The organism is Rheinheimera marina (assembly GCF_042654345.1).
GTDB lineage: Bacteria > Pseudomonadota > Gammaproteobacteria > Enterobacterales > Alteromonadaceae > Pararheinheimera > Pararheinheimera marina.
Genome location: NZ_JBHSGB010000016.1, coordinates 1 through 56,794 on the forward strand (window position 1 = coordinate 1; position 56,794 = coordinate 56,794).

A 56,794-nucleotide genomic window follows, 5' to 3' on the forward strand; every position below is an offset into this window, starting at 1 on the left:
CAAGCATCATTTTACGATGTTTTTCACTTCATTTTTTATCACCACCAGAGTCGCTTTCGCTTCACCCCGTCGGCATGGCGCGCATTATAGGGAGTTTTTGGAACCGCGCAACAGGGAAAACAAGAAAACTTATAAATTCGGGTTTGTTCGGATGACTTTTGAACGAAAGGTGCTTTTTTTGAACATTTCTAGCATACTCAAGCCAAATTCAGGAGGTTTTTATGTCCCTACGCACTTATAAAGGTATATCCCCAACTCTTGCCGAAGCCGTCTATATAGATGAATCAGCAGTAGTGATGGGCGATATTGAAATTGGCAAAGACAGCAGTATCTGGCCTTTGGTCGCCGCGCGCGGTGATGTGAACAAAATCCGCATTGGTGCACGCAGCAATATACAAGACGGTTCAGTCCTGCATGTATCCCGGCCTACCAGTAAAAATCCGCAAGGCTCTCCTCTTATTATTGGTGATGAAGTCACTGTGGGACATAAAGTCATGCTGCATGGTTGCCAGTTGGGAAATAAGATTCTGGTGGGCATGGGCGCCATCGTGATGGATGAAGCCATAGTCGAAGACAATGTGATTATTGGTGCAGGTTCATTGGTGCCACCAGGCAAACGACTGGCATCCGGCTACCTCTATGTCGGTAGCCCGGTGAAGCAGGCCCGGCCACTCACAGAAGCAGAATTGAAGTTTTTACCTCAGTCGGCTGAAAATTATGTTGTGTTGAAAGATGACTATTTGGCGGAAGCTTAAGCTGAACCATCCAGCCTTAAAATAGCGTCCTCACCCAAAGGCTGAGCATCCAGCGCAGCCTCAATTTCCTCTTCCCAGAAAAAGTAATCTTCTTTTACCTGAACCAGCCAGGCATCGGCTATCCAGCCTTCAGGCTTCTTTATATAGATGATCACTTTCAGACCTGCCTGAAGACAACTGCATTGCGCAGCCTGTTCATGCTCGTTCCAGACAAAATCGTGATTAAAGATCAGTTGCTGATTCATAAGCCAAGCTCCTGACGCAGCCTCTTTAATACAGGTTCTACCTGCGGCTTTACGCCCCGCCAAATAGCGAAAGCTTCTGCCGCCTGACCCACCAACATACCTAAACCGTCGGCACAAACTATCTGATGTTCCGCGCACCAGGCCAAAAAAGCCGTTGGTTCTTTGCCATACAGCATGTCATATGCCAACTGCGTAGCTGCCAAATGGGCTTCATCCAGTGGTGGTCGCTCCGCCGATAAACCGCTGGAGGTAGCGTTGATCACCAGATGCCAGGGCTCATGCGGAATATTCCCATAACCCGACGCACTGACGTGATGCTGAAATAGCGCAGCTATTTGCTCAGCCTTGCTGGCGGTCCTATTGGCGATATGGACTTTGCTCACTCCGGAGTCAAGCAGAGGCCCGACAACCCCGCGGGCAGCGCCTCCTGCCCCTAACACCAGCACGCTCGCATTTATCAGCGGAGCCGCCAGTCGCTGTAGGTCGGCCACCAAACCCAAACCATCGGTATTGTCGCCACACAAGACACCTGCACTATCTATGTATAAGGTGTTTACCGCTCCCGCCTGCTTTGCTCGCGCGCTTAGTTGACCGGCCAGCGCAAATGCCTGCTCTTTAAATGGAACAGTGACGTTACCACCGCGCCCACCTGTGCGGACAAACTCAGCCCAGGATTCGGCAAAGCCATCCTGCGGTGCTAGAATGGCCTCGTAACTTAAAGATTGCCCTGTTTGTTCGGCAAACCAGCTATGGATCAGCGGTGATTTTGAATGTGCAATCGGATGCCCAAATACTGCGTAACGGTCCACGATAATCCTATGTTGAAGTTGCTGAAAAAAATGCTTAAACCCGACGATAACAAGCGTCACCCCACGCCACAAGTCACCCCTTATGAATTAATTGGTGGCGAGGCGCCAACGCGGCGTCTGGCCAATCGATTCTACGATATTATGGCGTCAGCTCCAGAATGCGCCGAGCTTTATGCCATACATCCGTTACCACTGGACACTATCCGGCAAAAGTTCTTCGAATTTTTATCTGGTTGGTTAGGTGGGCCTTCGTTATTCGAACAGAAATACGGTCACCCACGGCTACGGATGCGGCATATGCCTTTTACTGTGACCCCCCAGCTACGCGACCAGTGGATGTTCTGCATGAATAAAGCATTGGATGAAGTGGTGGAAGACAAACTGCTGCGCGGCGGTTTAAAAGAAGCCCTGAACCAACTGGCCAGTCATATGATCAACAGCGATAACTAAAGAGGCGGCCCTTGCCGCCTTTTCACCTTTAGAGATTCAGCCAGTTTTGCGGTTTGAGGTAGCGCTCATATAACTTAGCTTCCGGCGAGCCCGCTTCAGGCTGATAGCCATATTCCCAGCGAACCAATGGCGGCATCGACATCAGAATAGATTCGGTGCGTCCACCACTTTGCAAACCGAACAAAGTGCCTCGGTCAAATACCAGATTGAATTCAACATAGCGGCCACGGCGGTATAACTGGAATTGCCGCTGCGCTTCACCGTAAGCAGTGGTTTTGCGCTTTTGCACAATAGGGATGTAGGCCTTGCAATAGGCTTCGCCCACTGCCCGCATAAAGGCAAAGCTTTGTTCAAAGCCGGCTTCGTTCAGATCGTCAAAAAACAAACCACCAACCCCACGGGTTTCCCCGCGGTGTTTTAAATAGAAATACTCGTCACACCAGGCTTTGTATTTCAGGTAATAACCAGGGTCAAAAGCGTCACAGCTGTCTTTAGCAACCTGGTGCCAATGCAGCACATCTTCTTCAAAAGGGTAATAAGGCGTCAGGTCAAAACCACCACCGAACCACCACACCGGCGCTTCACCTTCCTTTTCTGCGATAAAAAACCGCACATTGGCGTGGCTGGTCGGTACATAAGGGTTGGACGGGTGGATCACCAAGGACACGCCCATGGCTTCAAACTTACGACCGGCCAACTCGGGTCGGTGGGCCGTCGCCGACGCAGGCATCTTGTCGCCAAACACATGAGAGAAATTCACGCCAGCCTGCTCAAACACTGCGCCTTGCGTCAGCACCCGTGAACGGCCACCGCCGCCTTCGGCTCTGTCCCAGCTATCTTCGACAAAGTATGCCTGGCCATCGACCGCAGTGAGTTGGTCACAAATTTGTTCCTGCAACTGCAGCAGAAACTGTTTTACCTGTTGTTTGTCTACCTGTTGCATCATTTATCCTGCTCTGAAAATCTGCCCACTGGCTAAATCACGAATTTCTGAAGGCGCAGTCCGGCCACCTGTCGGTGCATCAACAATCACAGCCAATTGATCTGCCAATTGCTCCGCAACTTCGTCAGTGCTGCGGCCTGGCTCCAGACCAGACAAATTAGCGCTGGTGGATGTCAGCGGCTTGCCATAAGCCAGACACAATTGTTGCACCAACGGATGATCACTGACACGCACAGCAATAGTGCTGAACTGACCGGTCAGCCAGTCGCTGCAGCGTGATGACGCCGGTACCACCCAAGTCACGGGGCCTGGCCAACTGCCGAGCATTAGCTGACGTTGTTCATCCGTGATCTGATCGGCGGCAATATAAGGCAGTAATTGCGCAAAGTCTGCCGCAATCAGGATTAAACCTTTGCTTTTTGGCCGCTGTTTGATCTGCAACAACAAAGCAATGGCGTCAGTATTATCAGGGTCGCAACCTACGCCAAATACGGCTTCTGTCGGATAAGCAATAACTTTGCCTTGCTGCAACGCAGCCACAGCGTCATTCAATTGGGGGTGTTTACTCATAAAGTCCACGTCTTAAGTTGGCCGCTACAGGTGAGCTGGCTATAATAGCGCCTTTAATTATGCCAGTTCTGCAATGCTTTGAGGAAACGACAATGAAAGTAGGTATTATCATGGGGTCTAAATCGGATTGGCCGACGATGAAAAACGCCGCCGATATGCTCGACAGATTTCAAATTCCCTATGAAACAACGGTAGTTTCCGCTCACAGAACCCCGCAGTTATTGGCTGATTATGCCGGTGCTGCAGCCAGCCGTGGTTTAAAAGTAATTATTGCAGGTGCCGGTGGTGCTGCTCACTTACCAGGTATGGCAGCTGCCTTTACCAGTCTGCCGGTTTTAGGCGTTCCAGTTCAGTCCAAAGCCCTGAAAGGCCTGGATTCGTTATTGTCTATTGTGCAAATGCCGAAAGGTGTTGCTGTGGGTACTTTGGCCATTGGTGACGCCGGAGCCGCCAACGCCGGATTATTAGCAGCTCAGATCCTCGCGACATCAGACGACACGTTGATGGCAAAAATTGATGCCTTCCGCAAAGAACAGACGGACTCTGTGCTGGCACACCCTAACCCAGCAGAGGACTAACAGATGAATGTGTTAGTAATGGGCGCCGGGCAACTGGCACGGATGATGGCGTTGGCAGGCGCTCCACTGAATCTGAAAGTCACCGCTTATGACGTAAATTCAGCCAAGGTGCAGCATCCTGTTACAGGAGAAATTTATCCGTTAACGCTGGAGCAAGCCGTCGCCGCCGCAGACGTGGTCAGTTCTGAATTCGAACATATTCCTTACCCGGTGCAAGCGGTCTGCGAAGCCAGCGGGAAATTTCGACCCAACAGCACTGCAATTAAAGCAGGCGGCGACCGTCGTCAGGAAAAAGCCTTATTGGATCAGGCGGGCGTTGCCAATGCCGCTTATCGTGTTGTGCAAACCGAAAGCGAATTTTATGCTGCGCTCGAGCAACTGGGTTTGCCATTAGTGCTGAAAAGCGCCTTAGCTGGTTATGATGGCAAAGGCCAATGGCGTTTAAAGCAGCAAGCTGACGCCGCCGCCGTGTGGGCGGATATTGCCGCCTTTATGGCCGGCGCCGAACATAGTCTGCCGCAGGCCATAGTGGCTGAGCAGTTTGTTCGTTTTGACCGCGAAGTCAGCCTGGTGGGTGCTCGCAATGCCCAAGGTGAAACCGTGGTTTACCCCTTGACCGAAAACCATCATGTCAATGGCGTGCTGACAGTATCACAAGCATTGCCTAGCAATGAGGCGTTACAAGCGCAGGCGAAACAGATGTTCGACGCCGTGGCCAACCAGCTGAGTTATGTCGGCGTACTGGCGCTGGAGTTTTTTCAGGTAGGCGATCAACTACTGGTCAACGAAATTGCACCGCGGGTGCATAACTCTGGGCACTGGACGCAACAAGGTGCAGACACTTGTCAATTTGAAAACCACTTACGTGCAGTCTGTGGCCTGCCACTGGGTAGCACCGCGTTAGTTCGTCCGACCGTGATGGTCAACATTCTGGGGGAAGATTACGTTGACCCGGCTGTGTTAAGTCTGCCAAGTTGCCATCTGCACTGGTACGGCAAAGGCAAAAGGCCAGGACGTAAAATGGGCCACATTAATCTTTGTGGTGACACGCCAGCCCAACTGGCGGAACGCTTTTTGGCGCTAAGTACGTTATTGCCTGAAGCTGGGTTCCCAGAAGTGGCTGACGTCGCCAAAACTCTGGCCAGCAAGGTCTGAGCCAAAGCGATAAGCGATTAAAAAGGGCCTGGATGGCCTTTTTTATTGGCCGCTCTGCAGCTGCTGGCATTTTTTATCCGCACAAATAAGTTTCAGTCCTGCTGCTGAGGGTTTTTCCAGTAACAGCGGAAAATGGCAGTGTTCACACTGCCCTGCAACAGGCTTGAAGTTCACCAGAAACGTGCAATCCGGATAGCGGTTGCAACCATAAAAACTTTTGCCATATTTGCTGGTCCGCTCTACCAGCTCACCCTGATGGCAAGACGGGCAAGCAACCCCGCTGGCCTGGTTTTCGTCCTGCTGATGAACCACAAAGTGGCAGGAAGGGTAATTGCTACAGCCAATGAACATGCCGTAACGGCCATTTTTAACAGCCAACGGCTGCTGACAATCCGGACAAAGTTCATTGTCCAACACTTTGACTACTGTATTTTCATGAGGATGCAACGCTTTCAGGTAATTACAGCCTGGATAGGCCGAACATCCTAAAAAGGGGCCATTTTTACCACTTTTGATCTGTAAAGGGCTGGAGCAGAGCGGACAAAGTTCTACAGCTTTTTCATGGGAAAAAAGCGCTTCTGTGGGCATAGTTCTTCTCCGGCATACTGAGCTGCGCGGAGTATAACCGAAAGCCTGAAGCCGGTGCAGATCCGGTCAGGCTTTCAGTCAGAAAAGCCGTCGCTAATGCAGAGGGCCTGTTGGTTCTTCAAAAATAAGATCTTCCATTTGAGCATAAGCATTTTCATGCCCTGGAACATTAAACAGTACCATCAGCACAACCCATTTCAGGTCATCGAGACTGACATGGTTCTGGTCAAGATCCATCACCCGGTCGAGCACCATTTCCCTGGTTGGAGCATCCAACACATTGATTTGCTCCAAAAATAACAAAAAACCCCTACATTCGGTGTCCAGCCGGCGTTGTTCATCTACGGTGAAAATACGCACCGCATTACTGGGAGTTTTGGTCAGATAAGGTTTGACATGGCTTTCCTGCAGCTCAGACAGGCTTTCCAGCCAGCGCAGTGCCTTGAATATATCGTCATTATGAAAACCGGCGTTACTGAGTTCTTTGGTCAGGTCGGCGTGGTTAACATAAATCTCTGATTCGTTATGGATGTAGTTTTCGAACAGGTATATGAGGATATCAAACATAGTCAGGCCCTCCTCACTCTGATGTAACCACCAGGTACTGCTGCCACTTCGCCGGCCAATTCCAGCTGAAGTAATTCAATAGAGACTTGCGCAACCGGTAAACCACAACGCTCGGCTATGGTATCGATAGCGGTGGCCTCATCTCCTACGTTAGCCAACATGGCGGAGTCAAACAAGCCTATTTGGGCATTTTTTTTACTGTCCTTTTGCAGAGTTAGACCAGGTTTTTGCAAAAAGCTCCACTCTTCCAGAATATCTTTCACGCAAGTGGTTAATTTAGCACCTTGCTGGATCAGTTGATGGCAGCCGGCAGCCTGCGGATTGTAGATAGAACCGGGCACGGCAAACAGCTCCCGTCCTTCATCGGCCGCCAGCTTGGCGCTGATCAACGAACCACTTTTCTCTGCTGCTTCCACCACCAGAGTGCCTAAACTCATGCCCACGACGATGCGGTTGCGCAGTGGGAAGTGCTCCGCTTTGGGTGGTGTGTCTGGCCAGTACTCACTGATTAACGCCCCCTGCGCGGCAATTTGCTCAGCCAACGCCTGGTGGTGCTTGGGATAAATGTGCTGCAAACCACTGCCGAGCACCGCCAAGGTTTTTCCTCCGCCAGCCAGAGCGCCCTGATGACTGCAGCCATCAATGCCCTGAGCCATGCCACTGGTCACGATCAGACCCAGTGCTGCCAACTCAGCGCCAAACTGACGGGCAATTTGTTTCGCGGTGGCTGACGGGTGACGACTGCCCACAATGGCAATCTGCGCCTGATCCAATAAGGCTTTGTCGCCCTGGACAAATAACAGGTAAGGTGGATTTTTAGTTTGGCGCAGTAGTTCTGGGTAGTCCGGGTCTGAATACAGCACCAAATGATGCGCATCACTTTGCGCCAGCCAGGATTCAGCCAGCTGCAACCTGGCCGGTTTGATCGACGAAAGCACAGCAATTTGTCCGGGAGTCCAGCCAAGCGCCAGCAATTGCGCGGCAGGTAACTGCACCAGCTCATCCCTGTCATAGAGTTCTAACCAGCGACCAACTTCAGGGCCGGTCAGCCCCGGTACTGCCATTAGTTTGCAAATAGTGTTGGCCGGCATCCTGCCCTCCTACCCAGTCGCCCAGATGCAATGGCATCAGGGCATCCAGAACAATTACATAGCTGGCTTTGGCTTGTGGTTCCAAAACCATCACCTTGCCAACCACTTCGGTTGGCATTTCCCTGTCACTGAACCAAGCTCCCGTTAATCGCTGCCAGGCATCGCTGTCTTGCGGGTAACTGGGGGGAGTTCCGTCCAACACCCGGGGAGAAGGCCGCAATACCGACAGCAATTGACCTGGCATCAGGCCTTGCTCTGCCCCTAAATTCACCAGCAACACTTCCCAGTTGGCAAACTCGCGGAATCCGGATGCGCTGCTGAGAATTAGACCTTTGGTACTGGCAGGAAGCGCCACCCGATTGAACCTGGCAGGCACAGCTGCGCTTTGGCGCAGTGCCATCACCCAATCGCCTTGTCTGACTTCTTGTCGGCTGTCGAACAACTCGGCCCTATGTAACCCTTCTTGTTGACCTGAGACTGGCGGCAGCAATTTAAGGCGGGCAAGCGGCACAAGTTCAATGCCCAACTCGTCACCGGTGAGGGGGTCTGCCACAGCATCGGCTTGCCGATATACGCCATAGGCCTGACCGGTATCCAGATTCCCTTGTACATAAATCAGATGGCCACTGACAGCATTTTTAACCGCAACCGTGGCACCGACCACATAAGCGGATTGCTCCAGCTCAGCAGGCGCCACCAAGCGATGGCCGACAAGGAAAGATTGAATGAGGGACCCAGGCAACAGATCAAGTGCCGATCCCCGCTGCAAGGTACGAACCCGGGGTTTTAATTTAATTACCCGGTCCGAGGTGGCGCTGACAGACTCAGACGCAAAGCTAAGTAGGGGCTCACTTTCTTCCCTTTGCAGAGTTGGCCGACCCTGCGCGTCAAATCTGAGCGTTAGCAGGTCACCAGGGTAAATCAGATCCGGATTTTTCACCCCAGGGTTAACTTCCCATAGTTCGGGCCACAACCAGGGTTTTGCCAGGTAAAGACCGGCAATACCCCACAGAGTATCGCCAGTCTTTACCTGGTACTGGGCTGGGGCATCTGCTTTTAACGTCAGCTGCTGAGCTGAGCTTGGAGCCGTAGAAAGAACGCCGAAAATTAACGCAATAAGTTGAAGTTTCATCCGATCCCCGCCCGCGGACGGGCCTTTTCAGCCCGCTAAGCTATCCATCCGCCAGAGAAATGGCTAAAATTAGACCATAGCACAGCCTTAACAACAGACAGGATTTTTCTCCCGGCTATGACAGTACTGACCGTTTTACATTACCCAGATGAACGTTTGCGCACCGTGGCTAAGCCCGTTGCCGAAGTAAATGACGAGATCCGCCAGCTTTGCAAAGACATGCTGGAAACCATGTATGCCGAAAATGGCATTGGTCTGGCAGCAACCCAGGTGAACGTACATCAGCGGGTGGTCGTGATTGACCTGTCAGAAGAGCGTAATCAGCCTCAGGTCTTTATTAACCCTGAAATCATCGCGAAAAGTGGCGATACCTGCTACGAAGAAGGCTGCCTGTCGGTCCCTCAAAGCTACGCCAAAGTGGAGCGTGCTGCCGAAGTTCGGGTGAAGGCTCAAAATGAACAAGGCGAGTGGTTCGAATTTGACGCCGATGGTCTTTTGGCCATTTGCCTGCAACACGAGCTGGACCATTTGGTTGGCAAACTCTTTATTGATTACCTGTCGCCGTTAAAACGTGACCGCATCAAAAAGAAACTGGAAAAAGAAGCCCGGCTCGCCAAAGCAATCTGACAGGATATCCCTTGACCACTCCACTGCGTATCATTTTTGCGGGTACCCCTGATTTTGCGGCCCGCCACTTACAGGCATTACTGGACTCCGAACATCAGGTAATTGCTGTGTACAGCCAACCCGATCGTCCAGCTGGCCGCGGCCACCAGTTGCAACAAAGCCCGGTGAAACAACTTGCTCTGGCGCATAAGATCCCGGTCTACCAGCCTAAGTCACTGAAGAAAGCTCCAGCTCAGCAAGAGTTGGCCGCCTTGAATGCAGACCTGATGGTGGTGGTTGCTTATGGTCTGATCCTGCCGTTAGCCGTATTGCAAGCGCCTAAGTTAGGTTGCATTAACGTGCATGGTTCCTTGTTACCGCGCTGGCGTGGTGCTGCCCCGATCCAGCGGGCCATTTGGGCCGGTGATGAGCAATCCGGTGTCACTATTATGCAAATGGATGAAGGTCTGGATACGGGTGCCATGCTCAGCAAAGCGGCCTGCCCTATCGCATCGGATGAAACCAGCACCAGCCTCTATAACAAACTGGCAGAAGTTGGCCCGGCCGCTTTGCTGGACGCGTTAACGGATTTACCGGCCCTGCAGGCCAAAGCAGAAGTGCAGCAGGACCAGCTGGCTAATTACGCTGAGAAACTGGATAAAACCGAAGCTGTGCTGAATTTTGCCAAAACAGCAGCGGCACTGGAACGCGAAATCCGCGCTTTTAACCCCTGGCCAATCAGTATTTTGCAGCTGGAAAGCCAACAACTGAAAATCTGGAAAGCTGAAGTGCGCCCCAGCCAGCACAAAGCGGTCGGCACTGTAGTACAGGTGGATAAAACAGGCATTGCCATTCAATGTGCCGACAGTGTGCTCGCCATCACCGAGCTGCAACCTGCCGGCAAAAAACCGATGAAAGTGACTGATTTTCTCAATGGCCGCGCTGACTGGCTGGTGGTTGGACAGCAACTGAGTATGCCTGATGCTGACTAACCTGCGAGCGCTGGCGGCGCAAAGTTGTTATGAAGTGGTCGATTTGGGCCATTCGCTTTCCGATGTCTTGCCAAAAGCTCAGCAACAATTGGGAAACCCGGCCGACAAAGCGCTGTTGCAGGAAATATGTTTTGGCCTGATGCGTCAGTTGCCTCAGCTGGAGTTTGTCTGTCAGAAACTGATGGACAAACCGCTGGTGAAACAACTGCGCCCTTTGCAGTTTCTGATTTATGTTGGTTTGTATCAGCTGAAATTCCTGCGCATCCCTGACCATGCCGCCATAGGTGAAACCGTAGAAGCCGCGCGACTGCTCAAAGGCCAAAAGCTGACAGGCCTTATCAATGCAGTGCTGCGCAGTGCACAGCGCCAGCCCGAGCTATTCGACTTCAGTCAGGCGCCAGCCGCAGTGCAGACCAATCACCCAGGCTGGATAGTCAATAGCTTACAGCAAGCCTATCCAGAGCAATGGCAACAAGTGATCGACGCCAACCAGCAAAAGGCACCATTGTGGTTGCGGGTTAATCAGCGGCGGATCCGGCCTGACGCCTTTATGGCCGCACTGGCAGCCGAAGGACTGAACGCCAGCCAGCCGTTTAGTTATCTGCCAACCACCATCCTGCTGGAGCAAGCCCAGGAAGTGATCTTATTGCCTGGGTACGATGACGGTTGGTTTTCAGTGCAGGATGCCGCCGCCCAGCACGCCGCCCATTTTCTGCAACCGCAAAGCGGCGAGGCGATTCTCGATGCCTGCTGCGCGCCCGGCGGAAAAACCAGCCATATTCTGGAGTTGGCGCCACAAGCTCAGCTGTTAGCACTGGACAAAGATCCGCGCCGGTTACAACGCGTGCATGCCAATCTGGAACGATTGCAACTACAGGCTGAAGTCGTTGCCGCCGATGCCGCCACCCCGGAACTATGGGCGCAGGGCCGCAGTTTCGACCGCATCTTATTGGACGTACCCTGCTCAGCGACCGGCGTGATCCGACGTCACCCGGATATCCGCTGGCTGCGCAAAAAAACAGATATCGCAGCACTTGCCAGCTTGCAGCAGCAGATTCTGCAAAAAATCTGGCCGTTGCTGAAACCAGGCGGCGTTTTACTTTATGCCACCTGCAGTGTATTGCCGGACGAAAATCAGCAGCAAATCAGCGATTTTCTGCAAGCGCAGCCAGATGCAGAGTTGGTTCCTCTGTCTGCGGAACACAGCGACAGCCAGTGGCAAATTCTGCCAGGGCAGCAGCAAATGGACGGTTTTTATTACGCTAAGCTCAGAAAAACAACGCGGTAATACCGCAGAGGTCGTATGAAGATCATTATCCTCGGTGCAGGTCAGGTTGGAGCCACATTGGCGGAAAACCTGGTAGGGGAACAAAACGATATTACCGTGGTGGATATCAATCTGGATAAACTGCGTGCGTTGCAGGACAGGTTTGACTTGCAGGTGGTGCATGGCCACAGTGCCCACCCGGATATCTTAAAACGCGCCGGTGCCGAAGACGCCGATATGATCATTGCGGTGACCAGCAGCGACGAAGTGAATATTGTCGCTTGCCAGGTGGCTTACAGTATCTTCTCAACGCCGCTGAAAATAGCACGGATCCGCACCAACCAGTATCTGAAATACCGCGACCAGCTGTTTCACAAAGACGATATGCCGGTTGACCACTTTATTTCACCGGAAACCCTGGTCACCGACTATATCAAACGCCTGATTGACTACCCGGGTGCGTTGCAGGTGGTGGAGTTTGCGGAAGGCCAGGTTAGCCTGGTGGCAGTTAAAGCCTATTACGGCGGCCTGCTGGTTGGCCACGCGCTGTCAACGCTGAAACAGCACATGCCGCATATTGATGCCCGGGTTGCTGCCATTTACCGGCGCGGCCATGCCATTAAGCCATTGGGCACTACCGTCATTGAGGCTGATGATGAAGTGTTTTTCGTCGCCGCAACACGCCATATCCGTGCCGTGATGAGTGAACTACAGAAGCTGGAGAAAAGTTATCACCGCATTATGATCGCCGGTGGCGGTAATGTCGGTTTTGGTCTGGCGCGCGCGCTGGAGAAAAACCACAGCGTGAAGCTGATTGAACGCAGCAGAGAACGGGCTGAGTTTCTGTCCAGTGCGCTGGATAACACTGTGGTTTATGTCGGTGATGCCTCAGACCCAGAGCTGCTGGAAGAAGAAAACATCGAACAAGTGGATGTGTTTCTCGCCGTCACCAACGACGATGAAGCCAACATTATGTCTGCCATGCTGGCCAAACGTATGGGCGCACAGAAGACCATGGTGCTGATTAAACGTGGTGCTTATGTCGACCTGCTGCAAGGTGGCGAAGTGGATATTGCGGTATCCCCCCAACAAGCCACTATTTCTGCCTTGCTGACCCATATTCGCCGCGGTGACATCGTCAACGTTTATTCACTGCGCCGTGGCGCTGCAGAAGCGATTGAAGCCGTCGCCCATGGCGATAAAACCACCTCCAAAGTGGTAGGCCAGGCCATTGGCAAAATAAAGTTGCCACCAGGCGCAACCATCGGCGCCATAGTGCGGGGCGATGAAGTGCTGATAGCCCATGACAATGTGGTGATCGAAAGCAACGACCATGTGATTCTGTTTCTGGTCGACAAAAAGTACATCACCGAAGTGGAACGCCTGTTCCAGGTCAGCGCCATCTTTATCTAACCCTTCAGCCCCATCTCAGAGCCAGCTCTGGGACTGGGTGACGAAAAGTGTGCAACGACGTCACAGCCGTTCTGGCCACCCCATTTTTCAGGTGATGCAGCTGCGTTGGCTGCAGAAGCCAGAACGAGCGAGGCAAGGCGCAAGCTTTTCGACAGCCCCTGAACATAGATCACGATGTGATGAGGTGGTGAAAAGTGAGCAACGAAGTCGCAGCCGTTCTGGCGACGGGAAAATTAATCTTTCCAGAAGGCGGGGATAAAAAGTACCAACAACGTAAATATCTCCAACCGGCCAAAAATCATCGCTACCACCAACACCCATTTGCCGGCGTCCGGTACAGAAGCAAAATTGGCAGCCACCTCACCCAAACCCGGACCCAGGTTGTTTAAGCAAGCGGCAGTCGCGGTAAAAGCACTGATATTGTCCAGGCCAATCAGCAGAAGCAACAACATAATCACCACAAACACAAAGGCGTATGCAGCAAAAAAGCCCCATACCGCTTCAACAATGCGGTCATCGACAGGGCGGCGGCCCAATTTGATGGAATAAATCGCCCGCGGATGCACCAGCCGGTTGAGCTCTCGTTTGCCCTGTAAAAACAGCAACAATACCCGCACCACCTTTAGGCCACCCGCAGTAGAGCCAGCGCAGCCGCCGATAAAGCTGGCAAAAATCAGCAGTATTGGCAAAAACAGCGGCCAAGCCACAAAGCTGGCAGTAGAAAAGCCTGCTGTGGTTGACATCGACACCGCCTGAAATACGCCATGGTTCAGCGCGCTGCGCCAGTCCGGGTAGATTTGCTCTTCCAGCAAGACCAAAAAGCACACCAGCACCAGCAGGAACTGGATCCACAAAAAGGCTTTGAACTCGGGGTCACGCAAATAGGTTTTCACGCTTTTGCCGCGGATAGCCGCAAAGTGCAGCGGGAAATTCACTGAACTGAGCAGCAAAAATACCACGCAGATCATATTGATACTGACACTGTTGAAGTAGCCAATACTGGCGTCGTAGGTTGAAAATCCGCCGATGGCGACCGTAGAAAAAGCGTGACAGATAGCGTCAAACCAGTCCATGCCTGCAACATAAAATGCCAGGGAACAAGCGACCGTAATGGCGAGGTAGATAAACCATAAATGCTTGGCGGTATCGGCGATCCGCGGGGTCATTTTATTATCTTTAACCGGTCCCGGTGTTTCGGCCCGGTACAACTGCATGCCACCAACACCCAGCATCGGCAGTATCGCCACCGCCAGCACGATAATCCCCATGCCGCCAAACCATTGCAGTTGCTGGCGGTAAAACAAAATGGCTTTAGGCAGGGTCTCCAGCCCGGTCAGCACAGTAGCGCCTGTGGTAGTAAGTCCGGAGAAGGCTTCAAACATCGCCGCGGCCAGGTTCATTTCCGGTTTGTCTGACAACCAGAATGGCAAGGCTCCCACAGCCCCAAGCACAGTCCAGAACAACACCACAATTAAAAAGCCTTCGCGCACTTTCAGCTCAGACTTTTCATGCCGGTTCGGGTACCAGATCAATAAACCGATACCAATAGACAAGATAAACGACAGCAAAAAAGGCACGCCGGCACCATCCTGGTACCAATAGGCGACCAATGCAGGCGGGATCATCGTGATACTGAAAATGGCCACCAACAGGCCCAAAATGCGGATTATGGAGCGGTATTGCATCGGGCTTATTGTCCCTGCAGCCAGCGCAGGCTGGCTTGTCTGTCGGAATAACGCATCAAATCATCCTCAAATTCTGCCTGTTGCGGCTTAGGTAACGCCAATTTTAGCTGCACCACAGCCTGAAATTGTTGCGATTCCAGTTGCCAGACATTGCCCCATTGCCGTTGCATGGCTTCAAAAGCCGGGTAAGACAACTCCAGTTCAGCCCCGATCAATTCCGGCTGAAAACGCCGTTCAGCCACCAGCAATGCCTGTCGCACAGCATCACTGTAGGCCCGAACCAGACCACCAGTCCCCAATTGAATACCGCCGTAGTAGCGCACCACCGTGGCACAGACCCCCGCCAGTCCTGAGCCTTGCAGCACCGCCAGCATAGGCCGGCCTGCTGTACCCGAGGGCTCGCCATCATCGCTGCTCGCAGCAGGCTGACCTGTAGGCCCAGGCGCTAACAGCATAGCACTGCAAACATGGGCTGCCGAGCTATGTAGTTGTTTTTGCTGTTGAATAATAACCTGGCCTTGCTCCAGGCTACTGACAGGCCATAAGGTGCATAAAAAACGGCTTCGTTTGATTTCCTGTTCAGACGAAGCCGTTGCAGCAAGTAACCAACAACCAGACATCAGTTCAGCTGCTGATCGCGGGTCATATTTTCATTACGGTCTTTGTGCACAATCACATTGTCTTCAATGCGAATGCCACCAAACTTGCGGAATTGTTCCACCTTGTCCCAATGCACCGCCTGGCCCGCTTTGGTGTTGCGCGCATCAGCCAGCAATGAATCGATAAAATACAGACCGGGCTCAATGGTAAACACCATATTGGCTTCCACAGTGCGCGTGGTGCGCAGGAAAGGATGGGCGTCAGGTGCAGCCACATGTGTGCCCCGCTCGTCCGCCATAAAGCCACCCACATCATGCACTTGCAGCCCCAGGTGATGGCCCAGGCCATGCGGGAAAAACACCTGGCTCAAACCGGATTCGACAATATCAGCGGCAGGCATACGGACAAAATCAAAGTCTGTTAACACTTGGGCAATACGCTGATGCGCTTCCACATGCAAATCCGGGTATTTCAGGCCAGGTTTCAGGCCAGCCACCAGCTCCAGCTGCACTTTATCCATCGCGGTAATCAGCTCAGCAAACTCATCCTGCAAATAACTATAACTGCGGGTAATGTCAGCCGCATAACCGTGGAACTGGGCGCCGGCATCAATTAAAAATGAATGGCGCTTTTGCGGGGGCTGCGACTCCAGCACAGTGTAATGCAGAATGGCCGCATTCTGATTAAGCGCAATAATATTGCCATACGGCACTTCATTTTCGCCCTGGCGCACCGCAGCCAGATAAGCCAGCTGAATATCAAACTCACTGCCGCCGGCAAAAAAGGCGGTTTTGGCGGCCTGGTGCCCTGCTACCGCCATCCGGCTGGCTTCCCGCATACAGGCTTGTTCATAGTCGGTTTTGTATGCTCTGTGGTAATGCAGGTAACTCAACACTGCATCCGGGTTAATTTCCGTGAACCCCAGCGCCTGCGCGACTTCGATGTGTTCGCCAATATAGGCATAACGGGCCTTGTCATAGGGCAGTAACTTGTCGACTTGATTGGCTTTATCCAACAACTGAATGTCAAAAAAACCGGACCAAAAGTTGTCAGGCGCTTGCGGCACCTTGTGCCAGAAGTCTTTTGGTAAATAGAACACCAGTTTGGGTTTATTCTCGCCATCGACAATCAACCAGCAATTCGGGTTATCCAACACCGGCACCCAGGCTTTGAATTGCGGATTCACTTTAAAGGGGTAGTCCATATCATCGAGGAACTGGCGTTTCGCCTGCCCGGAGTGGATCACCAGACCATCCAGATTTTGTCTGGCCAGCACAGCTTTGGTACGCTGCTGGAGTTGAAACAAATGAGCGGCGTAAAGTTCTTGGTAAGCCGGACGCATGAAATACTCTCTCCCCTTTATTCAAACAGTGCCGAGTCTATCACAGAACCCTGTTGCCAGAGCCTACCTGCATACGGGCGAGCGGAGCAAAAACCTGCTGATTCGTCTGTAATTTCAGGCTATAGACTTGATAGTACATCAGCACGTTTTTTACATAATCGCGGGTTTCTTTAAATGGAATGGTTTCGATCCAGATATCCAGTGGCACCTGGCCATCTTTCGGTACCCAGGCATTCACCCGGCTCGGGCCCGCATTATAAGCCGCAGTGGCAAACACCACATTGCCATGCTTTTTCAGCAAGTAGTTCAGGTAATAGGTGCCGTAATTAATATTGGTGACCGGATTATACAATTGTTGTTCGGTCACCCGTTTTCCTGTGATGTGGCGCGCGGTATTCGGCATAATTTGCATCAGGCCTAAAGCGCCAACCGCTGATTTGGCCGTCGGGATAAAGGTACTCTCCCGCCGTGCAATCGCCATGGCCCAGGCTGGGTCGACATTCACTTTTTTGGCCTGAGCCTGAATTTCCTTTTTATACAAAGTCGGGAAACGCAGCTCGACGTCATCGTAATAACCTGCCTGGGCCAGCGCAGTAATGGCATTGTCGTGCCAGCCTAATTCAGATGCGTATTTGGCGGCGCTGAAGCGCTGTAAGTCGGAGCCATAACGCTGCAGACTGGTCAGTTCACGTTTGGCTGCATTGGGTCTGTCCAGTGCCTGCCATTCTTTAATGCGGCGAACCGGGCCACTGCTTTTAAAGGCCAGATAATCAGTTTCAGACACAGGCACCGCTTTGTGCGCCAACGAAGGCTCAGCACCAATGCGGGCAGCAGCCATATAGCCGTAATAGCTGCGTTTTTTTGCCAGATCCTGATACAGCAGCTGTGCTGCTTGAGTTTGCTTCAACTCATCCTGAGCCCGGGCCAGCCAGTACAGGCTGCCTTCTTCAGTGGCATAGGGTTCAGGCAGCGCTTTAATAGCGTCAACCAGACCGGCCCAATCGTGTTTGCGCAGCAGGTGAGTTAATTGCCATTGCACAAAGAGCCGGTCTTTGTGTTCGTTTTGCACCACGGCAAAAAAAGGTTTGGCGGCCGGGTCGTCTTTACTGGCTAACGCAATGGCCAGCTGGCGTGCGGTTTTCGAGCGGTTCTCGTTACTAAAAGCTGGGTCGCTGCGGTATTTTTTCCAAACCTCAACGGCCGCGTCCGGCTTTTTCCAAACTAGCTTCTGAATACCGTAAGCAGCCAGGTCACGTTCTTTCGCCTGCTTACCGGTTAAAAAGCTTTTGCGTTGAACCAACGCCGGGTTGTCCATCACCTGGATCCATTTGTCGGCCAGATACTGCTGCTCACGAGGCAATAACGAGCGCAAGTAAGGCAACATACGCTGATTGTCGGCCTCGACCGCCGCCATCACTCGTTTCCACACCGCATCGGCATTGCGTTGCCCAGCTTTGCGCCAACGCTCAAAAATGGGGTCACATTCGTCGGGTTGAGATTTGCCTACGGCCCATAAATCACGCACTGCTGGCCAGACATCCACAGGTTTTTCCCGCACCAGCCGCATTTCCAGTGCATAACAATCAAGCACAGTGTCAGAACCAAACTCATAGTTTTTCAGGAATAACTCGGCCTGGCGCTTTTGCTTCAATTCAATCAGCCAACGTTTGCGGATGGTACGCTCCAGCGGTGTACCCTGATGCTCACGCATAAAATTCACCACAGCAGCAGTGTCGTCGAGGTTTTTACTCAGGTATTCGAGTTCTAAATAGGGGGTGAGCGGATAAGTCTGCATCTCATTCAGCAGCTTTTTTGCCTGAGTGTCTGACAGCTTATGTATGTTGTTTTCCGCCTGCACAAAGCGCTTACGCATCACATCGTTCATTGCATGCGCAGGTAAAGTGCAAGCTGCAGCTGTCAGCAACCAGCACAAAGGACGAAAAACCAGAGCAGAGCGCCACATAAAACCATTACCACCTATAGTTACTGGGACTTCTATCGCAAATTCAAACGCGCGTTTAAATAACGGTTGAAATTTTTGCTAAAGCACGACACACTGAAACTGCGAAAGAACTCATCTTACCAGTTGCGATAACAAGCAATCATCCGCCCTGCCGGACGAAGGAGAACATGCATGATCTACCAGAGTAACAGCATCACCGTGGCTTATCTGGCCGACGGTATTGCCGAGTTTAGCTTTAACGCCGCCGGGTCCGTGAATAAATTCGACCAGCAAACCTTATCAGATTGTCGGGCCGCTTTGAATCTGCTGCACGCAGATAAAAACTTAAAAGGCGTGGTTTACACCACGGGCAAAGACGCTTTTATCGTCGGTGCCGACATCACCGAATTCTTAAGTACATTCCAGCAGCCTGAAGCCGAACTGATCCCCTGGATTAAAAACGCCTCTGACGTGTTCGACCTGGCCGAAGACCTGCCAGTTCCGACTATTGCGGCCATTCGTGGTTTCGCTCTGGGGGGCGGCTTCGAGTGGACCTTAACGGCCGACTACCGTATTGCCGACACCACCGCCAAAGTGGGCCTGCCAGAGGTGAAATTAGGCCTGATGCCAGGCTTCGGTGGCACCGTACGTCTGCCACGTGTGATTGGTGCCGATGGCGCTATGGAGTGGATCACTACAGGTAAAGAACGCGGAGGCGAAGCCGCCTTAAAAGAAGGTGCTGTTGACGCTGTAGTCGCACCAGAGAAATTAAAAGACGCCGCCATAAGCATGCTGAAAGACGCTATTGCCGGCAAACTGAACTGGCAGAAAAAACGCAGGGCTAAACTGCAGCCACTGAAACTGAATAAGACCGAAGCGCTGATGAGTTTCAGCGCTGCCAAAGGCATGGTATTCGCTAATGCAGGCAAGCATTACCCTGCTCCAATGGTTGCTGTTGAAACCATCGAAGCCGCGGCGCGCTTAGACCGTGCCGGCGCCATTGTGTTGGAAAATCAGGGTTTTGCCAAACTGGCCAAAACGACGGCAGCTGCAGCCCAGATTGGGCTGTTCCTGAACGACCAGCTGATTAAAGGCAAAGCGAAAAAAGCCGCCAAAACAGCAACTAAAGACGTGAAAAAAGCCGCCGTATTGGGCGCAGGCATTATGGGTGGTGGTATCGCTTACCAGTCAGCGCTGAAAGGCGTGCCTGTGGTGATGAAAGATATTGCCGATAAAGCGCTGGATTTAGGCATGGGCGAAGCCACTAAACTGTTGAACAAACAAGTGGAACGCAAAAAGCTCGACGCCGTTGGGATGGCCAAAGTCATTGCCAGCATCCAGCCGACGCTGAGCATGGAGCCAGTAAAAGCCGTCGATATCGTGGTGGAAGCCGTGGTAGAAAACCCGAAAATCAAAGGCGCGGTGCTTAAAGAAGTGGAAGAACTGGTGGCTGCTGATGCCATCATTACCTCCAACACCTCAACCATTTCCATCGATTCTCTGGCAGCTAACCTGAAAGACCCAAGTCGGTTCTGCGGTATGCACTTCTTTAACCCAGTGCACCAGATGCCATTGGTTGAGGTGATTCGGGGCAAAGACACCAGCGAAGAGACCATCGCCGCCGTAGTGGCTTATGCCGCCAAAATGGGCAAATCGCCTATTGTGGTCAACGACTGCCCAGGCTTTTATGTAAACCGCGTGCTGTTCCCTTACTTTGCCGGTTTCAGCAAATTGCTGCTGGACGGTGCCGATTTCGCCCAAGTCGACAAGGTGATGGAGAAATCTTTCGGCTGGCCTATGGGCCCGGCCTACCTGTTGGACGTAGTCGGCCTGGACACCGCTTACCATTGCACAGATGTGATGGCGGCAGGCTTCCCGACCCGGATGGCCAAATTGGACAAAGACCCTGTGGCTCTGATGTATCAGGCGCAGCGTTTCGGCCAGAAAAACGGTGTCGGTTTCTATGCCTACAGCAAAGACGCCAAAGGCAAACCAAAGAAAGCCACAGACGAAGTCACATATGGCCTGCTGAGCGGTGCTGGCGTCACCAAACAGGACTTCAGTGCTGACGACATTATTGCCCGTTGTATGGTGCCGATGATTAACGAAGTGATTCGCTGCCTGGAAGAAGGCATTGTGGCTAGCGCTGCAGAAGCTGATATGGGCCTGATTTACGGTTTAGGTTTCCCTCCGTTCCGTGGTGGTCCGCTGCGTTATGCCGACACCATTGGTCTGGCGAACTTTGTTGCTTTGGCTGACAAGTATGCTCATTTAGGTGAAATCTATCAGGTCACCGAAAAAACCCGCGCCATGGCAGCTGCCGGCGACCTGTTTTATCCAGTTTAAGGCGGAGAAATTACACCATGAAACAAGCAGTGATTGTTGATTGTATCCGGACCCCGATGGGCCGTTCTAAAGCCGGTATTTTCCGTAACGTTCGGGCTGAAGAATTATCTGCCGCTGTAATGGCTGGCCTGCTGGAACGTAACCCGGCATTAAACCCAAGCGAAATTGATGACGTGATCTGGGGCTGTGTGCAGCAGACGCTGGAGCAAGGCTTTAACGTGGCCCGTAATGCGGCATTGATGGCCGGCATTCCGCATTCAGTGCCGGCTGTGACCGTCAACCGCCTCTGTGGTTCATCGATGCAGGCGCTGCATGATGCCGTACGTGCTATTCAAACCGGCATGGGAGAGGTTTACCTGATTGGTGGTGTGGAACATATGGGCCATGTGCCTATGACACACGGCGTCGATTTCCACCCGAAACTTGGCACTTCAGTGGCGAAAGCCGCCGGTATGATGGGCTTAACCGCAGAGTTGCTGGGCAAGATGCACGGCATTAGCCGTCAGCAGCAGGATGAGTTTGGTGCCCGGTCACACCGTCTGGCGCACGAAGCCACGCTTGAAGGCCGTTTTAAAAATGAAATTCTGCCCGTGGAAGGCCACGACGCCGATGGCGCTTTACGGGTATTTGATACTGACGAAGTGATCCGCCCGGAAACTACAGTGGAAGCGCTGGCCGCGCTGCGTCCGGTATTTGACCCAGCCAATGGCACCGTTACTGCTGGCACTTCTTCTGCGTTGTCTGACGGTGCCTCTGGCATGCTGGTAATGAGCGAAGACAAAGCCAAAGCTCTGGGCTTGCCTATTCGTGCCCGGGTGATTGGTATGGGTGTGGCCGGTTGTGACCCGTCAATCATGGGTTATGGCCCGGTTCCAGCCTCACAAAAAGCCTTAAAAGCAGCCGGTATCAGCATTGAGCAAATTGACTATGCCGAACTGAATGAAGCCTTTGCAGCCCAGGCGTTGCCGGTGATGAAAGACTTAGGCTTACTGCCTGTGATGGAACAAAAAGTGAACCTGAATGGCGGTGCTATCGCCTTAGGTCACCCGCTGGGTTGCTCAGGTTCACGTATCAGTACTACGCTGATCAACGTGATGGAAAACAAAGGCGGTAAATATGGCCTGGCCACTATGTGTATTGGTTTAGGTCAGGGTATTGCCACAGTGTTCGAGCGCGTGGAATAATGCGCGCGCTCCAATAACCTGTGGAGCACAAAGGGTAAACCCAAAGGGCAGCGCAAGCTGCCCTTTGTTTTTGTGGCATAGACTAAACACCGCAGCAAAGCTACCATAGCAGCCTTTTTAGCGAAGCAGGACATATAGCATGACCAACCCAACAGCTGAGTTATTTGCCAGCGCCAGCGAGCACCTGGATGCGCTGGGTTTGCGTTGCCCTGAACCTGTGATGATGACCCGACTGGCCATTCGTAAACTGCAGGCCGGCGATACCTTGCTGATTACCGCGGACGACCCGGCGACTACACGCGACATTCCTGCCTTTTGTCGTTTTATGGACCATGAATTGCTGGCCAGTGACACCAGCGAACTACCTTACCGCTATCTGATTAAAAAGGGTTAAACCGCTTATTGGTCAATTTCCGCTGTCGATTGACGCTTTTCGGCGATTGACAGGAAACGGCACGCCTTCTTTGCCGGTAATTTTTAGGATAAACGCATCAACTCAAGGAGAATGACGATGCGTTTATTACCCAAACAACAGCACCTGAATGTACTGATGCTAAGTGGCCTGATTGCCCTGACAATCAAAACCCAATGGCTGCCCAGCGACCAGAGCACTGTACGGGAACTCAATGTGCAACGTATTAATGTGATGGAACCCAGCGGCCATCCGCGGCTGGTCATCGCCAACACCAGCCACGCGCCAAAAGCCATCAAAGAAGGCAAAGAGTTTTTCGACCCAGGCCCGCGACCAGGCATGATTTTTTACAATGATGAAGGCACAGAAAACGGTGGTTTTGTGTTTCGGGGTTTTCAGAAAGACGGCAAAGTTGAACATGGCCTGCATTTATCGTTCGACCGTTACAATCAGGATCAGACCCTGGCTTTACAACACATAGAACAAGATGGACGGCTGATTACAGGGCTGAATTTGGTGGACAGACCGCAGTACCCTATTGATCAATACATGACGCTGATGCTGGCGGTGCAGCAAGGTGACACTGAAGCGCAGAGCAAGCTGCGGCAGTTAGAACAACAACAGCCGGATATTCATGGCCACAGACGGGCCTTTTATGGCACAGTAGACCGAAAAGCGATGCTTCAACTCAATGATCCTCAAGGAAAAAAACGGATAGAAATGGCAGTAGGTAAAGACGGACAACCTCAACTGATATTTTATGCAGCCGACGGCAGCGAGCTGCTGCGCTTACCTGAAGCCAGCCAGGTAACCCGATGAACAGGGTTAAGACTCTGGCCCTGCTGGCTGGCGCTTCCTTGCTGTTCAGCCTCTATCTGGCCTTATTGCAGACAGCGCCGGGCCAGAGCCTGCAGTGGCATCCGGATGCGCCAGTCTGGCTGACGTTGCAAGCGGCTCTGGCGCTTTGGTTGAACCGGACTACCGACAGACTGCTCTGGGCAAAGCATCGGACTACCAGCCTGTTGCGGCGTTTTAGCCTGAGTTTGGCTTGTAGCGCACTGCTATTTGTTGGCTTGATGACGCTGCTACAGCTGTTACTCGACCTGGCCTGGCAACAAAGCGCCGAACTGCAGCAGTATCTACGTGTCGCCTTAATGTATCTGTTACTGCATAGCCTGATAGCAGGTGTCGACAGCTTCTGGCGTAGCCTTAAGCAGCAACAGCAACAACAGCTGGCACTGATTGACGCAGAACAAAGTGCGCAGCGGTACAAGCTGCAAACCCTGCAGCAGCAGCTCGACCCGCATTTTTTGTTTAACAACATGAACCTTTTATCGGTACTCATTCATAAAGATGCCGACAAGGCCGAGGAATTTCTGCAGCAATTTGCAGACTTCTATCGCCTGATGTTGCAGCACAGCAGTCAGCCGTTGGTCAGCTTACGGGACGAGCTGGAATTGGCGCAGCTATATATGGCATTGCAGCAACAACGTTTTGGTCAGGCTTATCAGTTAACTATTCAGCCTGAATTGAAAGGGGTAGATGCCATGCTGGTGCCGGCCAGTCTGCAGTTGTTGCTTGAAAATGCGCTGAAACATAATCAGGCGAGTGCAGAACAACCACTGCAGATCAACATCAGCTACAAGCAACAGTGGCTAAATGTTTCACACCAGCGCCAGCCAAAAGCTCATGCACTACCAGGCACAGGTACCGGACTGGCTAATCTGCAGCAACGCTGCCAACAGATTCTGGGCCAGCCGTTGATTGTTCAGGCTGGCGACTATCAGTTCGAAGTGAAACTGCCGTTGCAAAGAAAGGACATCACGGATGCGTTATTTGCTGATTGAAGACGAAGCATTAGCCGCAGAAAAGCTGCAGGCATTTATGAGTCGTTACCACCCCGAAGCTCAGCTGGTGGCCCAGCTAAGCTCGGTGGCACAAGTGCTGGCGTTTTTCGATGCCCCTGAGCCGCTGGATTTAATAGTGGCTGATGTGGAACTGACAGATGGTCAGGTGTTTCACGCTTTAGAGCGGCTGCAACTGCCCTGTCCTGTGCTGTTCAGCACGGCCTATGATCAGTACTGGATGCAGGTGTTTCAGTACCAGGCGGTTGATTACCTGCTAAAACCCTATGCCTACAGCAGGTTTAGCGAAGCCATGGCGAACCTGCAGCAGCGTCGTATGCAGCAAACAAACCAGAACAAAGGCGGCTTTAAGAAACGTTTTTTGGTCCGTCAAAACCAAGAGCTGGTGGTGCTGCCGGTCGCGCAAGTCTGCCTGATCCAAGCCGCCGGAGGCGCCTTGGTCGCCACAGATTCACAAGCACAGCAGCATGTGCTGCAGGAAACTAACTTGTCGGAGTTGGAAGCTCAGCTCGATCCACAACAGTTTTTCCGGTTAAACCGCAGTGACCTGATCCACATTGACGCGGTGCTGCGCATCGAGTCTTACACTAAAGACAGCCTGGCAGTGTATTGTGCCGGCAGTAAAGAAGCCTTGCTGACCAGCAAAACCCGCACTGCGGCCTTTCGGCGCTGGCTGAACCAATAACTCATCAACCAGTGGTCAGTTCAGCAACCAATGCCTGCAAATGCAATAACTGCGTTTGGGCAGATCTCTTCTTTTGCGCTAACCAAAGCCAAACCGCCAGACAAAAGGGCGCAACCAGCAGGCTATAGGCGTCCAGCAGCGACTCGGACACCTGGTCAGGCTGCCACCAGGCCAAGCCCCACATCAGCAGGATAAAAAACAACAAGGCAACACAGCTATGCTGGTTGTAACTTAAATAGCGAATGGAGGCCTGCTGGTTACGTAACCTGAACTCCAGTAAACCTGTACTGCTCCAGTCCGCATAAGCCAATAGCGGTAAGTGCAGCTTCCAGCTCAGCACCGCCTGAACCAGTGCACCACCAGCCAGAAATAACGCTGACAAAGCGCCTAACCAGGTGGGTAACAGCAGCCAGGCAGCAACGGCGCATGCCAGCATCACGCTACAGGCTATCAGTTCGGCTGCAGCCAGCCAACGCCGCTTTTTCTGCTTCTGCAAAACGCCTGCAAGGTCTGGTTCCATTAGCGGTTGCTGCTGTTGCCAGCTTTTAGTTAATTCAGTGAAATCAAAGGCTTGAGGCATGATCTAACAACTCCTGTAATTCGGCTTTTGCTCTGCTTAATCGAACCCGGACAGCGCCATGACTAAGCCCAAGGATGTCTGCGATCTGCTGTGGGTCAGTGTCTTCCATCGCCAGCAAAACCACCTGACGGTGCGCCGGCGATAACTGCTGTACAGCCTGCAGGAGCAGGCTGCTTTGTTGTTCGGCCGACTTCTGCTCTGAAGGGCAAGCGGCGGTCAACTCTTCCGGTAACTCTTGTTCCTCCAGTGGCTGCCAGCGCTGACGGCTGGCTCGGGCGATATGATCAACCGCCACATTGTGCATCACACGAAACAGGTAAGCGCGCTGATTTTCAGCGGCAGCCAGCCGCTCTGCCGAATGATACAGGGCCAGGTACAACTCCTGCATCAAGTCTTGCCTTAATGAATAGTCCGCTTCATAACCCAGCAAGGTCCGGCTGATCGCTGCTTTGTATTGCTGCCATAATGCCAGCACCTGCTGATGGGCTGCTTTGCTCATAGGTTTATCGCTTTCTTCCCTGTGTCTGTTTCGACCATACCTTGCCCTAGTCTGCCCTAACCACGAATTTGTTACAAAAAAATAAATAATATTTTCTGTAACAGTTCGAGGTGATTCAACGACTTAAGTTACGAACCCCAAAAAAAGCGGCAAACATCGCTAGCGCCTTGGATGAGTTAGCTGCTTGTCCAAGGGCATAAAACTAATCAACAAATTGAAATCAACTTACGGAGTGACATATGGATTTTATCAACGAATTTACCGCGAAACTGATGGCGATGAACGGCTTTACATTGGCTGGCTTTATCCTGTTGTTTTTACTGGTGTGGTTTTTGCCAACTCTGCTCGCCAGTCTGTTTAACCGCAAGCATCTGGGCAAAATTGCCCTGCTTAATGTCCCAGCCGGCTTTTCCTGGATTGCCTGGATAGCATTGATCGGCTGGGCAGCCACAGGAAAACTGAGCGACGCCATGGCACGTAAGGCCAAGTTGGCAGCCAATGAGCATGCAGCCCATTAAGCCAGTCACACCATTCGCCTTGTGCAGAAAATAAAAAAGGAGCAACAGCTCCTTTTTTATTTAGCGATTAGCCCAACTTATTGCAGTACAGAAATATCCGCAACACGCAGGAATAAGTCGCGTAACCGGGCCAACAAGGCCTGACGGTTTAACCGCACAGCGGCGTCGTCCGCATTGACCATCACCTGGTCAAAGAATTGGTCAACAACCTCACGCAGAGCAGCTAAATGGGCAAGCGCTTCTGTGTAGTTGTCCACCTTGGTCTGATAAGACAGTTCAGCCGTGATGGCGCTATGCAAGGCTTTTTCAGCAGCTTCCGCCAACAAGGCTTCATTAACCATTTCCGGGATGGCTTCAGTCACTTTGGCCAGAATGTTCCCCACCCGCTTATTGGCAGCAGCCAAGGCTAGCGCTGCATCCAGTTTACGGAACTCAGCCACAGCTTTAACCCGGCGGTCAAAATCAGCTGGGTTTGTTGGGCGACGCGCCAATACAGCCTGGATTACATCAACACCAAAACCTTCGGCTTCATACCAGGCGCGGAAGCGGCCTAGCATAAAGTCCAGTACTTCATCAGACACAGTGGCCTGAGTCAGTTTGTCACCAAAGGTGGTTTTGCTAAATTCAATCAGCTCAACCAGGTCCAGTGGCAATTGTTTCTCGACCATAATACGCAGCGCACCAATGGCGGCTCGACGCAGCGCAAAGGGGTCTTTATCGCCTTTAGGCGCCTGACCTATACCAAAGATACCTACCAGTGAATCCAGTTTGTCGGCAATAGCGACTGCACAGGCTTCCAGTTGGCTTGGCAGGCTGTCACCGGCAAAACGCGGTTTGTACTGCTCATTCAGCGCTACAGCCACTGCTTCGGCTTCGCCGTCCAGACGCGCATAGTGCATACCCATTACGCCCTGCACTTCCGGGAATTCACCCACCATATCGGTCATCAAGTCAGTTTTGGACAACAGACCAGCACGCTCTGCGTGCTGTACATCGGCACCAATTTTAGCGGCGATAAAGGCCGCCACTTTGGCAATGCGTTCTGATTTTTCCAGTAAGGTACCGAGCTTTTGCTGGAACAACACTGTGCCCAATGATGGCAGACGGTCTGCCAGTTTGGTTTTGCGGTCAGTCTGGAAGAAGAACTGCGCGTCAGTCAGGCGCGGGCGCACGACTTTCTCATTACCACTGATGATCTGGCTTGGGTCTTTGCTGGCAATGTTGGCCACAAAGATAAACTTGTTCAGCAGATTTCCGTCTTTGCCCAGCAGCGGGAAGTACTTCTGATTGTCCTTCATGGTGGAAATCAGCGGCTCGGGAGGCACTTGCAGGAAACGCTCTTCAAAGCTGCCTACCAGCACAACTGGCCATTCAACGAGAGAGGCTACTTCGTCCAGCAGGTCTTCATCCATAGGCACCACACCATTCAGACTGACGGCAGTTTTCTCCACTTCGGCACGAATAAAGGCTTTGCGCTTATCGTAGTCGGCGACCACGTAGGCTTGTTCCAGCGTGGGCAGGTAAGAGTCTGCGTCAGCAATTTCAACCAGTGCCGGTGCATGGAAACGGTGCCCCGGAGTCACACGACCAGCAACTTTGCCAAGCACAGTCGCCGGAACCACGTTTTTACCAAACAGCATAATAATGGTGTGTACCGGACGGATAAACTCAGCGTCATTGGCACCCCAGCGCATTGGCTTGGCAATTGGCAGTTTGGCCAGCGCAGTGTTTACCACTTGCTCTAACAAGGTCACTGTCGCAGCGCCTACCACTTTGGCGGTGTGAACTAACCAGGCACCTTTATCGGTTTCCAGCTTTTGTGCCTGCTCAACAGTAATGCCATTGGCTTGTGCCCAGGCCTGAGCCGCTTTGGTTGGCTTGCCTTCTGCATCAAAGGCGCCAGCCAATGAAGGACCGCGCTTTTCAACTTCTTTATCGGCTTGCTGTTCAGCCAGGCCATTAATACGTACAGCAAGACGGCGTGGGGCGGCATACCATTGGCTGCTGCTGAAGACTAAATCCAGCTTGGTCAGTTCATCACTAATGTTTTGTTGCAGCGATGTCGCTAAGGTTTTCAGCGCTTTTGGTGGCAATTCTTCGGTGCCAATTTCTACAAAAAAATCTTGTGCCACGGTCAGGCCTCCTGGCTTTGTTTACTGCTACGGCATAACGGGAAACCCAGCTTTTCACGTGCGGCGTAATAAGCTTCAGCACAGGCTTTGGCCAGGGTGCGTACCCGCAGAATGTAGCGCTGCCGCTCTGTCACAGAAATAGCGTGGCGGGCATCCAGCAGGTTAAATGCGTGAGATGCTTTCATCACTTTTTCATAGGCTGGTAATGCCAGGCCGGCTTCAATCAGCTTTTGGCTTTCCGCTTCACATTGGTCGAAGTAGGCAAACAACGCTGGTACATCGGCGTATTCAAAGTTATAGGTCGACTGTTCAATCTCGTTTTGCAGGAACACGTCACCGTAAGTGACACGACCTAACGGGCCATCCGTCCACACCAGGTCATAAATGGAATCTACGCCCTGGATGTACATCGCCAGACGCTCTAAACCATAGGTAATTTCGCCTGTCACAGGACGGCACTCTAAGCCCCCTACCTGCTGGAAATAAGTGAACTGAGTCACTTCCATACCGTTTAGCCAGACTTCCCAACCCAAGCCCCAGGCGCCCAGTGTTGGCGATTCCCAGTTGTCTTCAACGAAACGGATGTCGTGTACCAAGGTATCAATGCCCAACTCTCGCAGAGAGCCCAGGTACAGCTCCTGAATATTGTCCGGTGATGGCTTTAAGATCACCTGGAACTGGTAATAGTGCTGCAGACGGTTTGGGTTTTCACCGTAGCGGCCATCGGTCGGACGGCGACATGGTTGCACATAGGCGACGTTGGTTGGCTCTGGGCCTAAACTGCGCAGGAAGGTCATAGGGTGGAAAGTACCAGCCCCTACTTCTAAATCCAGTGGCTGCACAATGACGCAGCCCTGACGCGCCCAATAATCTTGTAATGCCAGGATTAACCCCTGGAAGGTCTTGATGTCGTACTTTTGCATTCGCCTGACCTGTGACTTCAAAAAATGACTGAAAAGTATACCCATTTGCGGCCTTGAACTGTAGCCGAGGACCGCTATTTTTATGGGTTTTTACTGGTTTTATAAAACAGAAAAGGCCCCGTCTCCGGAGCCCTTTCACAGACCGAACTGTTACACGTCCAGATTCGCGACTTTCAGCGCGTTTTCTTCAATGAAGTTACGGCGCGGTTCTACCTCATCACCCATCAGCGTATTAAACAGCTGGTCTGCAGCGATAGCGTCTTCAATAGTGACACGTAGCATACGGCGGGTATTCGGGTCCATCGTAGTTTCCCACAGCTGCTCTGGGTTCATCTCTCCCAGACCTTTATAACGCTGGATATAAAGGCCTCGCTTGGATTCCGCCATCAGCCATTCCAACGCCTCTGCGAAGCTCAGCACTGCTTTGGTTTTTTCACCACGGCGGATAAAGCCACCTTCTTCCATCAGGTCACGGATCGCGTTACCCAGCTCAACAATACGGCCATAATCAACTGAATTGATAAAGTCATAATGCAGCGCATATTCGTTGTCGATGCCATGCTGCCGGATGATCACTTTAGGTACCGACAGCTGGCGCTCACGGTCTTCTACCACAGAGTAGCTATAGCTGGAACCATCACCTTCACGTTCTTGCAGGCGGCCGACCAGGTTCTTCACCCAAGCTTCCGTCGCGGCGGCATCCTTACAGATATCAACAGTCACTGCAGGCACATAGACCAACTCAGTTAACAGATTCGTTGGAATCTTACGGCTTAAACGGCCAATGATGCTCTGAACCTTGTGGTATTGCTGAACCAGGCTTTCCAGTGCGGCGCCACCGATGCCCGGTGCATCAGCATTCACATGCAGGCTGGCTTCATCCAGTGCCAGCGTGGTCAGGAATTCGGTCAAGGCAGAATCGTCTTTAATGTATTGTTCTTGCTTGCCCTTTTTCACTTTATACAGTGGTGGCTGTGCAATGTAGATGTAGCCACGCTCAATCAGCTCAGGGGTCTGACGATAGAAGAAGGTCAGCAACAAAGTTCGGATGTGAGAACCGTCGACGTCGGCGTCCGTCATCAGAATGATGCTGTGATAACGGGTTTTATCCGGATTGTACTCTTCACGGCCAATACCACAGCCTAATGCGGTGATCAGCGTGCCCACTTCCTGCGATGAAATCATCTTGTCGAAACGGGCTTTTTCTACGTTCAGGATCTTACCTTTCAGTGGCAGAATTGCCTGATTTTTGCGGTTACGGCCCTGCTTGGCAGAACCACCCGCAGAGTCACCCTCCACCAGGTACAGTTCTGAAAATGCTGGGTCTTTTTCCTGACAATCGGCCAGCTTACCTGGCAAACCTGCGATATCCAACGCACCTTTGCGGCGGGTCATTTCACGGGCTTTACGCGCCGCTTCACGGGCACGGGCTGCATCGACAATTTTGCTGACGATGATTTTCGCTTCGCCCGGGTTTTCCAGCAGGTATTCGTTCAGCTTTTCGTGCATCGCGCTTTCTACCGCGGATTTCACTTCGCTGGAAACCAATTTATCTTTGGTCTGCGAGCTAAACTTCGGATCCGGCACTTTGACAGAGATAACCGCAGTTAAACCTTCACGCGCGTCATCACCCGTGGTCGCCACTTTCATTTTCTTGGCAAAACCTTCAGCTTCCATGTAGGTGTTCAGCACCCGAGTCAGGGCCGAACGGAAACCTGCTAAGTGAGTCCCGCCGTCACGCTGTGGAATATTGTTGGTGAAGCAGTAGATGTTTTCCTGGAACGAGTCGTTCCATTGCATCGACACTTCCACCGAAATACCATCTTCTTCACGTTGAGAAGTGAAGTAAAAGGCCTTTTGGTGCACCGGAGTTTTGGTGCGGTTCAGGTACTGCACGAAGGCTTCGATACCGCCTTCGTATTTAAAGTGGTCACGTTTGTCTTCGCGCTCATCGCTCAGAATGATGCTGACGCCCGAGTTCAGGAACGACAGTTCACGCAAGCGTTTAGCCAGAATATCGTAGTGGAAGTTAATATCACTGAAGATTGTTGGGCTAGGCCAAAAACGAATTTCCGTACCGGTGGAGTCGGTTTCACCCACCACAGCCAAAGGTGCGTCTGGCACACCTAAGCGGTAGATCTGTGAATGCACCTGGTTTTTACGGCGAATGGTCAGTTCAAGTTTATCTGACAAGGCGTTCACAACCGACACACCCACGCCGTGCAATCCGCCCGACACTTTATAGGAATTGTCGTCAAACTTACCGCCGGCATGCAGTACCGTCATAATAACTTCGGCGGCAGACACCCCTTCTTCGTGCATATCTGTAGGAATACCGCGGCCGTTATCGCGTACCGAGACAGATCCATCCGAGTGGATAGTGACAAATACATCGGAACAATAGCCTGCTAACGCTTCGTCGATGGAGTTATCCACCACCTCAAACACCATATGGTGTAAACCTGAGCCATCATCCGTGTCACCGATATACATACCGGGTCTTTTGCGTACTGCATCAAGGCCTTTTAATACTTTGATACTCGACGAGTCGTAATTATGTTCTTCGGCCATCTCATTCTGTCCGTTTTGTTATCTGCCCTTGTTCCACGTGAAACAATGCCGGATTCTTCTCCGGTACTGATGGTAAAACCTGGTCAGCATTAATCGCAGTGATAAACACCTGCGAGTTAATGGTGTTTAAAAAACTAAAAATATGACGCTTGGAATTATCATCTAATTCCGACGCCAAATCATCTATTAATAACACTGGCCGCTTCTGGCCGTAGTTATAAATTAAGTTATTTTGCGCTACTTTCAACGCAAACAATAAAACCTTTAATTGGCCGCGCGACAGCAGTTCTTCAACCGCTTGTTGCTGCGCTTTCAGCTTCAAATCAGCTTTTTGCGGGCCATACTGGCTGTGACCTAAACGTAAATCCTGGCCGAAATTTTGTTGCATCAGCAACTGCAGTTCATCGGCGCTTTGCACGCGCTCAGGCCAACCCGCATAAAGTTGCAGCTCAAGACTTTCTGCCCAATGGACGTCAGCCAACAGCGGTTGCAATGCCTGCGCCAGGGCTTCGACGTAGCGCAGTCGTAAACTATGTAACTCGAAAGAAAGCACGGCCAGATTCTGGTCCCAGTACGCATATTCGTCGTTGTAACGCTTTTGAGTTTTCAGCAGCGCATTGCGGTGTTTCAGAATGCGTTGCAATTTACTCCACAGTGGAAAGAACTGATGTTCCACGTGAAACAAACCCATATCAAAAAATTGTCGCCGCTCTTTCGGCCCACCTAACAGCAGTTTAAACGTCTCGGGCGTTACCAGCTGCACTGGCAACAACAGCGCCAGGTCGGACAATCGTTGCAGATTATCGCCATTCAACCGAATCAACACGTCCTGTTCGCGTTGACGCTGAATACCCAAGCTGGCCGCTTGCCCGGCTAAATCAATACTGGCGTTCAGGATAAAATCATCGCAGTCATGCTGAATGATTTTGTCCAGCCGGTTGCTACGGAATGACCGGCCATGAGCAAGCAGATAAATAGCTTCAAGCAGGCTGGTTTTGCCACTGCCATTGGCGCCACAGACCAGGTTGATGCCTGGCTGCGGCGTTAATTCCGCCTGGTCAATATTGCGGAACCGGTGCAACCGCAGCGAGCGTAACGCCATAGACTACAGACGCATTGGCATCACAACGTACATAGCGCCGGTGTGATTCCCCACACCTTCGACAAGCGCACTGGAGTTGGCGTCGCTTAAATTCATAATTACCAAATCAGTCGACAGCGTATTCAACACATCGAGCAGATATCCCACGTTGAAACCGATCTCCAGCGTTTCGCCGACATACTCAACTTCAATTACTTCTTCGGCTTGCTCATGCTCGGGGTTATTCGCGACGATTTGCAGCTCGTTCTGACCCGACAAGGTAAAACGAACCCCACGATATTTTTCATTCGACAAAATAGAGGCACGCACGCACGCATCTTTTAATACATCACGGTGTGCAGTCACCTTCTTGGTGCTGTTGCGTGGCAAGACCCGGCGGTAATCAGGAAAACGGCCGTCGATCAATTTACAGCTGAAGCTGAACTGACTGTCGGTCAGACGGATATGATTTTGTCCCAGGCTCAGCTGCACCAGTTGTTCATCGGCACTCAGTAAGCGCATGATTTCCAGTACGCCTTTGCGGGGAATAATGATTTGTTTCTGGTGCCCGGCCGTTGCAGCCACATCCAAAGTACTTAATGCCAAACGATGACCGTCAGTCGCGACCGCGCGCAACACACCGTTATCTACTTCAAACAACAAACCATTCAGGTAATAACGCACATCCTGATTCGCCATTGAAAACGCGGTGTCGTCCAGCAAATGCCGTAACTGCTGACGTTCCAGTTGTAATTCAACTTCGCCGGCCCAGCTTTCCAGGTTAGGGTAATCCGTCGCGCTCAGGGTCGACAGGGTGAACTTACTTTTGCCTGTGCTCACCACACAGTTGTCGCCCTGCACCACAACATCAAGCAAGCTGGAATCCGGCAAACTGCGGCAGATGTCCAACAGTTTTTTGGCCGGTACGGTAATACGGCCGGCCACCTGTACTTGCTGTACTGGCGCGTGGGCGACCAATTCGATTTCCAAATCTGTACCCGTTAAGATCAACTGACCTTCGGCTGTGACTTCAATTAAGACATTCGACAAAATAGGCAAAGTGTGACGACGCTCAATGGCACCAGATACCATTTGCAATGGTTTCAGCAGAGCATCACGGTCAAGAGTAAATTGCATCATCAGTCCCTAGTGTTATGAAGACAAAGTCCGAATTAAATTCTGGAAATCTTCTTTTATTTCATGGGTTTCTTCTTTGAGCGACTCTATCTTACGGCAGGCGTGCAATACAGTGGTATGGTCACGGCCACCAAAAGCATCGCCAATTTCCGGCAAGCTGTGGTTGGTCAGCTCCTTTGCAAGCGCCATAGCCATCTGCCTTGGTCTCGCGACAGAACGACTACGACGTTTCGATAATAAGTCAGCCACCCGGATCTTGTAATACTCGGCCACGGTTTTCTGAATATTTTCTATAGTGACGAGTTTGTCCTGCAAAGCCAGCATATCGCGAAGCGCTTCACGAACAAAATCAATGGTAATAGGACGGCCAGTAAAGTTTGCATTGGCAGAAATACGGTTTAACGCCCCCTCCAACTCCCGAACATTGGAACGAAGCCGTTTAGCGACAAAAAACGCCACTTCTTCCGGCAAACGAATATTGATCTCCTGCGCTTTGCGCATCAGGATCGCCACCCGGGTTTCCAGTTCCGGCGGTTCGATCGCAATGGTCAAACCCCAACCGAACCGGCTTTTTAAACGTTCTTCGACACCATCGATCTCTTTGGGATAACGATCGCTGGTCAAAATGATCTGCTGATTGCCTTCTAACAGCGCGTTAAAGGTGTGAAAAAATTCTTCCTGCGAGCGGTCTTTTTTGGCAAAAAACTGAATATCGTCAATCAGTAAGGCGTCGACAGAACGGTAATAGCGCTTAAATTCTTCAATGGCGTTATTTTGCAGTGCCTTCACCATATCCTGCACAAAACGCTCCGAGTGCATATAGATCACTTTAGCGTCGGGCTTTTTCGCCAAAATGCCATTCCCAACAGCGTGCAATAAGTGAGTTTTACCAAGACCAGTACCGCCATACAGGAACAGCGGGTTATAAGCAGATCCAGGATTATCAGCCACCTGCCGGGCGGCTGCACGCGCCAGCTGGTTCGATTTACCTTCGACGAAGTTATCAAAATTATGTTTGGCATTTACATTGCTGTTGACGATGGTCTTGGGTGCAGGTTCCACCACAGCGGCCACAGGGTTTGCGGCTGCCACTTTTGGCATCGCCACCACAGGAGCTGGGCTGGCTTTTTGCGAAGAGCCGACATCAAACCGTAAGCGAGGGGCATGATCGCCACAATAACCCTGGATCAACTCATTGATCCTATTCAGGTATTTGTCACGAACCCAATCCAGAACAAAACGGTTAGGAGCATATAAGGTTAAGGCATCGTCAGAACTATCGGCTTGCAGCGGACGGATCCAGGTACCAAAATCGCGGGCAGGTAACTCGGCCTGCAAAGCTTCAAGGCAGTTTTTCCAAACGGATTGATACACCTTTATCTCCAGAAAGCCCCTATTTATTCTGATGAAGTCGGGCCGGCGTCATTGAAACGAGCAGCATTATGAACCGACTTTATCCACAACTTCAATATTGACTTTTGTAAAATCCCCCCCTGAAGCAGCCCCGCGTGAAAAATACCAGGTAAGCACCTAATTTAATTGAATATTAATTAGTTATATCAATTCGAAATAGCCCGTTCCCTGCTTAAGCAGAGCAGACCTCCAACGGCATTTAGTCACATTTTATTCAATCTTGAAGCTCCTGCTTGTGGACAACTTTTGGCTGATTGAAAAAAACACAAGGATCAGTCGATGGAAAGGTGAGGATCTTCGTTGACAAGGCGGCAATGCTCACTTAAAATTCGCGCTCTTTTTTAATCGCTGCGTTTTGGTACTTACTAAAACACAGACCCTTAGTAAATATCGACCGGACGGACGAAGTTATGAAAAGAACCTTTCAACCTAGCGTTTTAAAACGTAAACGCAACCACGGCTTCCGTGCTCGCATGGCTACCAAAAATGGTCGTCAAGTATTAGCGCGTCGTCGTGCCAAAGGCCGCAAACGCCTGACTCAAGTTTAAGCTTGGTCGCTGCGTGGTCAGCTACACATTCAGCAGGGAGTTACGGCTGTTAACTCCCCGCGAATTCAACAACGTCTTCCAGGAACCCTTCCGGGTATCTTCTCCTCTCTTCACCATACTTTGTAAACCCAATCAAAGGCCTGCGCCTCGATTAGGTCTGACCATTGCAAAAAAACGTGTTAAATTAGCCACGCAACGCAACCGGATAAAACGCTGCTGCCGCAATAGCTTTCGCTTGCATCAGCACGGATTACCGCCGGTCGATTTGGTGCTTTTGGTCAAAGGCGATATCAGCACAACGCCTAATGCAGAATTGCATAAGCAACTGGAAAAGTTATGGAGCAAGATCAAGCGCCAATATCTGGCCCTGCAGCAAAGCTGCTGATTAAAGCCATTCGTGGTTATCAGCTAGTGCTTAGCCCTATGCTGGGTGCAAATTGTCGCTTCTATCCAACCTGCTCACATTATTCCATTGAAGCCATAGATCGTTTTGGCGCAATAAAAGGCAGTTGGTTAACCGCCAAACGTCTATTAAAATGTCACCCTTTACATCCCGGTGGTGAAGACCCGGTTCCACAACAGCAGAAAGAGACTAACTAACAGATGGATTCTCAACGCAGTTTATTAGTGATCGCCCTGGCTTTTGTCAGCTTATTATTATGGCAAGCCTGGCAGGCCGACCACGCGCCAAAACCAGCAACCCCGGCGGTAACAGAAACGAGCCAGGCGCAAAACAATTCAGCCGAATTGCAACTGGGAAATACCAGCAGCAGCGCTCAGCCAACATCAGCTCCAGCTGTTGCGCAGCAGGTGAAAGTCCGTACTGATGTACTGGAACTGGTGATCGACACTAAAGGTGGCGACATTGTTGACCTGAAGTTACCAGCCTTCACTCTGGCGTTGGGTAACCCGGACCCTTACCAATTAATGCGTAAACTGAATGGCTTTGAATATGTAGCTCAGTCAGGCTTGCTGGCCGACGGCCCTGACGACAAACGTAATAGTGGTCGTCCTGTGTACAGTGTTGCAGAAACCAATTATCAGTTAGCTGCTGGCCAGAATGAATTAGTCGTCCCTCTGACTTACCTGCATAACGGTCTGGAAGTTGAGAAACGTTATGTCTTTACCGCTGGAAAATATGATGTCCGGGTAGAATATTCGCTGAAAAATACCTCAGACCAGACCAAATTGGTGCAGCCATATCAACACCTGGTGCAAACCATCGAAGGTGGCAAAACCAGCAGCATGATGATGCCTATCTACCGTGGTGCTGCCTACTCCACCAGCGAAAAACGTTACGAAAAATACGATTTTGAAGAGATGCAGGAGACCAACCTGTTATCTCCGACCAAAGGTGGATGGGTTGCCATGCTGGAACACTACTTTGTGGCCGCCTGGATCCCTCAAAAAGATGCCGACAACCAACTGTACAGCCTGGTAAGCAACGGCAATGGAGTCATTGGTGCCCGTGGTCCGGAAGTGACCATTCCAGCTGGTGAATCAGTCACCTTAACTTCTGTGTTTTATGCAGGTCCAAAAGATCAGGATCACCTGGCCAACCTGGCCGATGGCCTGGACCTGACGGTCGACTATGGCTTCTTATGGTTTATCTCTCAGCCATTGTTTGCATTACTGACGTTAATCCAAAGCCTCGTCACTAACTGGGGTGTCGCCATCATTATTATCACCCTGCTGATCAAAGGCCTGATGTTCCCACTGACCAAAGTTCAGTACGAATCACAAGCCAAGATGCGCAACCTGAAACCGAAAATGGATGAAATCCAGGCTCGTTATAAAGATGACCGGCAAAAGCTGGGTCCAGCCATGATGGAGCTGTACCGCAAAGAAAAAGTAAACCCAATGGGTGGCTGCCTGCCAATGCTGATCCAGATGCCAATCTTCCTGGCGTTATACTGGGTATTCGTGGAAAGTGTGGAGTTACGTCAGGCGCCATTTGCACTGTGGATCCAGGATTTATCCGTGCAAGACCCGTATTATGTGCTGCCAGTGTTATACGGTATCAGTATGTTCGTGATGCAGAAGCTGACACCTATGACAGTGACAGACCCAATGCAGCAGAAAATTATGATGTGGATGCCGGTGATGTTTTCGGTGTTCTTCCTGTGGTTCCCAAGTGGCCTGGTTCTGTATTGGGTGGTAAGCAACCTGATTTCCCTGGCGCAGATGTTATACATTTACCGTGGTATGGAGAAAAAAGGTCTGTATAGCCGGGCCTAAAGGCGTCACAGTCTGACAAAGGCCTGCTGGTGCCACACCAACAGGCCTTTTGTTTATCTGCAATCCGTCGGATAAAAAGAGGTTTTATGTACAGCACAGACACTATCGCTGCTCAGGCCACCGCCACAGGTCGCGCTGGAGTAGGTATTATCCGGGTCTCAGGTCCAGCGGTAAAAAGCGTCGCAGAGGCCTTACTCGGCAAGCTACCGAAGGTTCGCTACGCCGAGTACCTGCCTTTCCTTGACCAGAACGGCCAGGTGCTCGATCAGGGCATAGCCCTGTATTTCCCAGGCCCGAATTCATTTACCGGCGAAGATGTACTGGAACTGCAAGGTCATGGCGGACCTGTACTGCTGGATATGTTGTTACGTCGTATCCTGACCTTAAAAGACGTGCGCATTGCCCGTCCGGGTGAATTTTCTGAACGGGCTTTTCTGAATGACAAACTGGACCTGACTCAGGCCGAAGCCATTGCCGACCTGATCGATGCCAGCAGTGAACAGGCTGCCCGTTCAGCCATGCAATCATTACAGGGTGAATTCTCGCGTAAAATTCACGATCTGGTAGAAAAAGTTATCTATTTGCGGATTTATGTCGAAGCCGCTATCGACTTTCCGGATGAAGAAATCGACTTTTTGTCGGATGGCAAAGTGGCTGGTGATCTGAACGAAATCATTCAGGACTTGGTGGCCATTCAACGTCAGGCCACCCAAGGCAGTATTTTGCGTGAAGGCATGCGCGTCGTTATAGCAGGCCGACCCAATGCCGGTAAGTCCAGTCTGCTCAATGCACTGGCCGGACGCGAAGCGGCGATCGTCACTGAAATTGCCGGCACCACCCGTGACGTGTTACGTGAACACATTCATATCGATGGTATGCCGCTGCATATTATTGACACTGCCGGCTTGCGCGAAGCGACAGATAAAGTCGAACAGATAGGGATAGAGCGCGCCTGGCAGGAAATCGAACAAGCCGATCGGGTGCTGTTTATGGTTGACGGCACTACCACGCAGGCCAGCAGCCCAGCCGAGATTTGGCCAGACTTTATTGCCCGCTTACCAAAAGATTTGGGCCTGACCGTGATCCGCAATAAAGCAGACTTAACCGGAGAAACCGTTGGTGCCAGCACAAATGGCGACTACCCGGTGTTTCACATCTCGGCGAAAACCAATTCCGGCATTGATGCGCTGCGTGAGCATCTGAAAGCTTGTATGGGTTTTGACGGCACAGGAGAAGGCAGTTTTATTGCCCGTCGCCGCCACCTGGATGCATTGGCACGCGCCGCCGAACATCTGGCCATTGGCGACCAACAACTGCATGATCACCTGGCAGGCGAACTGCTGGCTGAAGAGTTGCGCCTGACCCAGCAACATCTGAATGAAATTACCGGTGAATTTAGCTCGGACGACCTGCTAGGCCGCATTTTCAGCTCCTTCTGTATCGGCAAGTGATTACTCCCGTCGCATTGCCAGGTGATCGATGGCGGTGCGGCGGACCAGCCAACTCAGTATCAATACGCCCAAAGCGGCAATGCCGCCGGCGACGATAAGGCTGCTGTGAAAATCTCCACTCGCAGCAGCCAGCCAGCCGCTAAACGCGGGTGCGACCACTTGTGCTGTGCCATAACACAAAGTCATTTTCCCCATCAACTGTGCCGGCTTATCCGGATAAAGCCGCCCGGCCAGCGTCAGCATCAGGCTGACACAGCCAATGAAGCTGCCACCAAACAACAGTGCACTGAGCATCAGTGACCAGGGTGCCGTCCATAGCGCTGGCAGCACGATAGCAAAGGTATTGATGGCCAACGCCAGCCGCAGGCTAGGTAAATAGCCCTGGCGGCGTGCAATTCTGTCCCAGACCAAGGTAGCCGGAGCCGCCGCCAACCCCAACACCGCAAATGCCCAGTTGGCACCACCACTGAGCGCAGCATCCTGCTTGGCCATGCTGACGATAAAAGTCACAGTCACCACATAGCCATACCCCGCACAAAAGTACATCAGGTACAGGCCGCGCAGCAGCTGTGGGTCAATCACAGGCTTTTGCGTGGCAATAGCCTGGCTGCTGGCGGGCTTAGGTACCGGCAGCCAGCACCAGGCAGGGATCACCAACAACAGGCTGAGTGCAGCCAACCAGTTCCACTGCGCCTGCCAACTCAGGCCAAGTTGACTACAGAGTTCAACGGCCACAGCCACTAACGCGATGCCCAAACCCAGACCGGCAAAATGCAGGCCCAGTTCAGCAGGGCGGCCATGTTGTTTTAGCTGATGCAGGATCAAACCTGATGCGAGCAGCATGGAGGCAGCAGCACTCAAACCGGCAAAGAAGCGCGAGAGGCCCCAAATCAACGGGTTATCAGACAAACCCATCGCCAGCGTTGTAACGACCGCCAGCACCAAGCCGCAGCGGTAGACGTAAAACTTCCACTGCCACTGGCTTAAACGCACAGCAAGCAAGGCTCCGGCAAAATAACCAACATAATTTACCGTAGCCAAGAGGCCAGCTAACCATTCGGTCAGCCCGGCAGGCTGCATTAAGGGGATTAATGGGGTATAGGCGAAACGGGCAATACCCAGGCACAGCAGCTGGCTGAAAAAACCCGCCAACAGAATTCGAATCCCGGCCCTATTGCCCATAGACTGCTCCTGTTTTTTGACCAGCCTATCCGGCAGGCAGTCGGCCGGATATAAGCCAATAGTCGCAGTGCTGTGTGCTTAGCGCGCGTATGTGGCGGTCAGTGTGGCTTTGCCAATAGCGTTGGCGTTCAGCATAAAACCAACAACCGCGGCGCTGGCGTCATCAGGCACGCCAAGACCTTCTGAAGGTAGAGCCCACACCGTAAACTGGTAACGGTGCATACCATGACCAGGTGGTGGGCAAGCACCGCCGAAATCCGTTAAACCATAATCGTTGCGCAGTGCACGTGCGCCAGCAGGCAATTCACCATTACCAGCACCTTGCGCCAAGTCAGAAATAGTGGCCGGAATGTCCACCACCAGCCAATGCCAGAACCCAGACCCTGTCGGAGCATCCGGGTCAAACACTGTCAGCGCAAAGCTTTTGGTATCCGCAGGTGCACCTGCCCAGCTCAGCGCTGGCGATTTGTTCGGACCATCACAACCAAACCCATTAAATTCAAAAGTCTTCGCCATAAAATGGCCTTCTTTGATATCCGGGCTGGTCAGTTGAAATTGGTTCATTGAAAATTCCTTGTTCACGAAAGGGATGTGGTAGACGGTCAGCAACAGCGGTTAAGCATGCTGCTGCAGCCACTGATAAAACCTCTGTTTTGGCATGGCGCCTGATTGCTGTGCAACCAGTTTTCCTTGTTTAAACAGCATAAGGGTTGGAATAGAACGGATTTGAAATTGTGCCGCCAGCTGCTGCTGTTGCTCAGTATTCACTTTAGCAAAGCGAAAAGCAGGCTCCAGCTCTACCGCTGCCTGACTGAACACAGGGGCAAAATTTAAGCAGGGCCCACACCAGCTGGCCCAAAAATCAATGATCACAGGAAGCTCAGATTTCTGCACTTGATTCACAAAGTTAGCCGAGGTCAGCTCAATGGCCTTTCCCTGAAATAAGCTCTCTTTGCAGCGGCCACACTGAGGTTTATCGTTGAATTTGGCAGGATCAACCCGGTTTAAAGTGGAACAGCTGGGACAAGCAAGGATCATGGACTACCCCGTCAAACAATTTCCAAAGGATATGGGGTTAAAGGTAACAAACTCAAGGCGAAAAAAAGCCCGGCGAACCGGGCTTTTTCATGGATTAATCGCGTGGCTTGCGAGGAGGCCGCGGTGCAGCACCAGGACGAGGGCCTGGACCTGCCGGACGACGCTCACCAGACGCAGAGGCCGGAGCACCAGTGTCGACACTGATGTTCAGTTTCTGCTTACGCACATAGACCTTTTTCAGATGCTGGAAGATCTCATTTGGCATACTTGCTGGTAATTCAACAGTACTGAAATGGTCAAACAGCTTAATGTTACCGATAAACTGGCTGTCGATATTGGCTTCGTTGGCGATGGCGCCAACGATATCACCAGCACGTACACCGTGCTCTTTACCTACTTCAATGCGGTAAGTGGTGTAGTCACCTTTCATCTCACGACGTGGTGGGCGTGGACCGCGCTCAGCACGATCGCCTGAACGCTCAGGGCGGTCACCACGTTCAAAACGCTCACGGCGTGGACGGTCGCCAGTATCACGATCGCGGCTATGTGGTTCACGGATTTCCGGGAACTGAGAGGCGACATTTAATGGCTGATCTTTCTGTGCCAGGTACAACAATGCAGCAGCCAAATCAGCGTCAGTGGTTTCCATCGAATCACGCCATTCGTTGATCAGATCCTGGAAGAAACTCAGGTTCTGTGCTTCGATCGTTTGCGCCAGCGTGGCACGGAATGATTCGATACGACGTTGTTCAATCACCTGACCTGATGGCAGCGACATTTTTTCAATTGGCTGACGGGTTGCGTGTTCAATAGTGCGCAGTAAACGACGTTCACGTGGCGACACAAACAGAATAGCTTTACCTTCGCGGCCAGCACGACCAGTACGACCAATACGGTGCACGTAAGCTTCACTGTCGTATGGAATGTCGTAGTTAACCACCAGGCTGATCCGCTCTACGTCCAGACCACGGGCTGCAACATCAGTTGCTACGATCACATCCAGCTGATCCGCTTTTAAACGGCGGATGGTTTGCTCACGGTGCGCCTGGTTCATATCACCATTCAGGCAAGCAACGGCATAACCACGGGCACCCAGTTTTTCTGAGATTTCTTCAGTGGCGCTTTTGGTACGAACGAAAATAATCGCAGCATCGTACTCTTCGCCTTCCAGCACGCGGGTTAACGCATCCAGCTTCTGATTTCCATCCAGCATCACGTAACGCTGTTGAATACGTTCAACAGTGCTGGTCTTGGATTCAATCTTCACTTCCTGCGCGCCACCTAAATGCTTTTGAGCAATAGCACGGATTTGTGGTGGCATAGTGGCAGAGAACATAGCGACCTGACGGCCTTCCGGCGTCGCATCCATAATGGTCTGAACGTCGTCGATAAAGCCCATACGCAGCATTTCATCGGCTTCATCCAGTACGATAGCGCGCAGCTTATCCAGCACTAAGGTGCCACGATCCAAGTGATCCAGAATACGACCTGGTGTACCGACGATCACTTGAGAACCGCGTTTTAGCGAACGCAGCTGTGTTGAATAGTTTTGACCACCATATAAAGGCAGTACATGAAACTCAGGCATATAACGGGCATAAGCCTGAAAGGCTTCGGCTACCTGAATAGCCAGCTCACGAGTTGGCGCCAGAACCAGGATCTGTGGTTCAGATTGCTTTGGATCCAGGCGGGCTAACAGCGGCAACGCGAAAGCCGCTGTTTTACCTGTACCGGTCTGGGCTTGACCTAACAAGTCTTCACCAGCCAGCAATTTAGGGATAGCCGCTTCTTGAATAGGTGACGGATGCTCATAACCTAATTCTGTGACAGCGCGCAGAATTGGCTCTGGCAAGGCCAGCTGGGAAAAAGACATGGACTCAGACATAAATTGTAAAAACCTCAATAACACGCAGGCCTAAGGGGTTGTGCTATTGTAGTTTTACTGAGCCTGCACAGCAGTAAAAATACCCAAAAAGAGCAGAAAGCCTTGGCTTTGCTCTTTTTAATTCCAGTAGTATAACCAATCATTTACCTACATGAGTTGCAGTATGATTGAGATCCTTGTTGGCAGCCAAATGGGCGCTGCTGAATACACAGCAGAACAAGTGGCTGAAGCTTTGGAAAAAGCGGGTTATGAAGTTCGTCTTCATCTCACCCCTGAATTGACACAGCTGACCAGAGATTCTGTCTGGTTAGTCGTCACCTCGACGTATGGCGCAGGGGATCTGCCCGATAATATCCAACCCTTTGCGGATCAGTTAGCACAAAACGGCGGCGATCTTACCACAGTTTCGTTTGCCGTGATCACTTTAGGTGATACCAGTTACGATACTTTTTGCATGGCAGGCCGCACGATGGCCGCATTATTGGCTCAGAATGGCGCAAAACTATTGCTGCCGAATCTTGAAATTAATGTGCTGGATGCCGATTTACCTGAAGATCAGGCACTCGCCTGGCTACCACAATTCATCCAGACGCTCTAACCAGCACAACACTGACTAAATAAGGCTGGACTTCCCAGCCTTTTTCATTTCAGATCAGTAAAACACAGCCTGGATCAGTGCTGCACGATCTTAACCCCAGCTTTGGATCCAGATATTCATAATTTATCCACACAAAGCACAAATTTTTAGATCGCCTGTGGAAAAACCTTTGTAAAACTTCAGTAAAAGCTGAATTTATCCTCTGAATAAAAAAACTATTTGGCAGGATTGTGGATAAAACAGCAAGTTGATCACTGGAAATATCCGTCAGGATCCAAGCTTGATCACATGATCTGATCTTAGATAAGTGCTTGATCTGAAATATGCAATTTGAGTTACCCACACAAAACAGGCTCTATAAGAATAAACATAATAAAAAGATCTCTTTAAAGATCCTTTCTTATATAAGTGATCCGATACCGATCCTGATCCATCGGAAAGCGTTCACACGGCACCGAGATCCGGTTACAATACGCGCCCTTTTTCAGGCTGGGTAAGATCGAGGCAACTATGCTGTTTCAGGAAAATTTTGACGTGATCGTGGTAGGTGGTGGTCATGCCGGCACAGAAGCCGCATTAGCCGCTGCCCGCATGGGCATGCAAACCTTATTACTCAGCCACAATGTAGAAACCCTGGGCCAAATGTCCTGTAACCCCGCCATAGGCGGTATAGGCAAAGGCCACCTGGTGAAAGAAATTGATGCTTTGGGTGGTTTAATGGCCCAGGCAGCAGACAAAGCCGGTATTCAGTTCCGTACGCTGAACAGCTCAAAAGGCCCAGCGGTACGGGCTACCCGCGCTCAGGCCGATCGTGCTTTGTACCGTGCTGCAGTGCGCCATGTCTTAGAAAACCAGCCAAACCTGAAAATATTCCAGCAGGCCTGTGATGATCTGATTGTTGAAAACGATAAGGTCTGTGGTGTTGTAACCCAAATGGGGCTGAGTTTCCGTGCTAAAGCTGTGGTGCTGACAGTGGGGACCTTCCTTGGTGGTCAGATCCACATAGGCCTGCAAAACTTCAGCGGTGGCCGTGCCGGCGATCCACCATCGATCGCTTTGGCACGTCGTTTGCGCGAATTACCATTCCGGGTAGGTCGTCTGAAAACGGGCACTCCACCGCGCATCGACGCCCGTTCAGTTGATTTTTCTGTGATGCAGCCTCAGCCGGGGGACAACCCGACTCCAGTGTTTTCATTTTTAGGATCCCGCGCCGATCATCCGGTACAGATCCCGTGTTACATCACCTACACCAACGAACAGACCCATGACATCATCCGCAATGGCCTGGATCGCTCACCAATGTACACAGGGGTGATTGAAGGGATTGGCCCACGCTACTGCCCATCAATTGAAGACAAGATCACCCGTTTTGCAGACAAAGACAAACACCAGATCTTTATCGAGCCTGAAGGTTTAACCACGCACGAGTTATACCCCAATGGTATTTCAACCAGTTTGCCCTTTGACGTGCAGTTAAACCTGGTACATTCCATCAAAGGTCTGGAAAACGCGCATATTACCCGGCCTGGTTATGCCATTGAATACGACTTTTTCGATCCCCGCGATCTGAAAACTTCGCTTGAAACCAAATTTATCAGCGGGTTGTTTTTCGCTGGCCAGATTAACGGCACTACGGGCTACGAAGAAGCCGGTGCTCAGGGTCTGATCGCTGGTATGAACGCTGCGCTGCTGGCGCAAGGCAAAGAATCCTGGACTCCAAGCCGCGACCAGGCCTATGTCGGCGTATTGGTTGACGACCTGACTACCATGGGAACCAAAGAACCCTACCGTATGTTCACCAGCCGCGCTGAATACCGCCTGATGCTGCGTGAAGACAATGCCGACAGCCGTTTGACCGCAAAAGGCCGTGAGCTGGGTTTGGTTGACGATGTGCGTTGGGCTGCCTTCAACCAAAAAATGGAACAGATTGAACTGGAGCGTCAGCGTCTGAAGCAGCAATGGATCCATCCACAGCATGCGGCACTGGCTGAAGTGAATAGTCTGCTGAAGACTCCATTGAGCCGGGAGGCCAGCCTGGAAGAACTGATCCGTCGTCCTGAAGTCAGTTACGCCGATTTGATGCAAATTGAGCAGGTCGGTCCGGGTTTGCAGCATGCTGAAGCTGCAGAGCAGGTTGAAATCCAGATTAAATACGAAGGCTATATCAACCGCCAGCAGGATGAAATTGCCAAGCAGGAACGCAACGAAACCACCCTGTTGCCACAAGGGTTTGATTACAAAGCTGTAAAGGGGTTGTCGAACGAGGTGGTACTGAAACTGAACCAGGCCCAACCACAAACGGTTGGCCAGGCCTCGCGGATCTCCGGTATTACCCCTGCAGCTGTGTCGTTGTTATTGGTTTACTTGAAAAAACAAGGTTTGCTGCGTAAGTCGGCATAATCACGGGATCTTCATGCTGGAATTACTGAAAGGACTGGTTGCACAAACCAGCCTGACTTTATCTGAGCTGCAACTGCAGCAATTGGTTGCTTATGTGCAGCTGCTGGACAAATGGAACAGTGCGTACAACCTGACCTCCGTCCGAGATCCGAAAGAAATGCTGGTCAAACACATCATGGATAGCCTGGCCGTTGTGCCTCATGTGCAGGGTAAGAAGATCATCGATGTTGGGACCGGTCCAGGTTTACCTGGTGTGCCTTTGGCCATAGCGCTGCCGGAGAAAAACTTTGTGTTGCTGGACAGTCTGGGCAAACGTATCCGTTTCCTCAATCAGGTGAAACTGCAGCTGAAGCAGAGTAACATCGAACCTGTGCAAAGCCGGGTGGAAGATCATGATCCACAAGGCGGATACGACGCTGTGTTGTCGCGTGCTTTCGCTTCCATGACAGATATGGTGAACTGGTGTCAGCATTTGCCACACCAAAGCGGCCAGTTTTTGGCCATGAAAGGTGCTCTGGTGCAAGAAGAAATTGCAGCTTTGCCGAATTTTGTTAAAGTTGTCGGCAGTTATCCGCTGTCCGTACCAACACTCAACGCTGAGCGTTACCTGGTGGTATTGGAGAAAAATCAAAACTAATCAGACGCTTATTGGGGTTTTTGTGGGAAAAGTCATCGCGATTGCCAACCAGAAAGGGGGCGTGGGGAAAACCACGACTGCGGTCAATCTGGCTGCGTCCATGGCTGCCACCAAACGCAAAGTGCTGTTGATCGATTTAGACCCCCAAGGCAATGCCACTATGGGCAGCGGCGTCGATAAATACGCAGTGCATGCCACGGCTTACGAACTGCTGGTTGAAGAAAAACCTTTAGCCGAAGTGGTCGTCAAAGAGACTGCAGGCGGTTACCACCTGGTGGCGTCCAACTCAGACGTGACCGCGGCCGAAGTCCGGTTGCTTGACGTGTTTGCCCGCGAACTGCGTTTGCGCACTGCATTGAAAGACGCCCGCAACCATTACGATTTTATCTTCATCGATTGTCCGCCTTCGCTGAACATGCTGACGGTGAATGCAATGGCCGCAGCAGATTCCGTGCTGGTACCAATGCAATGCGAGTACTACGCGTTGGAAGGTCTGACCGCCTTGATGGATACCATCAACAAACTGGCGGCAGTGGTGAATGCCGATCTGAAAATCGAAGGGATCCTTCGTACCATGTATGACCCGAGAAACCGTCTGGCCAATGACGTTTCAGAACAACTGAAGCAACATTTTGGCGACAAGGTTTACCGGGCAGTGATCCCACGTAACATCCGTCTGGCAGAAGCACCGAGTTTCGGCACGCCCGTGATGTATTACGATAAAAGCTCCACCGGAGCTAAAGCCTATCTGGCACTGGCCGGCGAAATTTTGCGTCGGGCTGACAAAAAAGTGGTCAAAGCCGCTTCCTAAGCAAGGAAAGAATTCAACATGTCGTTAAAAAAGCGTGGCCTGGGCCGTGGCCTGGATGCATTACTGACCACCAAACCTGCGTTGGAACAACAGACTCAGGCTGACAATCCGCTCAGCGCCAACGAGCTGAAGAAGTTACCGATCGAATGGTTAAAGCCTGGAAAGTATCAGCCACGCAAAGACATGTCGCAGGACGCGCTGGACGATTTAGCCAATTCCATCCGCGCTCAGGGGGTTATTCAGCCGATCGTGGTTCGCCAGTTAGCGACTGAGTCTTATGAGATTATTGCCGGTGAGCGGCGCTGGCGTGCCAGCCAGTTGGCTCAGCTGGCTGAAATTCCTTGTATTGTCAAAGACGTGCCCGACGAAGCTGCCGTTGCTATTGCACTGATTGAAAACATCCAGCGTGAAGATTTAAACGCAATGGAAGAAGCGGTGGCATTGCAGCGTTTACTGGACGAATTTGAACTGACGCATCAGCAGGTGGCTGACGCAGTAGGGAAATCCCGCACCACAGTAACCAACCTGCTGCGACTGAATGCGCTGAATGACGACGTAAAACTGTTACTCGAACACGGTGACATTGAAATGGGTCACGCCCGCGCCCTGCTGGCGTTGGATGGCCTGATGCAATCAGACGCTGCCCGCACTGTGGCGGCCAAACAACTGACAGTCCGTGATACCGAAAACCTGGTTCGTAAGTTGTTAGAACCTTCCCCACAACCAGAGCCGAAAGCCAAAGATCCGGATGTTGCGTCACTTGAACAGCGTTTAAGTGAACGTTTTTCAGCCCCTGTGCTGATTAACTACAACAAAAAGGGCAAAGGAAATTTGGTCATTTCTTATACCAGTCTGGATGAGCTGGATGGCATTCTGCAGAAATTACAGCCTGATGCTGCTGAAAGTTAAACTGTAGTTTTTCAATCTCTCAGACAAAAGTCGCAGCAAGGCCGCTTTTTCTTGCAAAAATAAGGCAGATAAGTATACTTGCGCTGGCCTAAAACTATTCAAAATTGACGGGTTCAGCGAGCGATAAAAAGTGGTTATAACGCATAAAAAAAGCCCTTTGTCGCTAATCCTGAAGTTGTTGCTCAGCCAATTGGTGGCTGCTGCTGGAGTTACAGCAATAGTTTGGCTGGCAATGGATGGACGATCCGCAAAATCTGCTTTGTTGGGACTGCTCTGTGGCATGCTTCCCCACACCATCTTTGCCTGGTATGTGTTCCGCTTTCACGGTGCTGATCAGGTGCAAATTATCCTGAAATCAATCTACCGGGGCGAAGCCATCAAGTTTCTGTTTATTGTGCTGCTGGTGACAGCAGTACTGAAAACCGTAGCAATAGTGCCTTGGATCTTTTTCACTGCATTTTGTGTCGCGCTGCTGCTACAGGTTGTGTTACCGCTTTTGATTAACAACGATAATTGGGAATGAAAATGGCATCAGGTGCTGAGCTTACAAGCAAAGAGTATATTACTCACCACTTGACCAACTGGAGAATTGGCGAGGGCTTTTGGGCCGTTCACGTCGATACTCTGGCATGGTCTGTCCTCCTTGGTCTGGTCTTCCTGTTCTCTTTCAGAGCAGTAGCCAAAAAAGCCACTACCGGCGTGCCAACCAAATGGCAATGTGCGGTTGAAATGGTGGTTGAATTTATCGACAGTACTGTCAAAAGTACCTTCCACGGTAAAAGTCCGGTCATCGCGCCATTGGCTCTGACAATTTTTGTCTGGGTTCTGTTGATGAACTTCATGGACTTAATCCCTGTGGATTTCCTGCCTTGGACTGCCCAACAAGTGGGTGCAGCCATGGGGTATGATCCACATCATGTTTACATGAAGGTAGTTCCAACCACAGATCTGAACATGACTATCGCTCTGGCGCTGGGTGTGTTTATTCTGATGATTTACTACTCCATCAAAATTAAAGGCGTCGGTGGTTTTATCAAAGAGTTAACCACTCAGCCATTTAATACCCCTTGGTTATACTGGTTCAACTTCATTCTGGAAGTTGTCGCCCTGCTGGCCAAGCCGCTGTCTCTGGCACTGCGTTTGTTCGGTAACATGTACGCTGGCGAACTGATCTTCATCCTGATCGCTATGGTAGGCATATTCCAGTTACCTATGCATTTCGTCTGGGCTGCGTTCCACTTATTAGTTATTCCATTGCAGGCATTTATTTTCACAATCCTGACAGTGGTGTACCTGAGCATGGCGCACGAAAAACACTAATTTCGTTATAAAAATTTCGTTTTAACTTTAACTTAGAAACTTGGAGAAAATCATGGAAATGGTATTAGGTTTGAAACTGATCGCAGTTGCCTTATTAATCGGTTTAGGTGCTCTGGGCACTGCAATCGGCTTCGGTACTCTGGGCGGTAAATTCCTGGAATCTGCAGCTCGTCAACCAGAACTGGCTGGCTCTTTACAAGGTAAAATGTTCATCGTAGCTGGTCTGATCGACGCCATCGCGATGATCGGTGTTGCTATCGGTCTGTACATGCTGTTCGCAATGTAATCAGGCGAGACAACACAACTTTTACTAGCAAATTAAGGAGAAGCGGCCGTGAATATTAACGCCACTCTCATTGGTGAATTAATCGCGTTCCTGGTGTTCGTACTGTTCTGTATGAAGTACGTATGGCCACCAATCATCGGCGCGATTGAAGCCCGCCAGCAAAAAATTGCAGACGGTTTAGCCGCGACAGATCGCGCTGAACAAGACCTGCGTTTGGCGCAAGAGAAAGCGAAACAGCAGTTGACTGAAGCAAAAGCCCAGGCTTCTGCGTTAATCGACCAGGCAAAGAAGCGTGAACAGCAGATTATCGACGAAGCTGCTGTGAAGGCTCAGGCAGAGCGGGACAAAATCCTGGCTCAGGCGAAAGCCGAGGTTGAAGCTGAACGGATCAGAGCGAAAGAAGAACTCCGCAAGCAAGTGGCTGCCCTGGCAGTGGCTGGTGCTGAGAAGATTCTGCAGCGTTCTATTGATGAAGCTGCACACAGCGACATCCTGGAAAAGCTGGTCGCAGAACTTTAATGAGGATGAGCCATGTCTGAACTGACTAATTTAGCTCGTCCGTACGCCAAAGCTGCGTTTGAGTTTGCGGTAGAACACAAAGCGCTGGATGCCTGGCAAGGTATGTTGTTTTTCGCTGCTGAAGTAGCGAAAAACGGCTACGTTGCTGAGCAACTGCACAATGGTGCTGCTGCAGAGCAACAAGCTGCGTTCTTTATTCAGGTTTGTGGTGAGCAGTTAGATGCTCATGGCCAGAACTTCGTTAAAGTCATGGCGGAAAATCATCGCTTGCTGGCGCTGCCAGCCGTGTTTGATGCCTTTGTTGCATTAAAAGCCGAGTACGAAAAAGAGGCGACCGTTGAGGTGGTTTCTGCGTCTGCGCTCAATGCAGCACAACAGGACAAACTGGCTGCGGCTTTATCGCAACGTTTAGCACGCAAAGTAAAATTGAACTGTAGTGTAGACCCGACCGTCGTTGGCGGCATGTTGATCAAAGCCGGTGATATGGTGATCGACGGCTCGGTTCGTGGCAAGTTAGACCGTTTAGCTACTGCACTGCAGTCATAATTGGGGATTAGAGCATGCAACTGAATTCCACTGAAATCTCTGAACTGATCAAAAAACGTATTGAACAGTTCGAAGTTGTCAGTGAAGCTCGCAACGAAGGTACTATCGTCGCTGTAACCGACGGTATTATCCGCATCAACGGCCTGGCCGATTGTATGCAAGGCGAAATGATCGAGCTTCCTGGCAACCGCTACGCTATCGCACTGAACTTAGAGCGCAGCTCTGTAGGTGCCGTAGTTATGGGTCCATATGCGGACCTGCGTGAAGGTACCAAAGTTAAAGCCACTGGCCGTATCCTGGAAGTTCCGGTAGGTCCAGGCCTGTTAGGCCGTGTGGTAAACACCCTGGGTGAGCCAATCGATGGTAAAGGTCCAATCGATGCTGCTGGTTTCGCTCCGGTAGAAAAAATTGCTCCAGGCGTTATCGACCGTCGTTCTGTAGACCAACCTCTGCAAACCGGTTACAAGTCTGTTGACTCGATGATCCCAATCGGTCGTGGTCAGCGTGAATTGCTTATCGGTGACCGTCAGACCGGTAAAACGGCTCTGGCCATCGACGCCATCATCAACCAGAAAGACTCTGGCGTAAAATGTATCTATGTCGCTATCGGTCAGAAAGCTTCGACCATCGCTAACGTAGTACGTAAACTGGAAGAGCACGGTGCCCTGGCGCACACTATCGTGGTTGTTGCTTCTGCTTCAGAAGCTGCTGCCCTGCAATTCCTGGCGCCATACTCTGGCTGTACTATGGGTGAATTCTTCCGTGACCGCGGTGAAGATGCTCTGATCGTATACGATGACCTGTCTAAGCAGGCTGTTGCTTACCGTCAAATCTCTCTGCTGTTACGTCGTCCACCAGGCCGTGAAGCCTACCCAGGTGACGTATTCTATTTACACAGCCGTCTGTTAGAGCGTGCATCACGCGTAAACGAGCACTATGTTGAGCGTTTAACTAACGGTGAAGTGAAAGGCAAAACCGGTTCTTTAACTGCGCTGCCAATTATCGAAACTCAGGCTGGTGACGTTTCTGCGTTCGTACCAACCAACGTAATTTCGATCACTGACGGTCAGATCTTCCTGGAATCAGGCCTGTTCAACGCCGGTATCCGTCCAGCAGTTAACGCTGGTATTTCGGTATCTCGTGTTGGTGGTGCTGCTCAGACCAAGATCATCAAAAAGCTGGGTGGCGGTATCCGTCTGGCCCTGGCTCAGTACAACGAACTGGCTGCATTCGCTCAGTTCGCTTCAGATCTGGATGACGCGACCCGTGCTCAGTTAGAACACGGTCAGAAAGTTACAGAGCTGATGAAACAGCTGCAATACGCTCCAATGGGCGTAGCTGATATGGGTGTGTCTATTTTCGCGATTGAAAAAGGCTACATGAAAGACATCGAAGTAGCGAAAATCCTGGATTTCGAAGCTGCTCTGATCGCTTACATGCATGCTGAACACGCCCAGTTCATGGCTGATCTGAACAAAACCGGTAACTACAACGACCAGATCGAAGCGACCTTAAAAGGCGCTATTGAGAAGTTTAAAGCGACTCAGACCTGGTAAGCCTGTTGGGCGGGGCTTGCCCTGCCCGACCGTTGAAATATTCGGAGATTAGTCATGGCCGGCGCAAAAGAGATAAAAAGTAAGATCGGGAGTATTAACAATACTCGTAAGATCACCAGCGCTATGGAAAAGGTGGCAGTCAGCAAAATGCGCAAAGCGCAGGAGCGGGTTGCACACTCTCGTCCATACGCGGAAGGTATGCGCAAAGTGATCGGCAATATCGCAAACGGCAACATTGAATACCGTCACCCGTTCTTAACTGAACGTCCGGTAAAAAATGTGGGCTACATTGTGATATCGACAGACCGTGGCCTTTGCGGCGGCTTGAATACCAACGAGTTCAAACGTATTGCCAATGACATGAAAGGCTGGAAAGACCAGGGTGTACAAGCTCAGGTCGCAGTGATCGGTAACAAAGCCACGGCGTTTTTTAAACGTTTCGGCGGCAAAGTACTGGCACAGCAAACCGGCCCGGGTGATAACCCGCGTCTGGCTGACGTAATTGGCTCAGTTCGTGTGATGTTAACAGCATACGAAGAAGGCCGTATTGACCGCTTGTTCCTGGTATTTAACCGTTTTGTAAATACCATGAAGCAAGAGCCGGTGATCGAACAACTCTTACCTTTGCCAAAAGCAGACGTAGCGGCGAAAAGCCACAGTTGGGATTACATCTACGAGCCGGATCCAAAAGTAATTTTAGATAAATTACTGGACCGTTACGTAGAGTCTCAGGTGTACCAAGGCGTAGTTGAAAACGCGGCCAGCGAACAAGCGGCCCGTATGGTAGCGATGAAAGCTGCTACCGATAACGCCGGTAACTTAATGGATGACCTGAAACTGGTTTACAACAAAGCTCGTCAGGCAGCTATTACCCAGGAACTCAGCGAAATCGTCGCTGGTGCCGCTGCGGTCTAAGGCTTAGGTATACAGGTTTGAGAAATTAGAGGAATTAACATGAGTCAAGGTAAGGTAGTCCAAATCATTGGCGCCGTTGTGGATATCGACTTTCCACAAGATGCGGTACCTGGTATCTACGCCGCTTTGAACGTAACTGGCGGCGACCTGGCTGGCTTAGTACTTGAAGTACAGCAGCAGTTAGGTGGCGGTACTGTACGTGCTATCGCGTTAGGTTCCACCGACGGTCTGCGTCGTGGTGCTGAAGTAGCTAACACTGGTAAGCCAATCGAAGTTCCAGTAGGTAAAGCCACACTGGGTCGTATCATGAACGTACTGGGTGAGCCAATCGACGAAGCTGGCCCAATCGGTGAAGAAGAGCGTTGGGCTATCCACCGTTCTGCACCAAGCTACGAAGATCAGGCTTCTTCTAACGCCCTGTTAGAAACAGGCATCAAGGTTATCGACCTGGTATGTCCGTTTGCTAAAGGTGGTAAAGTTGGTCTGTTCGGTGGTGCCGGTGTTGGTAAAACCGTAAACATGATGGAACTGATCCGTAACATCGCGATCGAGCACAGCGGTTACTCTGTATTCGCCGGTGTAGGTGAGCGTACCCGTGAAGGTAACGACTTCTACCACGAAATGAACGATTCAAACGTTCTGGACAAAGTATCACTGGTTTACGGTCAGATGAACGAGCCACCAGGCAACCGTCTGCGTGTTGCTCTGACCGGTCTGACTATGGCCGAGAAGTTCCGTGACGAAGGTCGTGACGTGCTTTTCTTCGTCGACAACATCTACCGTTACACGCTGGCCGGTACTGAAGTATCTGCACTGTTAGGCCGTATGCCTTCAGCTGTAGGTTACCAGCCAACGTTGGCGGAAGAAATGGGCGTTCTGCAAGAGCGTATCACTTCAACCAAAACAGGTTCTATCACCTCTGTTCAAGCGGTTTACGTTCCAGCGGACGACTTAACTGACCCGTCACCAGCGACTACGTTCTCTCACTTAGATGCGACAGTGGTATTGTCACGTAACATCGCTTCTCTGGGTATTTACCCAGCGATCGACCCGCTGGATTCAACTTCTCGTCAGTTGGACCCTCTGGTGATCGGTAAAGAGCACTATGACGTGGCCCGTGGTGTTCAGTCAGTTCTGCAACGTTACAAAGAACTGAAAGACATCATCGCGATCCTGGGTATGGACGAGCTGTCAGATGCTGACCGTACGACTGTATTCCGCGCTCGTAAGATCCAACGTTTCCTGTCACAGCCATTCTTCGTTGCTGAAGTTTTCACTGGCTCACCAGGTAAATACGTTCCGCTGAAAGAAACTATCCGTGGTTTCAAAGGCATCCTGGACGGTGAGTTCGATCACCTGCCAGAGCAAGCCTTCTACATGGTTGGTTCTATCGACGAAGCGATCGAAAAAGCGAAGAAGCTGTAATTTACAGCTTTAGGAGAGCGAAATGGCAATGACAGTACAACTGGATGTGGTAAGCGCCGAAGAGCGGATCTTTTCTGGTCTGGTGGAATCCATTCAGGTTACAGGTAGCGAAGGTGAGCTGGGTATTTTACCTGGTCACATTCCGCTTCTGACTGGCATCAAGCCAGGTATGGTACGTATCGTTAAACAGTTCGGTGAAGAACAGCTGCTGTATGTAGCTGGCGGAGTGCTGGAAGTTCAGCCTCATACCATTACTGTGCTGGCGGACGTGGCCGTACGCGCTGAGGACTTAGACGAGCAAGCCGCTTTAGCTGCACAGAAACGTGCGGAAGAAGCGATGCAACATGCAGGTGCAGACTTCAACTATGCTGAAGCTGCCGCCCAACTGGCCGAAGCAATCGCCCAGTTACGTCTGATCCAAAAAATGCGCAAGAAGTAATTGCTACACTAAGCG

The 56,794-nt window shown here is 51.3% G+C and carries 58 protein-coding genes; 34 read left to right on the forward strand and 24 right to left on the reverse strand.

Annotated features, from left to right (window positions below; genetic code table 11):
* Positions 1–221: 221 nt before the first annotated feature.
* Positions 222–755: a gamma carbonic anhydrase family protein gene (locus ACFO3I_RS15965; protein ID WP_377335656.1), complete on the forward strand. Its 534-nt coding sequence runs from the start codon at positions 222–224 to the stop codon at positions 753–755.
* On the opposite strand, the gene ACFO3I_RS15970 is transcribed toward ACFO3I_RS15965, so the two are convergent.
* Complete coding sequence (locus ACFO3I_RS15970; RefSeq protein WP_377335658.1) at positions 752–1,000, reverse strand: DUF1488 domain-containing protein; 249 nt, start codon at positions 998–1,000, stop codon at positions 752–754. The genes ACFO3I_RS15965 and ACFO3I_RS15970 overlap by 4 nt on opposite strands.
* The gene (gene aroE / locus ACFO3I_RS15975; protein ID WP_377335660.1) at positions 997–1,809 is read right to left on the reverse strand and encodes a shikimate dehydrogenase; all 813 of its coding nucleotides are present in this window, start codon (positions 1,807–1,809) and stop codon (positions 997–999) included. Before aroE ends, ACFO3I_RS15970 begins: the two co-directional genes overlap by 4 nt.
* A gap of 9 nt (positions 1,810–1,818) precedes the next feature.
* Between aroE and ACFO3I_RS15980 the strand changes: the two genes are divergently transcribed.
* Positions 1,819–2,259, forward strand: coding sequence for a group II truncated hemoglobin (locus ACFO3I_RS15980; RefSeq protein ID WP_377335662.1), 441 nt, complete (start codon positions 1,819–1,821; stop codon positions 2,257–2,259).
* Positions 2,260–2,287: 28 nt separating this feature from the next.
* On the opposite strand, the gene hemF is transcribed toward ACFO3I_RS15980, so the two are convergent.
* Both hemF and tsaC read right to left on the reverse strand, forming a co-directional pair.
* Complete coding sequence (gene hemF, locus ACFO3I_RS15985) at positions 2,288–3,202, reverse strand: oxygen-dependent coproporphyrinogen oxidase (protein ID WP_377335783.1); 915 nt, start codon at positions 3,200–3,202, stop codon at positions 2,288–2,290.
* A 3-nt stretch (positions 3,203–3,205) separates the two neighbouring features.
* On the reverse strand, positions 3,206–3,772 hold the full coding sequence (gene tsaC, locus ACFO3I_RS15990; RefSeq protein ID WP_377335664.1) for an L-threonylcarbamoyladenylate synthase type 1 TsaC: 567 nt from the start codon (positions 3,770–3,772) through the stop codon (positions 3,206–3,208).
* Between the two features lie 92 nt (positions 3,773–3,864).
* Between tsaC and purE the strand changes: the two genes are divergently transcribed.
* A complete protein-coding gene (gene purE, locus ACFO3I_RS15995) occupies positions 3,865–4,350 on the forward strand; it encodes a 5-(carboxyamino)imidazole ribonucleotide mutase (protein ID WP_377335666.1) in 486 nt (161 codons plus the stop codon).
* A 3-nt stretch (positions 4,351–4,353) separates the two neighbouring features.
* A complete protein-coding gene (locus ACFO3I_RS16000) occupies positions 4,354–5,505 on the forward strand; it encodes a 5-(carboxyamino)imidazole ribonucleotide synthase (RefSeq protein WP_377335668.1) in 1,152 nt (383 codons plus the stop codon).
* Positions 5,506–5,547: 42 nt separating this feature from the next.
* On the opposite strand, the gene ACFO3I_RS16005 is transcribed toward ACFO3I_RS16000, so the two are convergent.
* From ACFO3I_RS16005 to ACFO3I_RS16020, 4 genes are all read right to left on the reverse strand, one after another.
* Positions 5,548–6,093: a DNA topoisomerase family protein gene (locus ACFO3I_RS16005; protein WP_377335670.1), complete on the reverse strand. Its 546-nt coding sequence runs from the start codon at positions 6,091–6,093 to the stop codon at positions 5,548–5,550.
* A 93-nt stretch (positions 6,094–6,186) separates the two neighbouring features.
* On the reverse strand, positions 6,187–6,660 hold the full coding sequence (locus ACFO3I_RS16010; protein WP_377335672.1) for a DUF494 family protein: 474 nt from the start codon (positions 6,658–6,660) through the stop codon (positions 6,187–6,189).
* A 2-nt stretch (positions 6,661–6,662) separates the two neighbouring features.
* Positions 6,663–7,751 carry a DNA-processing protein DprA gene (dprA, locus tag ACFO3I_RS16015; RefSeq protein WP_377335674.1) on the reverse strand — a complete coding sequence of 363 codons (1,089 nt, stop codon included), beginning with the start codon at positions 7,749–7,751 and terminating at the stop codon, positions 6,663–6,665.
* On the reverse strand, positions 7,696–8,883 hold the full coding sequence (locus tag ACFO3I_RS16020) for a LysM peptidoglycan-binding domain-containing protein (protein WP_377335676.1): 1,188 nt from the start codon (positions 8,881–8,883) through the stop codon (positions 7,696–7,698). Before ACFO3I_RS16020 ends, dprA begins: the two co-directional genes overlap by 56 nt.
* Positions 8,884–9,000: 117 nt before the next feature.
* Between ACFO3I_RS16020 and def the strand changes: the two genes are divergently transcribed.
* The 4 genes from def to trkA are packed head-to-tail and all read left to right on the forward strand — an operon-like array spanning position 9,001 to position 13,161.
* Entirely contained in the window at positions 9,001–9,510 is a 510-nt protein-coding gene (def, locus tag ACFO3I_RS16025; RefSeq protein WP_337841928.1) for a peptide deformylase, read from the forward strand.
* A gap of 11 nt (positions 9,511–9,521) precedes the next feature.
* The gene (fmt, locus tag ACFO3I_RS16030; RefSeq protein ID WP_377335678.1) at positions 9,522–10,481 is read left to right on the forward strand and encodes a methionyl-tRNA formyltransferase; all 960 of its coding nucleotides are present in this window, start codon (positions 9,522–9,524) and stop codon (positions 10,479–10,481) included.
* Positions 10,471–11,769: a 16S rRNA (cytosine(967)-C(5))-methyltransferase RsmB gene (gene rsmB, locus ACFO3I_RS16035; RefSeq protein ID WP_377335680.1), complete on the forward strand. Its 1,299-nt coding sequence runs from the start codon at positions 10,471–10,473 to the stop codon at positions 11,767–11,769. The genes fmt and rsmB overlap by 11 nt, the downstream gene beginning before the upstream one ends.
* 15 nt (positions 11,770–11,784) lie before the next feature.
* The gene (gene trkA, locus ACFO3I_RS16040; protein WP_337841925.1) at positions 11,785–13,161 is read left to right on the forward strand and encodes a Trk system potassium transporter TrkA; all 1,377 of its coding nucleotides are present in this window, start codon (positions 11,785–11,787) and stop codon (positions 13,159–13,161) included.
* 233 nt (positions 13,162–13,394) lie between these two features.
* Here the strand turns inward: trkA and ACFO3I_RS16045 are convergent, their stop codons facing one another.
* From ACFO3I_RS16045 to ACFO3I_RS16060, 4 genes are read right to left on the reverse strand one after another with little or no spacing between them, the layout of a single operon-like run.
* Positions 13,395–14,846, reverse strand: coding sequence for a TrkH family potassium uptake protein (locus tag ACFO3I_RS16045; protein ID WP_377335682.1), 1,452 nt, complete (start codon positions 14,844–14,846; stop codon positions 13,395–13,397).
* A gap of 5 nt (positions 14,847–14,851) precedes the next feature.
* On the reverse strand, positions 14,852–15,466 hold the full coding sequence (locus tag ACFO3I_RS16050; RefSeq protein ID WP_377335684.1) for an IMPACT family protein: 615 nt from the start codon (positions 15,464–15,466) through the stop codon (positions 14,852–14,854).
* Positions 15,466–16,788 carry a Xaa-Pro dipeptidase gene (pepQ, locus tag ACFO3I_RS16055; protein ID WP_377335686.1) on the reverse strand — a complete coding sequence of 441 codons (1,323 nt, stop codon included), beginning with the start codon at positions 16,786–16,788 and terminating at the stop codon, positions 15,466–15,468. Before pepQ ends, ACFO3I_RS16050 begins: the two co-directional genes overlap by 1 nt.
* Positions 16,789–16,828: 40 nt before the next feature.
* Positions 16,829–18,661: a transglycosylase SLT domain-containing protein gene (locus ACFO3I_RS16060; protein ID WP_377335688.1), complete on the reverse strand. Its 1,833-nt coding sequence runs from the start codon at positions 18,659–18,661 to the stop codon at positions 16,829–16,831.
* Positions 18,662–18,922: 261 nt separating this feature from the next.
* Between ACFO3I_RS16060 and fadB the strand changes: the two genes are divergently transcribed.
* The 6 genes from fadB to ACFO3I_RS16090 all read left to right on the forward strand — a co-directional run bounded on the left by fadB (position 18,923) and on the right by ACFO3I_RS16090 (position 25,222).
* Complete coding sequence (fadB, locus tag ACFO3I_RS16065) at positions 18,923–21,076, forward strand: fatty acid oxidation complex subunit alpha FadB (RefSeq protein WP_377335690.1); 2,154 nt, start codon at positions 18,923–18,925, stop codon at positions 21,074–21,076.
* Between the two features lie 17 nt (positions 21,077–21,093).
* A complete protein-coding gene (gene fadA / locus ACFO3I_RS16070; protein WP_377335692.1) occupies positions 21,094–22,260 on the forward strand; it encodes an acetyl-CoA C-acyltransferase FadA in 1,167 nt (388 codons plus the stop codon).
* Positions 22,261–22,399: 139 nt separating this feature from the next.
* Complete coding sequence (gene tusA, locus ACFO3I_RS16075; RefSeq protein WP_377335694.1) at positions 22,400–22,654, forward strand: sulfurtransferase TusA; 255 nt, start codon at positions 22,400–22,402, stop codon at positions 22,652–22,654.
* A 117-nt stretch (positions 22,655–22,771) separates the two neighbouring features.
* Complete coding sequence (locus ACFO3I_RS16080) at positions 22,772–23,491, forward strand: hypothetical protein (protein WP_377335696.1); 720 nt, start codon at positions 22,772–22,774, stop codon at positions 23,489–23,491.
* Positions 23,488–24,519 (forward strand): sensor histidine kinase, encoded by a 1,032-nt coding sequence (locus ACFO3I_RS16085; RefSeq protein ID WP_377335698.1) that lies wholly within the window; start codon positions 23,488–23,490, stop codon positions 24,517–24,519. Before ACFO3I_RS16080 ends, ACFO3I_RS16085 begins: the two co-directional genes overlap by 4 nt.
* A complete protein-coding gene (locus ACFO3I_RS16090) occupies positions 24,500–25,222 on the forward strand; it encodes a LytR/AlgR family response regulator transcription factor (RefSeq protein ID WP_377335700.1) in 723 nt (240 codons plus the stop codon). The genes ACFO3I_RS16085 and ACFO3I_RS16090 overlap by 20 nt, the downstream gene beginning before the upstream one ends.
* Positions 25,223–25,226: 4 nt before the next feature.
* Here ACFO3I_RS16090 and ACFO3I_RS16095 read toward each other — a convergent pair whose 3' ends face one another.
* A complete protein-coding gene (locus ACFO3I_RS16095) occupies positions 25,227–25,802 on the reverse strand; it encodes a hypothetical protein (RefSeq protein WP_377335702.1) in 576 nt (191 codons plus the stop codon).
* Positions 25,786–26,301 carry an RNA polymerase sigma factor gene (locus ACFO3I_RS16100; protein ID WP_377335704.1) on the reverse strand — a complete coding sequence of 172 codons (516 nt, stop codon included), beginning with the start codon at positions 26,299–26,301 and terminating at the stop codon, positions 25,786–25,788. The genes ACFO3I_RS16095 and ACFO3I_RS16100 overlap by 17 nt, the downstream gene beginning before the upstream one ends.
* A gap of 239 nt (positions 26,302–26,540) precedes the next feature.
* Here ACFO3I_RS16100 and ACFO3I_RS16105 point away from each other — a divergent pair, with 239 nt between their 5' ends.
* Positions 26,541–26,819 (forward strand): superinfection immunity protein, encoded by a 279-nt coding sequence (locus ACFO3I_RS16105; RefSeq protein WP_377335706.1) that lies wholly within the window; start codon positions 26,541–26,543, stop codon positions 26,817–26,819.
* Positions 26,820–26,896: 77 nt separating this feature from the next.
* Here the strand turns inward: ACFO3I_RS16105 and glyS are convergent, their stop codons facing one another.
* The 6 genes from glyS to dnaA form a co-directional block, all read right to left on the reverse strand.
* Complete coding sequence (gene glyS, locus ACFO3I_RS16110) at positions 26,897–28,957, reverse strand: glycine--tRNA ligase subunit beta (RefSeq protein WP_377335785.1); 2,061 nt, start codon at positions 28,955–28,957, stop codon at positions 26,897–26,899.
* On the reverse strand, positions 28,954–29,874 hold the full coding sequence (glyQ, locus tag ACFO3I_RS16115; RefSeq protein ID WP_377335708.1) for a glycine--tRNA ligase subunit alpha: 921 nt from the start codon (positions 29,872–29,874) through the stop codon (positions 28,954–28,956). Before glyQ ends, glyS begins: the two co-directional genes overlap by 4 nt.
* Positions 29,875–30,024: 150 nt before the next feature.
* On the reverse strand, positions 30,025–32,445 hold the full coding sequence (gyrB, locus tag ACFO3I_RS16120; protein ID WP_377335710.1) for a DNA topoisomerase (ATP-hydrolyzing) subunit B: 2,421 nt from the start codon (positions 32,443–32,445) through the stop codon (positions 30,025–30,027).
* A 1-nt stretch (position 32,446) separates the two neighbouring features.
* On the reverse strand, positions 32,447–33,547 hold the full coding sequence (gene recF, locus ACFO3I_RS16125; protein ID WP_377335712.1) for a DNA replication/repair protein RecF: 1,101 nt from the start codon (positions 33,545–33,547) through the stop codon (positions 32,447–32,449).
* A gap of 3 nt (positions 33,548–33,550) precedes the next feature.
* On the reverse strand, positions 33,551–34,663 hold the full coding sequence (gene dnaN, locus ACFO3I_RS16130; RefSeq protein WP_377335715.1) for a DNA polymerase III subunit beta: 1,113 nt from the start codon (positions 34,661–34,663) through the stop codon (positions 33,551–33,553).
* A 15-nt stretch (positions 34,664–34,678) separates the two neighbouring features.
* On the reverse strand, positions 34,679–36,037 hold the full coding sequence (gene dnaA, locus ACFO3I_RS16135) for a chromosomal replication initiator protein DnaA (RefSeq protein ID WP_377335717.1): 1,359 nt from the start codon (positions 36,035–36,037) through the stop codon (positions 34,679–34,681).
* Between the two features lie 449 nt (positions 36,038–36,486).
* On the opposite strand from dnaA, the gene rpmH reads away from it, so the two are divergent.
* The 5 genes from rpmH to mnmE all read left to right on the forward strand — a co-directional run bounded on the left by rpmH (position 36,487) and on the right by mnmE (position 40,313).
* Positions 36,487–36,624, forward strand: coding sequence for a 50S ribosomal protein L34 (rpmH, locus tag ACFO3I_RS16140; RefSeq protein WP_337841903.1), 138 nt, complete (start codon positions 36,487–36,489; stop codon positions 36,622–36,624).
* Positions 36,625–36,637: 13 nt separating this feature from the next.
* The gene (rnpA, locus tag ACFO3I_RS16145; RefSeq protein ID WP_377335720.1) at positions 36,638–37,009 is read left to right on the forward strand and encodes a ribonuclease P protein component; all 372 of its coding nucleotides are present in this window, start codon (positions 36,638–36,640) and stop codon (positions 37,007–37,009) included.
* Positions 36,961–37,224: a membrane protein insertion efficiency factor YidD gene (gene yidD, locus ACFO3I_RS16150; protein ID WP_377335722.1), complete on the forward strand. Its 264-nt coding sequence runs from the start codon at positions 36,961–36,963 to the stop codon at positions 37,222–37,224. Before rnpA ends, yidD begins: the two co-directional genes overlap by 49 nt.
* 3 nt (positions 37,225–37,227) lie before the next feature.
* Positions 37,228–38,862: a membrane protein insertase YidC gene (gene yidC / locus ACFO3I_RS16155; protein WP_377335724.1), complete on the forward strand. Its 1,635-nt coding sequence runs from the start codon at positions 37,228–37,230 to the stop codon at positions 38,860–38,862.
* A gap of 86 nt (positions 38,863–38,948) precedes the next feature.
* Positions 38,949–40,313 (forward strand): tRNA uridine-5-carboxymethylaminomethyl(34) synthesis GTPase MnmE, encoded by a 1,365-nt coding sequence (gene mnmE / locus ACFO3I_RS16160; protein ID WP_377335726.1) that lies wholly within the window; start codon positions 38,949–38,951, stop codon positions 40,311–40,313.
* Here the strand turns inward: mnmE and ACFO3I_RS16165 are convergent, their stop codons facing one another.
* From ACFO3I_RS16165 to ACFO3I_RS16180, 4 genes are all read right to left on the reverse strand, one after another.
* A complete protein-coding gene (locus tag ACFO3I_RS16165) occupies positions 40,314–41,495 on the reverse strand; it encodes a YbfB/YjiJ family MFS transporter (RefSeq protein WP_377335728.1) in 1,182 nt (393 codons plus the stop codon). It lies immediately after the preceding gene.
* Between the two features lie 78 nt (positions 41,496–41,573).
* Complete coding sequence (locus ACFO3I_RS16170) at positions 41,574–42,059, reverse strand: YbhB/YbcL family Raf kinase inhibitor-like protein (RefSeq protein ID WP_377335730.1); 486 nt, start codon at positions 42,057–42,059, stop codon at positions 41,574–41,576.
* 51 nt (positions 42,060–42,110) lie between these two features.
* Positions 42,111–42,533 (reverse strand): thioredoxin TrxC, encoded by a 423-nt coding sequence (gene trxC / locus ACFO3I_RS16175; protein WP_377335732.1) that lies wholly within the window; start codon positions 42,531–42,533, stop codon positions 42,111–42,113.
* Positions 42,534–42,627: 94 nt separating this feature from the next.
* Positions 42,628–44,418, reverse strand: a complete 1,791-nt coding sequence (locus tag ACFO3I_RS16180; RefSeq protein WP_377335734.1) for a DEAD/DEAH box helicase — start codon at positions 44,416–44,418, stop codon at positions 42,628–42,630.
* Positions 44,419–44,581: 163 nt separating this feature from the next.
* On the opposite strand from ACFO3I_RS16180, the gene mioC reads away from it, so the two are divergent.
* The 14 genes from mioC to ACFO3I_RS16250 all read left to right on the forward strand — a co-directional run bounded on the left by mioC (position 44,582) and on the right by ACFO3I_RS16250 (position 56,779).
* Positions 44,582–45,016, forward strand: a complete 435-nt coding sequence (mioC, locus tag ACFO3I_RS16185; protein ID WP_377335736.1) for an FMN-binding protein MioC — start codon at positions 44,582–44,584, stop codon at positions 45,014–45,016.
* 510 nt (positions 45,017–45,526) lie between these two features.
* The gene (gene mnmG / locus ACFO3I_RS16190) at positions 45,527–47,416 is read left to right on the forward strand and encodes a tRNA uridine-5-carboxymethylaminomethyl(34) synthesis enzyme MnmG (protein ID WP_377335738.1); all 1,890 of its coding nucleotides are present in this window, start codon (positions 45,527–45,529) and stop codon (positions 47,414–47,416) included.
* A 13-nt stretch (positions 47,417–47,429) separates the two neighbouring features.
* Positions 47,430–48,053, forward strand: a complete 624-nt coding sequence (gene rsmG / locus ACFO3I_RS16195; RefSeq protein WP_377335740.1) for a 16S rRNA (guanine(527)-N(7))-methyltransferase RsmG — start codon at positions 47,430–47,432, stop codon at positions 48,051–48,053.
* Positions 48,054–48,075: 22 nt separating this feature from the next.
* Positions 48,076–48,864, forward strand: coding sequence for a ParA family protein (locus tag ACFO3I_RS16200; RefSeq protein ID WP_337841892.1), 789 nt, complete (start codon positions 48,076–48,078; stop codon positions 48,862–48,864).
* 18 nt (positions 48,865–48,882) lie between these two features.
* On the forward strand, positions 48,883–49,773 hold the full coding sequence (locus ACFO3I_RS16205; protein WP_377335743.1) for a ParB/RepB/Spo0J family partition protein: 891 nt from the start codon (positions 48,883–48,885) through the stop codon (positions 49,771–49,773).
* A gap of 178 nt (positions 49,774–49,951) precedes the next feature.
* A complete protein-coding gene (locus ACFO3I_RS16210) occupies positions 49,952–50,296 on the forward strand; it encodes an ATP synthase subunit I (protein WP_377335745.1) in 345 nt (114 codons plus the stop codon).
* Positions 50,297–50,298: 2 nt separating this feature from the next.
* Positions 50,299–51,093, forward strand: a complete 795-nt coding sequence (gene atpB, locus ACFO3I_RS16215; protein ID WP_337841944.1) for a F0F1 ATP synthase subunit A — start codon at positions 50,299–50,301, stop codon at positions 51,091–51,093.
* Positions 51,094–51,145: 52 nt separating this feature from the next.
* Entirely contained in the window at positions 51,146–51,379 is a 234-nt protein-coding gene (gene atpE / locus ACFO3I_RS16220) for a F0F1 ATP synthase subunit C (protein WP_337841889.1), read from the forward strand.
* 48 nt (positions 51,380–51,427) lie between these two features.
* Positions 51,428–51,898 carry a F0F1 ATP synthase subunit B gene (gene atpF / locus ACFO3I_RS16225; protein WP_337841888.1) on the forward strand — a complete coding sequence of 157 codons (471 nt, stop codon included), beginning with the start codon at positions 51,428–51,430 and terminating at the stop codon, positions 51,896–51,898.
* A gap of 12 nt (positions 51,899–51,910) precedes the next feature.
* On the forward strand, positions 51,911–52,444 hold the full coding sequence (atpH, locus tag ACFO3I_RS16230; RefSeq protein ID WP_337841887.1) for a F0F1 ATP synthase subunit delta: 534 nt from the start codon (positions 51,911–51,913) through the stop codon (positions 52,442–52,444).
* Between the two features lie 14 nt (positions 52,445–52,458).
* A complete protein-coding gene (gene atpA / locus ACFO3I_RS16235) occupies positions 52,459–54,000 on the forward strand; it encodes a F0F1 ATP synthase subunit alpha (protein WP_337841886.1) in 1,542 nt (513 codons plus the stop codon).
* A gap of 54 nt (positions 54,001–54,054) precedes the next feature.
* On the forward strand, positions 54,055–54,915 hold the full coding sequence (gene atpG / locus ACFO3I_RS16240; protein ID WP_337880915.1) for a F0F1 ATP synthase subunit gamma: 861 nt from the start codon (positions 54,055–54,057) through the stop codon (positions 54,913–54,915).
* A gap of 39 nt (positions 54,916–54,954) precedes the next feature.
* Positions 54,955–56,340, forward strand: a complete 1,386-nt coding sequence (gene atpD / locus ACFO3I_RS16245) for a F0F1 ATP synthase subunit beta (protein WP_377335749.1) — start codon at positions 54,955–54,957, stop codon at positions 56,338–56,340.
* 22 nt (positions 56,341–56,362) lie between these two features.
* Positions 56,363–56,779 carry a F0F1 ATP synthase subunit epsilon gene (locus ACFO3I_RS16250; protein ID WP_377335751.1) on the forward strand — a complete coding sequence of 139 codons (417 nt, stop codon included), beginning with the start codon at positions 56,363–56,365 and terminating at the stop codon, positions 56,777–56,779.
* Positions 56,780–56,794 lie beyond the last annotated feature (15 nt).

Excerpts from the sequence above, each read along its gene's own strand:
- ACFO3I_RS16050 (WP_377335684.1), bottom strand. The coding sequence starts at position 15,466 with ATGTCTGGTTGTTGGTTACTTGCTGCAACGGCTTCGTCTGAACAGGAA.
- rsmB (WP_377335680.1), top strand. The coding sequence starts at position 10,471 with ATGCTGACTAACCTGCGAGCGCTGGCGGCGCAAAGTTGTTATGAAGTG.
- ACFO3I_RS16105 (WP_377335706.1), top strand. The coding sequence starts at position 26,541 with ATGGATTTTATCAACGAATTTACCGCGAAACTGATGGCGATGAACGGC.
- ACFO3I_RS16080 (WP_377335696.1), top strand. The coding sequence starts at position 22,772 with ATGCGTTTATTACCCAAACAACAGCACCTGAATGTACTGATGCTAAGT.
- fadA (WP_377335692.1), top strand. The coding sequence starts at position 21,094 with ATGAAACAAGCAGTGATTGTTGATTGTATCCGGACCCCGATGGGCCGT.
- glyQ (WP_377335708.1), bottom strand. The coding sequence starts at position 29,874 with ATGCAAAAGTACGACATCAAGACCTTCCAGGGGTTAATCCTGGCATTA.
- mioC (WP_377335736.1), top strand. The coding sequence starts at position 44,582 with ATGATTGAGATCCTTGTTGGCAGCCAAATGGGCGCTGCTGAATACACA.
- dprA (WP_377335674.1), bottom strand. The coding sequence starts at position 7,751 with ATGCCGGCCAACACTATTTGCAAACTAATGGCAGTACCGGGGCTGACC.
- ACFO3I_RS15980 (WP_377335662.1), top strand. The coding sequence starts at position 1,819 with ATGTTGAAGTTGCTGAAAAAAATGCTTAAACCCGACGATAACAAGCGT.
- recF (WP_377335712.1), bottom strand. The coding sequence starts at position 33,547 with ATGGCGTTACGCTCGCTGCGGTTGCACCGGTTCCGCAATATTGACCAG.
- ACFO3I_RS16085 (WP_377335698.1), top strand. The coding sequence starts at position 23,488 with ATGAACAGGGTTAAGACTCTGGCCCTGCTGGCTGGCGCTTCCTTGCTG.
- atpH (WP_337841887.1), top strand. The coding sequence starts at position 51,911 with ATGTCTGAACTGACTAATTTAGCTCGTCCGTACGCCAAAGCTGCGTTT.
- atpE (WP_337841889.1), top strand. The coding sequence starts at position 51,146 with ATGGAAATGGTATTAGGTTTGAAACTGATCGCAGTTGCCTTATTAATC.
- dnaN (WP_377335715.1), bottom strand. The coding sequence starts at position 34,663 with ATGCAATTTACTCTTGACCGTGATGCTCTGCTGAAACCATTGCAAATG.
- ACFO3I_RS16165 (WP_377335728.1), bottom strand. The coding sequence starts at position 41,495 with ATGGGCAATAGGGCCGGGATTCGAATTCTGTTGGCGGGTTTTTTCAGC.
- mnmG (WP_377335738.1), top strand. The coding sequence starts at position 45,527 with ATGCTGTTTCAGGAAAATTTTGACGTGATCGTGGTAGGTGGTGGTCAT.
- ACFO3I_RS16180 (WP_377335734.1), bottom strand. The coding sequence starts at position 44,418 with ATGTCTGAGTCCATGTCTTTTTCCCAGCTGGCCTTGCCAGAGCCAATT.
- atpD (WP_377335749.1), top strand. The coding sequence starts at position 54,955 with ATGAGTCAAGGTAAGGTAGTCCAAATCATTGGCGCCGTTGTGGATATC.
- ACFO3I_RS16100 (WP_377335704.1), bottom strand. The coding sequence starts at position 26,301 with ATGAGCAAAGCAGCCCATCAGCAGGTGCTGGCATTATGGCAGCAATAC.
- atpA (WP_337841886.1), top strand. The coding sequence starts at position 52,459 with ATGCAACTGAATTCCACTGAAATCTCTGAACTGATCAAAAAACGTATT.
- fadB (WP_377335690.1), top strand. The coding sequence starts at position 18,923 with ATGATCTACCAGAGTAACAGCATCACCGTGGCTTATCTGGCCGACGGT.
- trkA (WP_337841925.1), top strand. The coding sequence starts at position 11,785 with ATGAAGATCATTATCCTCGGTGCAGGTCAGGTTGGAGCCACATTGGCG.
- ACFO3I_RS16045 (WP_377335682.1), bottom strand. The coding sequence starts at position 14,846 with ATGCAATACCGCTCCATAATCCGCATTTTGGGCCTGTTGGTGGCCATT.
- tsaC (WP_377335664.1), bottom strand. The coding sequence starts at position 3,772 with ATGAGTAAACACCCCCAATTGAATGACGCTGTGGCTGCGTTGCAGCAA.
- rsmG (WP_377335740.1), top strand. The coding sequence starts at position 47,430 with ATGCTGGAATTACTGAAAGGACTGGTTGCACAAACCAGCCTGACTTTA.
- pepQ (WP_377335686.1), bottom strand. The coding sequence starts at position 16,788 with ATGCGTCCGGCTTACCAAGAACTTTACGCCGCTCATTTGTTTCAACTC.
- tusA (WP_377335694.1), top strand. The coding sequence starts at position 22,400 with ATGACCAACCCAACAGCTGAGTTATTTGCCAGCGCCAGCGAGCACCTG.
- def (WP_337841928.1), top strand. The coding sequence starts at position 9,001 with ATGACAGTACTGACCGTTTTACATTACCCAGATGAACGTTTGCGCACC.
- mnmE (WP_377335726.1), top strand. The coding sequence starts at position 38,949 with ATGTACAGCACAGACACTATCGCTGCTCAGGCCACCGCCACAGGTCGC.
- rpmH (WP_337841903.1), top strand. The coding sequence starts at position 36,487 with ATGAAAAGAACCTTTCAACCTAGCGTTTTAAAACGTAAACGCAACCAC.
- ACFO3I_RS16170 (WP_377335730.1), bottom strand. The coding sequence starts at position 42,059 with ATGAACCAATTTCAACTGACCAGCCCGGATATCAAAGAAGGCCATTTT.
- ACFO3I_RS16095 (WP_377335702.1), bottom strand. The coding sequence starts at position 25,802 with ATGCCTCAAGCCTTTGATTTCACTGAATTAACTAAAAGCTGGCAACAG.
- purE (WP_377335666.1), top strand. The coding sequence starts at position 3,865 with ATGAAAGTAGGTATTATCATGGGGTCTAAATCGGATTGGCCGACGATG.
- gyrB (WP_377335710.1), bottom strand. The coding sequence starts at position 32,445 with ATGGCCGAAGAACATAATTACGACTCGTCGAGTATCAAAGTATTAAAA.
- ACFO3I_RS16000 (WP_377335668.1), top strand. The coding sequence starts at position 4,354 with ATGAATGTGTTAGTAATGGGCGCCGGGCAACTGGCACGGATGATGGCG.
- trxC (WP_377335732.1), bottom strand. The coding sequence starts at position 42,533 with ATGATCCTTGCTTGTCCCAGCTGTTCCACTTTAAACCGGGTTGATCCT.
- yidD (WP_377335722.1), top strand. The coding sequence starts at position 36,961 with ATGGAGCAAGATCAAGCGCCAATATCTGGCCCTGCAGCAAAGCTGCTG.
- ACFO3I_RS16005 (WP_377335670.1), bottom strand. The coding sequence starts at position 6,093 with ATGCCCACAGAAGCGCTTTTTTCCCATGAAAAAGCTGTAGAACTTTGT.
- ACFO3I_RS16060 (WP_377335688.1), bottom strand. The coding sequence starts at position 18,661 with ATGCGTAAGCGCTTTGTGCAGGCGGAAAACAACATACATAAGCTGTCA.
- ACFO3I_RS15970 (WP_377335658.1), bottom strand. The coding sequence starts at position 1,000 with ATGAATCAGCAACTGATCTTTAATCACGATTTTGTCTGGAACGAGCAT.
- ACFO3I_RS16010 (WP_377335672.1), bottom strand. The coding sequence starts at position 6,660 with ATGTTTGATATCCTCATATACCTGTTCGAAAACTACATCCATAACGAA.
- yidC (WP_377335724.1), top strand. The coding sequence starts at position 37,228 with ATGGATTCTCAACGCAGTTTATTAGTGATCGCCCTGGCTTTTGTCAGC.
- ACFO3I_RS16250 (WP_377335751.1), top strand. The coding sequence starts at position 56,363 with ATGGCAATGACAGTACAACTGGATGTGGTAAGCGCCGAAGAGCGGATC.
- hemF (WP_377335783.1), bottom strand. The coding sequence starts at position 3,202 with ATGCAACAGGTAGACAAACAACAGGTAAAACAGTTTCTGCTGCAGTTG.
- atpB (WP_337841944.1), top strand. The coding sequence starts at position 50,299 with ATGGCATCAGGTGCTGAGCTTACAAGCAAAGAGTATATTACTCACCAC.
- atpG (WP_337880915.1), top strand. The coding sequence starts at position 54,055 with ATGGCCGGCGCAAAAGAGATAAAAAGTAAGATCGGGAGTATTAACAAT.
- ACFO3I_RS16090 (WP_377335700.1), top strand. The coding sequence starts at position 24,500 with ATGCGTTATTTGCTGATTGAAGACGAAGCATTAGCCGCAGAAAAGCTG.
- ACFO3I_RS16020 (WP_377335676.1), bottom strand. The coding sequence starts at position 8,883 with ATGAAACTTCAACTTATTGCGTTAATTTTCGGCGTTCTTTCTACGGCT.
- ACFO3I_RS16205 (WP_377335743.1), top strand. The coding sequence starts at position 48,883 with ATGTCGTTAAAAAAGCGTGGCCTGGGCCGTGGCCTGGATGCATTACTG.
- ACFO3I_RS15965 (WP_377335656.1), top strand. The coding sequence starts at position 222 with ATGTCCCTACGCACTTATAAAGGTATATCCCCAACTCTTGCCGAAGCC.